The sequence below is a fragment of the uncultured Roseibium sp. genome (genome assembly GCF_947499295.1).
In the GTDB taxonomy this organism is placed as follows: domain Bacteria; phylum Pseudomonadota; class Alphaproteobacteria; order Rhizobiales; family Stappiaceae; genus Roseibium.
Genome location: NZ_CANMNP010000003.1, coordinates 283,013 through 338,539, shown reverse-complemented (window position 1 = coordinate 338,539; position 55,527 = coordinate 283,013). Strand labels below are relative to the sequence as shown.

The 55,527-nt window shown below is 54.5% G+C and carries 57 protein-coding genes (2 of these 57 only partly in view); 33 read left to right on the top strand and 24 right to left on the bottom strand.

Going from position 1 to position 55,527, the window contains the following annotated elements; genetic code table 11:
- On the bottom strand, nt 1-232 hold the 5' portion of the coding sequence (locus Q0835_RS08100) for an AraC family transcriptional regulator (protein ID WP_298818241.1). Its footprint begins 572 nt before the window's first position; 232 of the gene's 804 nt are visible here — the first part of the coding sequence; the start codon lies at nt 230-232; the stop codon falls past the left edge of the window.
- 110 nt (nt 233-342) lie between these two features.
- Here Q0835_RS08100 and Q0835_RS08095 point away from each other — a divergent pair, with 110 nt between their 5' ends.
- Complete coding sequence (locus tag Q0835_RS08095) at nt 343-879, top strand: peroxiredoxin-like family protein (protein ID WP_298818239.1); 537 nt, start codon at nt 343-345, stop codon at nt 877-879.
- A 138-nt stretch (nt 880-1,017) separates the two neighbouring features.
- Here Q0835_RS08095 and Q0835_RS30340 read toward each other — a convergent pair whose 3' ends face one another.
- Nucleotides 1,018-1,248, bottom strand: a complete 231-nt coding sequence (locus Q0835_RS30340) for a DUF1127 domain-containing protein (RefSeq protein WP_366142329.1) — start codon at nt 1,246-1,248, stop codon at nt 1,018-1,020.
- 102 nt (nt 1,249-1,350) lie between these two features.
- Here Q0835_RS30340 and Q0835_RS08090 point away from each other — a divergent pair, with 102 nt between their 5' ends.
- The 7 genes from Q0835_RS08090 (at nt 1,351) to grxD (ending at nt 7,141) form a co-directional block, all read left to right on the top strand.
- Nucleotides 1,351-2,859 carry a PLP-dependent aminotransferase family protein gene (locus Q0835_RS08090; protein ID WP_298960075.1) on the top strand — a complete coding sequence of 503 codons (1,509 nt, stop codon included), beginning with the start codon at nt 1,351-1,353 and terminating at the stop codon, nt 2,857-2,859.
- A gap of 77 nt (nt 2,860-2,936) precedes the next feature.
- On the top strand, nt 2,937-3,455 hold the full coding sequence (locus tag Q0835_RS08085) for a hypothetical protein (protein ID WP_298960070.1): 519 nt from the start codon (nt 2,937-2,939) through the stop codon (nt 3,453-3,455).
- A gap of 7 nt (nt 3,456-3,462) precedes the next feature.
- Nucleotides 3,463-3,909, top strand: coding sequence for a hypothetical protein (locus Q0835_RS08080; RefSeq protein ID WP_298960068.1), 447 nt, complete (start codon nt 3,463-3,465; stop codon nt 3,907-3,909).
- Between the two features lie 180 nt (nt 3,910-4,089).
- Nucleotides 4,090-6,288 carry a phosphoribosylformylglycinamidine synthase subunit PurL gene (gene purL / locus Q0835_RS08075; RefSeq protein WP_298960066.1) on the top strand — a complete coding sequence of 733 codons (2,199 nt, stop codon included), beginning with the start codon at nt 4,090-4,092 and terminating at the stop codon, nt 6,286-6,288.
- A gap of 44 nt (nt 6,289-6,332) precedes the next feature.
- Nucleotides 6,333-6,566, top strand: a complete 234-nt coding sequence (locus Q0835_RS08070; protein WP_094071352.1) for a BolA family protein — start codon at nt 6,333-6,335, stop codon at nt 6,564-6,566.
- A gap of 102 nt (nt 6,567-6,668) precedes the next feature.
- On the top strand, nt 6,669-6,800 hold the full coding sequence (locus Q0835_RS08065) for a hypothetical protein (RefSeq protein WP_298818224.1): 132 nt from the start codon (nt 6,669-6,671) through the stop codon (nt 6,798-6,800).
- A 5-nt stretch (nt 6,801-6,805) separates the two neighbouring features.
- A complete protein-coding gene (gene grxD / locus Q0835_RS08060; protein ID WP_298818221.1) occupies nt 6,806-7,141 on the top strand; it encodes a Grx4 family monothiol glutaredoxin in 336 nt (111 codons plus the stop codon).
- Between the two features lie 75 nt (nt 7,142-7,216).
- On the opposite strand, the gene Q0835_RS08055 is transcribed toward grxD, so the two are convergent.
- Complete coding sequence (locus tag Q0835_RS08055) at nt 7,217-7,666, bottom strand: hypothetical protein (RefSeq protein WP_298818218.1); 450 nt, start codon at nt 7,664-7,666, stop codon at nt 7,217-7,219.
- A 119-nt stretch (nt 7,667-7,785) separates the two neighbouring features.
- Here Q0835_RS08055 and Q0835_RS08050 point away from each other — a divergent pair, with 119 nt between their 5' ends.
- Nucleotides 7,786-8,208, top strand: a complete 423-nt coding sequence (locus tag Q0835_RS08050) for a MarR family transcriptional regulator (RefSeq protein ID WP_298960063.1) — start codon at nt 7,786-7,788, stop codon at nt 8,206-8,208.
- Between the two features lie 266 nt (nt 8,209-8,474).
- The gene (locus tag Q0835_RS08045; protein ID WP_298818212.1) at nt 8,475-8,756 is read left to right on the top strand and encodes an antitermination protein; all 282 of its coding nucleotides are present in this window, start codon (nt 8,475-8,477) and stop codon (nt 8,754-8,756) included.
- Nucleotides 8,757-9,004: 248 nt separating this feature from the next.
- Here Q0835_RS08045 and Q0835_RS08040 read toward each other — a convergent pair whose 3' ends face one another.
- Nucleotides 9,005-9,268, bottom strand: coding sequence for a hypothetical protein (locus tag Q0835_RS08040; protein ID WP_298960060.1), 264 nt, complete (start codon nt 9,266-9,268; stop codon nt 9,005-9,007).
- A 36-nt stretch (nt 9,269-9,304) separates the two neighbouring features.
- On the opposite strand from Q0835_RS08040, the gene Q0835_RS08035 reads away from it, so the two are divergent.
- A complete protein-coding gene (locus Q0835_RS08035; RefSeq protein ID WP_298960057.1) occupies nt 9,305-10,102 on the top strand; it encodes a hypothetical protein in 798 nt (265 codons plus the stop codon).
- Between the two features lie 232 nt (nt 10,103-10,334).
- On the top strand, nt 10,335-11,333 hold the full coding sequence (locus Q0835_RS08030) for a hypothetical protein (RefSeq protein WP_298960054.1): 999 nt from the start codon (nt 10,335-10,337) through the stop codon (nt 11,331-11,333).
- 7 nt (nt 11,334-11,340) lie between these two features.
- Here the strand turns inward: Q0835_RS08030 and Q0835_RS08025 are convergent, their stop codons facing one another.
- The 6 genes from Q0835_RS08025 to Q0835_RS08000 all read right to left on the bottom strand — a co-directional run bounded on the left by Q0835_RS08025 (nt 11,341) and on the right by Q0835_RS08000 (nt 18,834).
- On the bottom strand, nt 11,341-12,912 hold the full coding sequence (locus Q0835_RS08025) for a DUF427 domain-containing protein (RefSeq protein WP_298960051.1): 1,572 nt from the start codon (nt 12,910-12,912) through the stop codon (nt 11,341-11,343).
- 197 nt (nt 12,913-13,109) lie between these two features.
- Complete coding sequence (locus Q0835_RS08020; protein WP_298960048.1) at nt 13,110-14,258, bottom strand: methyl-accepting chemotaxis protein; 1,149 nt, start codon at nt 14,256-14,258, stop codon at nt 13,110-13,112.
- A gap of 48 nt (nt 14,259-14,306) precedes the next feature.
- Nucleotides 14,307-14,831 (bottom strand): PAS domain-containing protein, encoded by a 525-nt coding sequence (locus tag Q0835_RS08015; RefSeq protein ID WP_298960046.1) that lies wholly within the window; start codon nt 14,829-14,831, stop codon nt 14,307-14,309.
- Nucleotides 14,832-15,437: 606 nt separating this feature from the next.
- On the bottom strand, nt 15,438-16,004 hold the full coding sequence (locus Q0835_RS08010) for a RidA family protein (RefSeq protein WP_298821883.1): 567 nt from the start codon (nt 16,002-16,004) through the stop codon (nt 15,438-15,440).
- A 413-nt stretch (nt 16,005-16,417) separates the two neighbouring features.
- The gene (locus Q0835_RS08005) at nt 16,418-17,845 is read right to left on the bottom strand and encodes an aldehyde dehydrogenase family protein (protein WP_298960043.1); all 1,428 of its coding nucleotides are present in this window, start codon (nt 17,843-17,845) and stop codon (nt 16,418-16,420) included.
- Entirely contained in the window at nt 17,842-18,834 is a 993-nt protein-coding gene (locus tag Q0835_RS08000) for an NAD(P)-dependent oxidoreductase (protein WP_298960040.1), read from the bottom strand. The genes Q0835_RS08005 and Q0835_RS08000 overlap by 4 nt, the downstream gene beginning before the upstream one ends.
- Nucleotides 18,835-18,949: 115 nt before the next feature.
- On the opposite strand from Q0835_RS08000, the gene Q0835_RS07995 reads away from it, so the two are divergent.
- On the top strand, nt 18,950-19,822 hold the full coding sequence (locus tag Q0835_RS07995; protein ID WP_298960038.1) for a LysR substrate-binding domain-containing protein: 873 nt from the start codon (nt 18,950-18,952) through the stop codon (nt 19,820-19,822).
- Nucleotides 19,823-19,832: 10 nt separating this feature from the next.
- Here Q0835_RS07995 and ttcA read toward each other — a convergent pair whose 3' ends face one another.
- On the bottom strand, nt 19,833-20,774 hold the full coding sequence (gene ttcA / locus Q0835_RS07990; RefSeq protein ID WP_298960037.1) for a tRNA 2-thiocytidine(32) synthetase TtcA: 942 nt from the start codon (nt 20,772-20,774) through the stop codon (nt 19,833-19,835).
- 223 nt (nt 20,775-20,997) lie between these two features.
- On the opposite strand from ttcA, the gene Q0835_RS07985 reads away from it, so the two are divergent.
- Both Q0835_RS07985 and Q0835_RS07980 read left to right on the top strand, forming a co-directional pair.
- Nucleotides 20,998-21,213 (top strand): Gmad2 immunoglobulin-like domain-containing protein, encoded by a 216-nt coding sequence (locus tag Q0835_RS07985; protein ID WP_298960034.1) that lies wholly within the window; start codon nt 20,998-21,000, stop codon nt 21,211-21,213.
- 86 nt (nt 21,214-21,299) lie between these two features.
- Complete coding sequence (locus Q0835_RS07980) at nt 21,300-21,485, top strand: LysM peptidoglycan-binding domain-containing protein (protein ID WP_298960031.1); 186 nt, start codon at nt 21,300-21,302, stop codon at nt 21,483-21,485.
- Between the two features lie 123 nt (nt 21,486-21,608).
- On the opposite strand, the gene rpsD is transcribed toward Q0835_RS07980, so the two are convergent.
- Complete coding sequence (rpsD, locus tag Q0835_RS07975; protein ID WP_298821877.1) at nt 21,609-22,226, bottom strand: 30S ribosomal protein S4; 618 nt, start codon at nt 22,224-22,226, stop codon at nt 21,609-21,611.
- A 478-nt stretch (nt 22,227-22,704) separates the two neighbouring features.
- Here rpsD and Q0835_RS07970 point away from each other — a divergent pair, with 478 nt between their 5' ends.
- Entirely contained in the window at nt 22,705-24,501 is a 1,797-nt protein-coding gene (locus tag Q0835_RS07970; RefSeq protein ID WP_298960028.1) for a GGDEF domain-containing protein, read from the top strand.
- 46 nt (nt 24,502-24,547) lie between these two features.
- Here Q0835_RS07970 and murI read toward each other — a convergent pair whose 3' ends face one another.
- The 3 genes from murI to Q0835_RS07955 all read right to left on the bottom strand — a co-directional run bounded on the left by murI (nt 24,548) and on the right by Q0835_RS07955 (nt 27,189).
- The gene (gene murI, locus Q0835_RS07965; RefSeq protein ID WP_298960025.1) at nt 24,548-25,384 is read right to left on the bottom strand and encodes a glutamate racemase; all 837 of its coding nucleotides are present in this window, start codon (nt 25,382-25,384) and stop codon (nt 24,548-24,550) included.
- Between the two features lie 9 nt (nt 25,385-25,393).
- Nucleotides 25,394-26,206: an RNA methyltransferase gene (locus Q0835_RS07960; RefSeq protein WP_298821874.1), complete on the bottom strand. Its 813-nt coding sequence runs from the start codon at nt 26,204-26,206 to the stop codon at nt 25,394-25,396.
- Between the two features lie 68 nt (nt 26,207-26,274).
- Nucleotides 26,275-27,189, bottom strand: coding sequence for a LysR family transcriptional regulator (locus Q0835_RS07955; protein ID WP_298960023.1), 915 nt, complete (start codon nt 27,187-27,189; stop codon nt 26,275-26,277).
- Nucleotides 27,190-27,281: 92 nt separating this feature from the next.
- Between Q0835_RS07955 and Q0835_RS07950 the strand changes: the two genes are divergently transcribed.
- Nucleotides 27,282-28,361, top strand: a complete 1,080-nt coding sequence (locus tag Q0835_RS07950) for an L-dopachrome tautomerase-related protein (protein ID WP_298960020.1) — start codon at nt 27,282-27,284, stop codon at nt 28,359-28,361.
- Between the two features lie 79 nt (nt 28,362-28,440).
- Complete coding sequence (locus Q0835_RS07945; protein ID WP_298960017.1) at nt 28,441-28,836, top strand: VOC family protein; 396 nt, start codon at nt 28,441-28,443, stop codon at nt 28,834-28,836.
- Nucleotides 28,837-28,857: 21 nt separating this feature from the next.
- Here Q0835_RS07945 and Q0835_RS07940 read toward each other — a convergent pair whose 3' ends face one another.
- Nucleotides 28,858-30,030, bottom strand: a complete 1,173-nt coding sequence (locus Q0835_RS07940; protein WP_298960014.1) for an adenylate/guanylate cyclase domain-containing protein — start codon at nt 30,028-30,030, stop codon at nt 28,858-28,860.
- Between the two features lie 153 nt (nt 30,031-30,183).
- On the opposite strand from Q0835_RS07940, the gene Q0835_RS07935 reads away from it, so the two are divergent.
- The 4 genes from Q0835_RS07935 to Q0835_RS07920 all read left to right on the top strand — a co-directional run bounded on the left by Q0835_RS07935 (nt 30,184) and on the right by Q0835_RS07920 (nt 34,461).
- Complete coding sequence (locus tag Q0835_RS07935; RefSeq protein WP_298960009.1) at nt 30,184-30,606, top strand: DUF2267 domain-containing protein; 423 nt, start codon at nt 30,184-30,186, stop codon at nt 30,604-30,606.
- A 122-nt stretch (nt 30,607-30,728) separates the two neighbouring features.
- The gene (locus tag Q0835_RS07930) at nt 30,729-31,271 is read left to right on the top strand and encodes an STM3941 family protein (protein WP_298960006.1); all 543 of its coding nucleotides are present in this window, start codon (nt 30,729-30,731) and stop codon (nt 31,269-31,271) included.
- Nucleotides 31,272-31,457: 186 nt separating this feature from the next.
- Nucleotides 31,458-33,683, top strand: coding sequence for an NADP-dependent isocitrate dehydrogenase (locus tag Q0835_RS07925; RefSeq protein ID WP_366142330.1), 2,226 nt, complete (start codon nt 31,458-31,460; stop codon nt 33,681-33,683).
- An 82-nt stretch (nt 33,684-33,765) separates the two neighbouring features.
- A complete protein-coding gene (locus Q0835_RS07920) occupies nt 33,766-34,461 on the top strand; it encodes a hypothetical protein (protein WP_298821864.1) in 696 nt (231 codons plus the stop codon).
- Between the two features lie 99 nt (nt 34,462-34,560).
- Here the strand turns inward: Q0835_RS07920 and Q0835_RS07915 are convergent, their stop codons facing one another.
- Nucleotides 34,561-35,517 (bottom strand): AraC family transcriptional regulator, encoded by a 957-nt coding sequence (locus tag Q0835_RS07915; RefSeq protein ID WP_298960001.1) that lies wholly within the window; start codon nt 35,515-35,517, stop codon nt 34,561-34,563.
- A 180-nt stretch (nt 35,518-35,697) separates the two neighbouring features.
- On the opposite strand from Q0835_RS07915, the gene Q0835_RS07910 reads away from it, so the two are divergent.
- The 4 genes from Q0835_RS07910 (at nt 35,698) to prfH (ending at nt 38,973) form a co-directional block, all read left to right on the top strand.
- On the top strand, nt 35,698-36,069 hold the full coding sequence (locus Q0835_RS07910) for a hypothetical protein (protein ID WP_298821860.1): 372 nt from the start codon (nt 35,698-35,700) through the stop codon (nt 36,067-36,069).
- Between the two features lie 220 nt (nt 36,070-36,289).
- Complete coding sequence (locus tag Q0835_RS07905; RefSeq protein ID WP_298821859.1) at nt 36,290-36,775, top strand: YHS domain-containing (seleno)protein; 486 nt, start codon at nt 36,290-36,292, stop codon at nt 36,773-36,775.
- 390 nt (nt 36,776-37,165) lie between these two features.
- Nucleotides 37,166-38,335: an RNA ligase RtcB family protein gene (locus tag Q0835_RS07900; RefSeq protein ID WP_298959997.1), complete on the top strand. Its 1,170-nt coding sequence runs from the start codon at nt 37,166-37,168 to the stop codon at nt 38,333-38,335.
- Nucleotides 38,332-38,973, top strand: a complete 642-nt coding sequence (prfH, locus tag Q0835_RS07895) for a peptide chain release factor H (protein WP_298959994.1) — start codon at nt 38,332-38,334, stop codon at nt 38,971-38,973. Before Q0835_RS07900 ends, prfH begins: the two co-directional genes overlap by 4 nt.
- A 101-nt stretch (nt 38,974-39,074) precedes the next feature.
- Here the strand turns inward: prfH and Q0835_RS07890 are convergent, their stop codons facing one another.
- Nucleotides 39,075-39,236 (bottom strand): hypothetical protein, encoded by a 162-nt coding sequence (locus Q0835_RS07890; RefSeq protein ID WP_298959991.1) that lies wholly within the window; start codon nt 39,234-39,236, stop codon nt 39,075-39,077.
- Nucleotides 39,237-39,250: 14 nt separating this feature from the next.
- Here Q0835_RS07890 and Q0835_RS07885 point away from each other — a divergent pair, with 14 nt between their 5' ends.
- The 4 genes from Q0835_RS07885 (at nt 39,251) to Q0835_RS07870 (ending at nt 45,393) form a co-directional block, all read left to right on the top strand.
- The gene (locus tag Q0835_RS07885; protein ID WP_298821855.1) at nt 39,251-39,484 is read left to right on the top strand and encodes a hypothetical protein; all 234 of its coding nucleotides are present in this window, start codon (nt 39,251-39,253) and stop codon (nt 39,482-39,484) included.
- Between the two features lie 489 nt (nt 39,485-39,973).
- Entirely contained in the window at nt 39,974-40,678 is a 705-nt protein-coding gene (locus Q0835_RS07880; RefSeq protein ID WP_298821854.1) for a transporter substrate-binding domain-containing protein, read from the top strand.
- A 306-nt stretch (nt 40,679-40,984) separates the two neighbouring features.
- The gene (locus tag Q0835_RS07875; RefSeq protein WP_298960177.1) at nt 40,985-44,032 is read left to right on the top strand and encodes an AAA family ATPase; all 3,048 of its coding nucleotides are present in this window, start codon (nt 40,985-40,987) and stop codon (nt 44,030-44,032) included.
- Between the two features lie 131 nt (nt 44,033-44,163).
- Entirely contained in the window at nt 44,164-45,393 is a 1,230-nt protein-coding gene (locus tag Q0835_RS07870; RefSeq protein WP_298959989.1) for a hypothetical protein, read from the top strand.
- Between the two features lie 89 nt (nt 45,394-45,482).
- Here Q0835_RS07870 and Q0835_RS07865 read toward each other — a convergent pair whose 3' ends face one another.
- Entirely contained in the window at nt 45,483-46,910 is a 1,428-nt protein-coding gene (locus tag Q0835_RS07865) for an MFS transporter (protein ID WP_298959986.1), read from the bottom strand.
- Between the two features lie 129 nt (nt 46,911-47,039).
- Here Q0835_RS07865 and Q0835_RS07860 point away from each other — a divergent pair, with 129 nt between their 5' ends.
- Both Q0835_RS07860 and Q0835_RS07855 read left to right on the top strand, forming a co-directional pair.
- The gene (locus Q0835_RS07860; RefSeq protein WP_298821850.1) at nt 47,040-47,492 is read left to right on the top strand and encodes an Rrf2 family transcriptional regulator; all 453 of its coding nucleotides are present in this window, start codon (nt 47,040-47,042) and stop codon (nt 47,490-47,492) included.
- Nucleotides 47,493-47,692: 200 nt separating this feature from the next.
- A complete protein-coding gene (locus Q0835_RS07855; RefSeq protein WP_298959983.1) occupies nt 47,693-48,910 on the top strand; it encodes an NADP-dependent isocitrate dehydrogenase in 1,218 nt (405 codons plus the stop codon).
- A 91-nt stretch (nt 48,911-49,001) separates the two neighbouring features.
- Here the strand turns inward: Q0835_RS07855 and Q0835_RS07850 are convergent, their stop codons facing one another.
- The 4 genes from Q0835_RS07850 to Q0835_RS07835 all read right to left on the bottom strand — a co-directional run bounded on the left by Q0835_RS07850 (nt 49,002) and on the right by Q0835_RS07835 (nt 52,952).
- Entirely contained in the window at nt 49,002-49,358 is a 357-nt protein-coding gene (locus tag Q0835_RS07850) for a hypothetical protein (protein WP_298959974.1), read from the bottom strand.
- Nucleotides 49,359-49,446: 88 nt separating this feature from the next.
- Nucleotides 49,447-50,994: a S8 family serine peptidase gene (locus tag Q0835_RS07845; protein ID WP_298959971.1), complete on the bottom strand. Its 1,548-nt coding sequence runs from the start codon at nt 50,992-50,994 to the stop codon at nt 49,447-49,449.
- A gap of 552 nt (nt 50,995-51,546) precedes the next feature.
- A complete protein-coding gene (locus Q0835_RS07840) occupies nt 51,547-52,263 on the bottom strand; it encodes an aspartate/glutamate racemase family protein (protein ID WP_298822515.1) in 717 nt (238 codons plus the stop codon).
- The gene (locus Q0835_RS07835; RefSeq protein ID WP_298959968.1) at nt 52,260-52,952 is read right to left on the bottom strand and encodes a GntR family transcriptional regulator; all 693 of its coding nucleotides are present in this window, start codon (nt 52,950-52,952) and stop codon (nt 52,260-52,262) included. Before Q0835_RS07835 ends, Q0835_RS07840 begins: the two co-directional genes overlap by 4 nt.
- Before the next feature lie 152 nt (nt 52,953-53,104).
- Between Q0835_RS07835 and Q0835_RS07830 the strand changes: the two genes are divergently transcribed.
- Nucleotides 53,105-54,793, top strand: coding sequence for a thiamine pyrophosphate-binding protein (locus Q0835_RS07830; RefSeq protein ID WP_298959966.1), 1,689 nt, complete (start codon nt 53,105-53,107; stop codon nt 54,791-54,793).
- On the opposite strand, the gene Q0835_RS07825 is transcribed toward Q0835_RS07830, so the two are convergent.
- Nucleotides 54,790-55,527, bottom strand: the 3' portion of a protein-coding gene (locus Q0835_RS07825) for a LysR family transcriptional regulator (RefSeq protein ID WP_298959963.1). The gene runs 177 nt beyond the window's last position; 738 of the gene's 915 nt are visible here — the last part of the coding sequence; its start codon lies beyond the right edge, outside the window; the stop codon is at nt 54,790-54,792. The genes Q0835_RS07830 and Q0835_RS07825 overlap by 4 nt on opposite strands.

Genomic DNA, 55,527 nt, shown 5'->3' with positions numbered 1-55,527 from the left:
GCGTTTCACCGGTGCGGGCCGTCAGTTCTGCAGGCTCACAGGGTTCGCTTTTCCCCAAAGGACTGAAGACAAGACGCAACGTCCGATCCTTGCTTACAAAGATCTTGAAATTGGCGCTTTGCTCTTCGGTCCCGCCGACAAGCGCATGGCTGACCTGTACCCGAAGCCTGTCGATCAAGGAAGACAGACGATCAAGCTTGCCATTGAAAGATGTGCGATAGGGAACAGCCATTTCCGTACTCTTGATCAACTTTTCGGAATGTTTTCTTTTCAATCGTTCGCTATGTTTACGGCATCCGAGGGCAGATGTGAAGTCTGGCCCCTACCCCAAGAGAGGTAAGAATGCTCATTCCACGCCAGTCCGTTCCGGAGTTGAAAGTAGAAACGTTGACTTCCGGCCCCTTCGACCTCGCGGCAGACGGCTCAGAATTCGCGACACTGGTCGTGTTTTATCGTGGCCTGCATTGCCCGATCTGCGCCACTTATTTGAAAGAACTCGGCCGTCTTACACCCGAATTCGCGCAAAAGGGCGTCAAAACCATCGCCATATCTTCCGACAATGAAGAGCGCGCGCAGCAAATGGCAGACAAGGTCGGCACACCCGACCTGCGGTTCGGTTACGGCCTGTCGCTGTCGGTTGCCAATGAATGGGGACTTTATATCTCCACAAGCCGGGGCAAGACCTCCATTGGCATCGAAGAACCCGCACTCTTCTCCGAGCCGGGCGTCTTCCTTGTGAAGCCTGACAACACTCTCTATTTCGCCTCCGTTCAGACGATGCCGTTCGTCAGACCGCATTTCCAGGAAATGGTCGGCGCACTCGACTTCGTTCAAAAGAACGACTACCCGGCACGCGGTGAGTATACAGGCGCGGTCTGACCCTAAGGCCATATGACAAAAAAATGCCGGACACGCGGGCTGCGCCGTGTCCGGCATTTTTGCAGATGACCATGGTTCGGGACCGTATCCTAACCGCCGGGGGCAGCGGCCCTGGGTTCCCGATCTCAGGACCTGCAACTAACGTGGAATACGCTCGCTGTCCCAAAATGGCCGACCAGCCTCCACGCGCACCGCTTCCCGGCTAAGGCCCAGATCCTCCAACGCCGAATCTGGAAGATCCTGAAGTTGCTGACGCGTCCGGTAGCTTTCTAACCAACGTGACAATCTGGTTTTTACGGCCCTTGCAATTCCCCTGCCGAACGACTGCCAAACGATTGGCCGCCCGTAAATTGTCTCAATTGAACTCATTTGACACCTCACAAGGGTAACAATTCCACTTAATTCTCACATTGTAGCGCTACAATCATATGAATTGACTCCTTTTGAGATGCAATATACAAAATTGTCACCATGACAAATTGGCATCCTCAAATCCCAGATGGCCAAGGCCCTCTCTACATCCGCCTCGCCGACAAGATTGCAGACGACATTGCGACGGGTGTGCTGAGCGCCGGTGCCAAACTGCCGCCACAAAGAGACCTGGCCTACGATCTGGGCGTGACTGTTGGAACAATCGGACGGGCATACGCGACGATCCGGCAACGAGGCCTGGTCAGTGGAGAAGTTGGTCGAGGCACTTTTGTGCTCGGCAGCGGACCTTCAGAGATTCTCGTGGAAAGCACCAAACCTGACCTGGCTGTTGGCACCTTGGGTGCAAGTTCTGCCGCACCGGCGTCGCAAGGCGTATCCTGGGTGCAGTCTGCCATGGCTGCCCCTGTCGACACCGCTTTCGCTGGAACGCGCATAACGGTGCCCGCACCTGAAACGATCCGCTTTGACAGCACGTCAGCGCCGGAAGTCGGCCAGGCGGACACCATTCAGCGGCTGACCACCGGCATCGCGAAGGACAAACCTTACGAAATTGCCAGCTATACGCGCTCGGTGCCGGACAGCTGGCGTCAGGCAGGCTGCCTTTGGCTTGCGCGCGGTGGCTGGAAGCCTCCGGAAGGCAGCATTGTACCGACAACAGGTGCACAGGCTGCAATCATGGCTATCATCGCGGCAACCACCGCTCCTGGCGACCAGGTGGTGTTTGAGGACCTGACCTACAGCTCCATCGCGCGTGGTTCCGCCCTCTCCGGCAGGCGGCCAGTTCAGGTGGCACGCGATGACGAGGGCCCAATCCCCGATGACCTTGCACGCGTGTGCGCTCAAAAGCATCCCAAAGTCATCTTCCTCATGCCGACGATGCACAATCCAACCACAGCACTGATGGGTGACGACCGGCGGCAGGAAATCGTTGCCATTGCCCGCCAGTACAATCTCTGGATCATCGAAGACGAGGTTTACGGCTCTCTAAGGGAAGCCTCGCAAAGCCCCATCGCCGCTCTTGCTCCGGAGCGCACGTTTCATGTCGGGTCCTTGTCAAAATCGGTCACAGCAGGCGTCAGGGGCGGTTGGGTCTCCAGTCCACTCTCTCATGCCCAGCGGATCTACACAGCCCACAAGATGCTGACCGGCGGCATCTCCTTTCTGCTTGCAGAACTGTCATCCCGTCTGGTCTTGTCCGGAGCCGCAGACGACTTTCGCAAGAAAGTCCAGACCGAGATCGCCGCCCGCTTTGCTCTGGTGCATCAGTATCTTGGATCATATGGCCTTCAAGGCGCTGCTGACGCGCCGTTTTTCTGGCTCAAGCTTCCCGAACCCTGGCTGTCCGGGACCTTCAAGACTGCGGCTGCTTCAGCTGGTGTGCTGATTGACGACGAAGACGAATTCAAGTCCGGTCGTTCAGGTCAGGTTTATCACCGTGCACGGGTCGGTTTCACCAATCCCCTGACGCGTAAGGAAACGGAGGCAGGGCTCTTGTCGTTACAGAACCTCCTCGAAGACAATGGAGCATGCTACGATAGTTTCGAGTAGGTTCATGCCGGATTGGTGACGGCGGTCCAAACCGCAACAGCACGATCCACTCAGAGGCTCGACAAAAAGGAACTGCATTGACACGGTCAGCATCATCTCGCCGGTGGGTGGTTTTTGCAGTTCTGGCTGCTGCAGTTTACTGCACCGGTGCTTTTTTCGCCGTCTATCGTCACAACCAGACCATTCTGGCCGAAGCGAATTTTACCGAAATCACTGGTGGCGGATTCATTTACAATTACCGGATCGCAGACATTCGCAGCGGAATCACCGTCGGACTTGTCAAGCCGCTCCCGCCGGGCACGCGCCTCCTTGCTGAATTCGAGAACCCTGCTGGTGGGAAGATCGAAATGGAGCAGACTGTTACTCACGCCAAGAGGAATTACAAATTCGAAACACCCTCCCTCAAAGGCGTGGCCGCCGACCGCGAGTATCTCGCCGTGCTTTCCGTGATCGACGGAAGGACAGGTGCAAAAATCGAACGGCACCAAACGTCGTTGAAAAGCAGCGTGGCCCCCAAGTCCATGCCGTCGAAACCGCTCACAATTGGTCCTGGGTATCACCTGAACCTGGACACGAATTCAGCTCAAGACGGATAGAAAAAGCGTGACCGACAGTGCTCATCTCATCTTGATCGTGCCAGGTTTTTTCATTTGTTTCGGGCTGCTTTGGTCAGTCATTGTTTTTCTGATTGGCCGTCTCGGTGGTTGGTCGCGCCTGTCACGGCTTTATCCGGGCAATCAGCCTCCGCCCGGGCAAAGCTGGCGCTGGGTCAGCGCGAGTTTCGGACTGTTTGCAAGTTACCGAAAGTGCCTGGACATCACGTTGTCAAATGCAGGCCTATATCTTCGGCCGGTCATCATCTTCAGGATCGGCCACTCGCCGATCCTGATCCCCTGGCACGCCATTGTCCGCGCAAGGCGCAGCGATCTGTTGATTACCAAGGCCATCCGGCTTGAGGTCAAGGATCCGGAAACCGGTGGCGTTCGGAAACTCAGATTCTACGGCTCAAACCTCACCAGCGCTATCGAGAGCGGACTCGGCATGACCTGAGGGCCAGTGAGCTGGCATTCATTGTGCCGAGCGTTGCCTTGCCGGGGATCAATCAAGCTATCTTCCACAAAGTTTTGCGCGCACTCTCCCCATTTCCTGGACAATCTGCTAAACGGCGGCATCAATGCCTGCCCGCGTCCTTGCGGCCCAGATTCTGCGGTCCCAAAATACTGGAACGTCATGATCCCGAACGACATCAAGATCACGCCCGACCTGATTGCTTCCCACGGCCTGAAACCGGATGAGTATGAGCGCATCCTGGAATTGATTGGCCGGGAACCGAGCTTTACCGAACTCGGCATCTTTTCCGCCATGTGGAACGAGCATTGCTCTTACAAATCATCCAAGAAATGGCTGAAAACACTGCCGACAGAAGGACCTCGTGTGCTTCAGGGTCCGGGTGAAAACGCCGGTGTGGTTGATATTGGCGACGGCCAGGCCGTGGTCTTCAAGATGGAGAGCCACAACCACCCGTCCTATATTGAGCCCTATCAGGGTGCGGCAACAGGTGTTGGCGGTATTTTGCGGGACGTCTTCACCATGGGTGCACGTCCCGTCGCGGCCATGAACGCCCTGCGCTTCGGCGAACCGGATCATCCGCGCACGAAACACCTGGTGTCGGGAGTCGTCTCTGGGGTCGGCGGTTACGGCAATTCATTTGGTGTGCCAACGGTTGGTGGCGAGGTCGAATTTCACGCCCGCTACAACGGCAATTGCCTGGTAAACGCATTTGCTGCGGGTCTCGCCAGGTCTGACGCGATCTTCCTGGCGAAAGCCGAAGGTGTCGGCCTTCCTGTTGTGTACCTTGGCGCCAAGACCGGCCGCGACGGTGTTGGCGGTGCGACGATGGCGTCGGCTGAATTCGACGATACAATCGACGAAAAGCGCCCAACAGTTCAGGTCGGTGACCCGTTCACGGAAAAATGCCTGCTGGAAGCCTGTCTGGAGCTCATGGAAACAGGTGCTGTCATTGCCATTCAGGATATGGGTGCAGCCGGTCTGACCTGCTCCGCTGTCGAAATGGGCGCCAGCGGCGATCTTGGCATCGAGCTCGACCTCGACAAGGTTCCGGTGCGCGAAGAGCGCATGAGTGCCTACGAGATGATGCTGTCTGAAAGCCAGGAGCGCATGCTCATGGTACTGAGGCCCGAGAAGGAGCATGAAGCCGAAGCCATTTTCAAGAAATGGGGACTGGATTTTGCAATTGTCGGCATCACCACCGATACACTCCGGTTCGTTGTCAAACATCAAGGCGATGTGGTGGCAGACCTTCCAATCAAGAAATTGGGTGATGAGGCGCCGGAATACGACCGGCCCTGGACCGAACCGCAAAAAAAGCCCACTTTGAACGCGGCCGACATCGCAGAACCTGAAGACTATGCCAAAGCGTTGACCACTCTGGTCGGCAGCGCCAACGGGTCTTCTCGTCGCTGGGTCTATGAGCAATACGACACACTGATTCAGGGCAACACGGCTGAAACGCCTGGAGGTGATGCCGGCGTTATTCGCGTGGAAGGTACCCGCAAGGGCCTCACTTTCTCGGTCGATGTGACCCCGCGCTATTGCGAGGCTGACCCTTATGAAGGTGGCAAACAGGCCGTTGCAGAGGTTTGGCGCAACCTGACCGCCGTTGGGTCAGAGCCGCTGGCCGCAACCGATAATCTCAATTTCGGCAACCCGGAAAAGCCAGAGATCATGGGGCAGTTTGTCGGCTGTATCAAAGGCATCGGCGAAGCGTGCCGTGAACTGGATTTTCCCATCGTTTCCGGCAACGTCTCCCTTTACAACGAGACTCACGGTGAGGCGATATTGCCGACCCCTGCCATTGGCGGCGTCGGACTGTTGCCGGACGTGACTGTTCGCGCCAGTGCAGCCTTTGCCGACGAAGGCGACTCGATCCTGGTCATAGGTGGGCTCGGCACTCATCTGGGTGCTTCACAATATCTTGCCGATGTTCTGGGCCGCGAAGAAGGCGCTCCTCCTCCGGTCGATTTGGCAGCAGAAAAGCGGCGCGGCACGATTGTTCGCCAACTGATCGGCGCGGCACGGCTTTCTGGGGTTCATGACATATCTTCCGGCGGCCTGGGTGTTGCCCTTGCCGAGATGGCGATTGCGGGCGGAATGGGGGCAACGGTCAGGATTGCTGGACCAGCCCATGCTGCCCTCTTTGGCGAAGATCAGGGACGCTACGTGCTGACGGTTGCACCGGACAGGGTCGAGGCTGTCCTTGAAGACATCATCGATGCCGGTATCGAGGTTCAGCAAATTGGGAAAACCGGCGGCGATGATTTGACTGTTGAGGGTGTTCTCACCATATCCGTTGCAAACTTGAAAAAAGCACACGAAGATTGGTTCCCCGAATACATGGCAACAGCTTAAAACTGCCTGAGTTTCAGGAACCAATACAAAAGGACTGATGCACGATGCCGATGAACGCAAATGAGATCGAAACGCTGATCAAAGAGGCATTGCCCGATGCTCAGGTTGAGATCCGGGATTTGGCTGGCGACGGCGATCACTATGCCGCTAATGTTGTCTCTGAAGCATTTAGAGGCAAAAGCCGGGTTCAACAGCATCAGCTGGTGTATGAGGCTCTGAAAGGCAACATGGGCGGTGCGTTGCATGCGCTCGCCTTGCAGACAAAGGCCCCGGACTAAGTGTGATGGCAAACTGATCGAAACGAGTGCCGTATAATCGGATTGCCCCTTGAATTTTCCGTCTGTCGACGACAGATAGACGGCAAAGTGGACGGAGAAAGAATGATCTGGCTTCTTCTCGCAACCGCTCTCCTGGCGATGCTTATCATGGAAGTTCGTGTCTGGAGAGCCGTGACTGGATTGATTTATCGCACCGGCCGCCAACTGCTTGCGCCGACGAAACAAAAGGACTGACGAACATGAGCATCCAGGACTGGATCAAGAACGAAGTCGACACCAATGATGTGGTTGTCTTCATGAAGGGCACGCCGAATTTTCCGCAATGTGGTTTTTCCGGCCAGGTCGTTCAGATTCTCGACTATGTCGGCGCTCCCTATAAGGGCATCAATGTTCTTGAGGACGATGAGCTGCGTCAGGGCGTCAAGGACTTTACAAATTGGCCGACCATTCCGCAGCTTTACGTAAAAGGTGAGTTTGTCGGCGGATGCGACATCATTCGAGAAATGTTCCAGAATCAGGAACTGCAAAGCCTCTTCACCGACAAGGGCATTGAGACCACTCAGCAGACGGCATAAGCTGAATCAGTTTCTGATAATGTGACTTTAAGGGACGGATTTACCGTCCCTTTTTCATTTTCGGCGCTCACCCGCTCAAACACTTTTGACCGTTCGCCGTAGCGGTATCCAAACCCAAAAGCTCAAGAGAACCGCCGACCCTGAAACAATCGTCATGAGCGTCCCGGGAAAAAACCGAACAAAGCCGGGTATATCCACGAACAGCAAGTATCCGATGTCGGCCATACCGCCGACAAGCGCCGTGACCCAGATAGCCGTCAGATTTCCCCGCCATATGAACCATGCCCCGAGAATTGTGACCAACCCAAACCAAAGCAGGTTCCAACCATGCTGGTTGAGTATTCCTTCGACCGCCGGGTGATAATTCGAACGCAACAGGCCCGTTTGAACCGCATCGGCAATAGCGGCAAATCCTTGAGATGCATCCGAGGTGAGCACGACAACACCTGCAAATGCGTGTACAAGACCCCAGACAATCCAAAGGACCGCAGCCAATTTCAGTACCATTCGTTGTGTCTCAGACATGATCCAACGCCTTGCAACAACCGTCCGAGCCAAATGTGCCATCTTGGCGTCGGTGGGCAGATCTTCAATTAAGTTGACATTATCAACTATAATTAGTGGACTTAGTCAACAAATTACTCATGCCTGATATTGAAATTGCAAATCTCACGGACCGGTTCATGCGCCGCATTCACTTGTCACTGAATGCACGTTCGGCTGACTTTGATCGTCATCAGCTGGGTCCTGCAGGAGGCGTTTTGCTTCTCACCCTGGCCGAGATGGAACCTGTGCGACTGCATGAATTGGTCGCCCGAATGAACCGGGACAAGTCGCAAATGACCCGCGCGGTCAAGGTTCTGGAAAGTAAGGGGCTGATCGACCGAGTTCCGGACCAGAGAGACGCCCGCGCAAGCGTCCTTTCTTTGACCTCGCTGGGTCAGGAAGCGGTTGGCGAACTGCAGCAGGCAGTCGCAGACACGCTTGCAGACATTCTGGCGCCGCTATCCCAGAGCGAGCAGGAGCAGCTACGCGCACTCTTGAAGAAAATCCAGTGTCCCCTCTAGGGAAATGAAGATTATCCGGGATCACTGAATGAAGTCGGCGCCACTTCGCGTGAGGCGATAAACCTCAAAAAACCACGTGTTATCCAACGCAAACCCGAATCGAATTTGGCCAAATCTGGTCGATTGTTCGGCAATTGTTGGCGAATCGCCTAAGCTGAACGTCAGGTGAATGGGGATTTCAGTGAGAGTACAGGTGTGTTCCGCCATTTTCCGACCATATCGCAGGGCCTGCCGAAACGGAGGGCCAGGAAATGGGACCGGGGATCATGAACAAGTTTGCTTTTGCAACCACCACCACTTTCGCACTGGCTTTGGCCGGCCTTGGATTTAGCTTGTCGGGCGGATCGATCACCGACAGCGAGCTGCGGCGTGTTGATTGCCAGGCAATCACCATGTTCACCCCCGCCCAGAACAAAAGTGCCGAAGAACTCTGCGCAAATTACGGCGGCGTTGCCCTGAACGACGCGGAGCCAAGCAAGCAAGGCCTGGTTATTCTGGTACGCAACCAGCCAATGGGCGGATTTCACGGCGAAAAAACCGTCCGCTAAACCGGAACAGAAGCCTTTCTTATTCCGAAGTTTCAGTCAGGAAATCAGGCTCCGGACAGGTCGGCCAACGGTACTTTGGTCAGCGGCTCAAACCGGCTCCAAACCCCAAACGCATTTGACGGATCAGGCGTTCTCTATGAATTGCCGCCCACAATTCAGCCGTGTATTCTCGAAAAACAATTCAACCATTGACAGCACTCTTTAGTGGAAACATAGTTAATTTTGTTAAGTGTAAATTTTAATTGACGCTACCAGAAGGGGAATTCTCCGATGATCAAGACAATTAGAACTACGAAGCCACTTACAAAGGTCAAAACTGCAGCCCCCGCTTCTATGGGTGGTGGGGTCGCGCCGGTTACTCTCAAACCGCTTTCGCGCAGCAGCATGGGAGGCGGTATCGCTCCTGTAGTGAAGCCAGCTGCAAAGGCATCGATCGGAGGGGGCTTGGCACCCGTTAAAGTCAAAATGAGTTCCCGAAGCTCAATGGGTGGCGGTGTCGCTCCTGTGCGCATCTAATTGAACTGATCCTCCGGCAGACGGACAAAACCATGAATGTTTCCACCACTGTCGGAGGATCTGTCCCTGAAACAGAAAGCGAGGCAGTGCTCCGCTTCACAAAGGCATTTCCGTCAGCGCCGGATATCCGGCGAGCGGAAAAGAGTGCAGCTGGCACCATGCCTGCCGCGGCCTTTCAATATTGCCAAGCCATGCGCGAAGCTTCGTCCTTTGGCTGGTATGTTTATCCTCCAAAAGACATCCACCTTCTTTTCGATGGAAAAGAGAGCTTCTTTTACGAAGACGATCAATGGTATCCGGTCAAATCAACCAACTTCGAGGACGAAGATTTCAGACAACATTGGGAGGAGGCTGCTCCTGAAGATCTGCGTGATCTTGATCCGCCTTATCTATCTGAACTTTTCGTTCCTGGATCGATTCAGATTTGGTCGGGCTATTTTGTCAGTTCTCGCCCGGGCTGGAGCACGCTCATTAGACCTCCGGTCAACTATGATACGCGCAGCGCTTTTGTCTGCTATGAAGGCCTTGTCGAGACCGACCTCTTTCAGCCCTGTCCGCTTTTCATCAACATCAAGCTCCTAACGACAGGTCAGGAAATCTACATTCCGCATTTCAAGCCGTTGTTTCAAGTCCAGCCAATTGAGCGCGCCTGCTACCAGGACGCCGCGCTCAAAACAGAAATTCAGGAAACTCTCAGTGGACCGGATCAGCCCTTCGACTGGCAGGGTTTTCGTGGGACAGTACGCGACATGACACAACGTGACAGTCATCGCCCTGGGGGTTATGGCGCTGCTACACGCCGTCGCAAGAAGGCAGGCACTGAGGAATGAAACGCGAATTTGGGCCGAACGGTCACGCTTCAAGCCACGCATTTACCTGCAAAGCTCGCTTCGACAGATGTCGGCAATACTGACATCCAGCGAAACCAGGCGCACAGTCGGGGCAGCCCTTTTTTCTGCGGCTGGATCCATCCCTCTCCATATTGCCCCTTTGCTCATCGCAACCCTGCTCGCCACGCGGTCTATTTCAAATGCCGAAGCGGGCAGCGTTGTGAGCTGTATCATGGCGGGCCAGATCGTAGCCGCGTTCCTGGCCGCAAGAATACGCTATGAAACACTCGCGCGGCCTGCACCGGCTTTAGTCTTTTGTGTATATGCTTCAGCGCTATTCCTGTCCCTATGGGTGAACGCTCCGCTCTTGTTCGCTCTTTGCTGGTTCGTGATCGGGTTGGCATGTGGCTTCCTAATGCAATTCGGCATCATGACAGCTGCGCAATCCAATATGAAACTCCAGGCCTTCGCGTGGCGGCTTTCTTTCGCGCTTTTCATTTCCGGCCTGATTGCAATTTGCTTCCCCCTGTTTGAGACCGACCAGACTTACAGACATCTCGTTACACTGTTCGGGTTGGGCCTGTTGGCAGTGTTTCTAAGTGGTCTGGTACTTTGGCGGAAGGTTCCAACGCATAGTGCAAACAAGGCGCAGTCGGTGAAGGGACACCTGACTGGAAGAGATGGCTTTGGCCTGGCTTTGCTGTTTCTGTTCTTTTGCGGGCAAATCGGCTTCTTATCCAACACCGCCCATTTCACAGCGAGCAACGATCTCAGCCTTGACAACACATCGTTAGCAATAGGCTTCTCCAAAGTCACGATTGCACTCGTGATCCTTTGGGTCGCCATGCGTGGCACGCGGCACGGTAGTTGGTTTCAAACACTTTTTTCGGCAGCGCTGGCATCTTCAGGGATTCTGATCGCAACTCAGCAGAGTTTCATTTTCATTGTATTCGGCTTTGTTGCGTTTGAATTGTTTTTGAACCTGTTGTCCGCCTCATTCATGGCTGATTTGTCGGAAAAGTTTTCAAGCAAGGCCAAGGCGTTGCTATTGATCGCCACTTTGTCTGGAACACTTATCGGCCCGCCCCTTTTTGGATATCTGATTGATGTAAATCAGGGCACCCTGCCAATGCTGTTTGCCGCCCTTTCTGCATTTCTGCCACTGCTCTGGCTCGTCTATTGGAGAGGCGTTGATCGCAAACTGCAACGCGACACGCCAACGATGGACTAAACCATTGCTACGAAGCAGTTTCGGCCGGGCAGACACTTACGGCGAAGGCTTCGACGGGGTCTGAAACATTGTGCAGTTCAACAGCGCCCAGTGGCGTTGCTCCGCAATCGGCCTCGTCGGCAACATCTTTTGACGCCACGATTGGATGACCGACAACCTTGCCGTGATCGCCAAGCCGGGCGGCAATGTTGGCTGCGCTTCCAATCACGGTAAAATCCAAACGTTCTTTTGAGCCGACATTCCCGTAGGTGACTTCACCAAAGGCTATGCCGATGGCGCATGTCAGAGGAATGCCATTGCCGTTTTCTTCGGGGACCGCCAAGCGTTGAACGATCCGATCTGCACTGGCCACTGCCTGTCGGCAGGCTTTTTCGCGGTCAGAACCTGCGGGAAAAATCGCAAGAACCGCGTCGCCAATGAATTTCAGAACTTCGCCTTCATGCTCGTTGACGATTTCGGTCGTCACTTCGAAGAACCTGTTCAACTCGGACAGGTACGCATCGCGCCCGAGTTCGGTTTCCAGACGCGTCGAATGACGCAGGTCGCAGAACAGGATCGATGCGTCGATGACTTCACCGTCGCCGCGACGGATTTCCCCGCCAAGAACACGTGCGCCGGTTCTCTTGCCAAGATAGGTTTCCAGGATTGTCGTCGCATTCGACGTGAGGGCAAAAACCTCAAACAAGCGGCTGATGAGTGCGGAACATTCGAAAATCAGACCCAGATTGGCTGTGGTGAAGCCATTCGGGTGGTCGGAGGCCAGCGTTAGCACGTTGATCCGACCATCGGAAAACGGCAATGGCATCGCGACATAGTCGGTAACGCCTTGCTCTTTCAAATCTTCCATGATCGGAAAGTTGAATTCGTCAGGGTTGGTATCCAGTTTCTGTCGCACGCCGCCCAGCCCGTCGGCAACATGCTGCAGCGGACTATTTTTGAAAATCGGGCTTTCCAGAAGCTCATAAGAAGGATAGCGGCTGGTAACCTCATCCTTGTCCCGCTGCCAGATCGAATTCTGGCCTGCAATCATTGGATGAAGGGACCAGATCAAGACGCTCATCCGGCAAACAGCAACACCGTCCTCAACAAGCTTCTTGCCCAGCGCTGAAATCAGCTCTTCTGCCGTGCGTGCCGTCCAGGCTTCGCGCAGCAGCCAATCGACAATCGGCCCGGAAATATTGCCGCCAAAGGGTGTGTCCAGTTGCTTGCCGTTGTATTCGATGCGCGAGGCAACGCCGGGCATGAACGCATGGAACCCATCAACGGCCTGCCCTTCAGGCAGGGCCGTCGGGTAATGCCAGGCGCCATTTTCAATCGTCTCGCCCGAGACTAGAACATCGCTGTAGGAAGCCGTGCCTTTCAGCGGGCAGAATGTTCTGTGATCAGGTGCCGGTTTCAGATCGGCGCGGATGTCATCCTTTGGGAAATATACCACGGGAGGAAGCCGGGTTTCATACATGACACGGGCCCTGGTGGATCTTGCCAGAACAACGTTGTTCCGCCAGGCAGTCACCTCACCGGTGAGCGGCTCCACCAAAACACCATAGTCGTTTGCCGTTCGTTGCGCGCGCACTGTCATCTCAAAGAAATAGGCACCCCGGCGGGAACTGTCCAGAACGTTCAGCGGGTACTATGGGCCCAATGCCAGCAAGGTTTCCCAACAATCATCAGCCGATACAGCTTAGCCCGTCAGACAAGACACCCGAAATGCAAGAACCGCAAACCGGGTGCTTTTCCGGTCTGCGGCTCTGAACACCCTGATAGGAATGGGTCGTGTCAGATGACTTGACGCACCTCGCTCAGAAAACCGTCCACTTCATGGCGAAGCATCTGGCCCTGCTCCGACAATCCGGCGGCAGCATGCAAAACATGGTTGGCCTCGGTTTTGGTCGATCCGGCCATGTTGGTGATCATGCCGATATTGGAACTCACCTCATTCGTACCAGCCGAAGCCTGCTCAATGTTGCGCGCGATCTCCGCTGTTGCAGCGCCTTGCTCTTCAACGGCCGCCGAGATTGCAGATGCTATTTCACTGACCTTGGAAATGGTCGTACCGATGGTCCCGATGAACTCAACGGCCTGTGAACTTGCCGATTGAATGGACTTGATCTGAGCACCGATCTCGTCGGTTGCCTTAGCGGTTTCGCTTGCCAGTTCCTTGACCTCGGATGCAACAACGGCAAAGCCTTTGCCCATTTCACCGGCGCGCGCCGCTTCGATCGTCGCATTGAGAGCCAAGAGATTGGTCTGATTTGCGATGTCGGTGATGAGCGAAACAACTTCGCCGATCTTGTCGGAAGATTCAGCCAGCATCTTGATATCGCGATTGGCCTTTTCCACTTCGTTTACGGCTTCGCCGGCAATCTGCGCCGAATAGCTGACCTGCTGGTTGATCTCGCTTACTGACTGGGTCATCTGCTCAGTTGCCGCCGCGACGGAACTGACATTGGACGACGCATTGGCGGCAGACGATGCCACTGCCGTAGCTTGCTGATCCATGGAGGTGGAGGACTGATCCATTGACCTGGCGCTGTCTTCAAGCTCGCCTGAAGCCGTCGTGACCGACTCAACCACCGTCGCCATTTTTGTTTCGAAGTTCTCGACCACCCCGGCAAAAGAACCGACGCGTTCCTCCATGGCCGCCATGGCGACATTGATCGACTCGCTGGCAACACCGAAAGCACCCGTCATGCCTTTGGTCGAAATTCGCCGGAAGTACTTGTTTTCGGAAACATATTCCAGAGAAGCCTTGGTTTCGCGCACATAAGCGTCAGACCTGTCGATCAATCGGTTGATCGCATGAAGCAGCCTGCCGGCGTCACCTTTTTCGGAAATGTTCAGAATGCGGCGCTCGAAATCACCGTCAGCAACGGCTTCCACGACTTCAAGCGCTTTCTTTATCGCAGATCTGTTGTCGCCAATCATTTTTTCCAACCTTCAAATTTGACAAATGACATTCGAGAATTGGCCAATTCAAAGACCGGCAATGAACTCGTCATAGGGAACGCCTCGTTCCTGCAGGATGCCGGAGACCATTTCCTTGGAGGATTGGAGACCGTCTTTTCTGTTGGCGTGACGGCGCTCTTCAGCAACCAGATCGGCATAAAGTGGAACGACAACTCCCTCCAGAATGCTCCGGTCCGGAACCCGCCTGTTCGAGTGGTAACCGACGACGTCACCGTTATTGTCGACGCTCGGCGTCACATGGGCGAGAACCCAGTAGTGGTCGCCGTTCTTGCAGCGGTTGACCACATAAGCAAAAATCTCGCGTCGATCCTGGATATGTCCCCACAAGAGATCAAAAACGCAGCGCGGCATGTCCGGATGGCGAATAATGTTGTGGGGTTCGCCAAGGCATTCCTTCTCGGTGTATCCCGCAATTCTGAGGAACACATCATTGCAATAAGTGATCTTGCCTTTGAGATCCGTTTTACTGACAATAATTTCATCGTCACCGAAAAACTGCTCGACACCGGTAACAATTGCATCCTTGGCCATACATCATTCTCCCTTGCAGGTAATAGTCTTAAAGACTTCCTCCAAAGATCACCTGATGAGTTGCTTTTAGAAAAACGACAGGGAAATGAAATGAAATTTTGGCAACGTTATCCGGCCCGCAAAGCGACAGAATAACTTACCAAAACTTCGCAATATTTTCCCACCCCCAGGAAATCTCGAGGTATGACCTAGCGGCAAAAATCTTGCTGAGATGTTAAATGAGCACTCAATTTTGGCATTTCACGACAAAATTTCCGCAAAATGCCAAGTAAAACTACCAGAGATATTGATCCAAATCGTATTTCAATGCAAACGAGCATACGTGAATTCACCTATTTTCATTCCGAATACACAACCTGAAATAAAACCCAGAGTATTTCACAACAACATGGCAAGTTGTGCTATCGAAAATTACGCATAGGAAATCAGACCCCGTAACAGCCGATTCTGCGCACGTTGCTAGGCTGTTTGTTCAAAAAGAACAATATGCCACCGTCCGCCATCGGTGCGGTTTCCCTATTCTGCAATGATCTTCAGCGCTGCGGATCAGGAATGTTGGAAGACGTTATCCTTGGCCGCTGAAGGATTTTACGCTGTGCATTCGATCTATTGGTGCTTTTCAAGCGCGGCTTCCGGCATGATAAAGCGACTTGTCGGGATCTCTGCAATGGCGGTTATCTCAACAAGCAATCTGGCATCATAAAGCGATGAGACTTCCAAAGTTGTTGTGACAGGATACGGTGCGTCGAAGAACCGTAACCTTATTTCGGAACAGTGCATGAACGCTTGAATATCTGTCGTAAACTGCTGGAGCGAAACGATGTCGCTCATTCGTCCACCCATAGCGCCAAGAACATCGGATATGTTCTTTAAGACCTGGGTGACTTGAGCAGCCATGTCTCCCTCACCGACAACCTCCCCATCCCGATCGAGCGAAACTTGCCCCTTCAGGTAGATTGTTTTTCCATCTCCAGCGATTACAGCCTGAGAGAAGGCACCAAATGGATCCCAAGTATCTGGAGGATCAAAGCTTTTTGCCATGTCACTGCCTAGCTGTTCGGTGGTTGCACCATTCTGAATATCCAAGACCCGTTCAACGGCTTGAACCCTATAAATTGAATATAACATAATATGCTCCTTTTGAGCAAAATATAATTCTCTTTTGGTCGCCACTCAATTTGGCTTCATCGCCTGCATCCGGCCTTGCAGGCAGCGTTACCTTGCCTCCGGCCGAGAGCCGAAACTGAGCTTTGATATGCGGGTATGATTCAAGAATTGGCGGAGCACAAAAGGGAGCGATGCCCGTTCTCCGTAACTGAAGGGGGCTTAATCTTGCTCGTCTTTGCTTGCGAGATGAGCAGCAAGCTCTTTCGATGATGGACCGCTCTGGAACTTTATCTTCTGGATCTTCGCGTTGAGACACTGCCGCATAATTTGTCTGAGCGTTGCCCCGATATCCCAACTGCTGTCATCGGCAGCGAAACCTTGTTGAAGAGATCTTCGATCCCCTCAAGAACGCTCGCGCATTGCTTCCCGCAATGAAAATGCGGCGCCCTCACGCTTGTATTCATCAAACTCGGGGCAAACTAAGCGGTCGTGATGGCCTTCACCTCCAGAAAATCCTCAAGGCCGAATTCACCGTATTCGCGGCCGTTCCCCGATTGCTTGTAGCCACCGAAAGGCACATCCCAGTCCGGACTGCCGCCGTTGATGTAAACGCTTCCCGCGCGCAGCTTTCGCGCAACCCGGTTTGCGCGTTCCCGATCACCTGTTTGCAGATAGGCGGCAAGTCCATATGGCGTGTCGTTTGCCATGGCGATCCCCTCTTCCTCGGTTTGAAAGGGGATCATGACCAGAACCGGGCCGAAAACTTCCGTTCGTGCAATGGCCATTGAGTTGGTTACGTCGGCGAAGACGGTTGGCTTGACAAAATAGCCCCTGTCGAAACCATCCGGTTTGCCAGGACCTCCGGCAACAAGTCTGGCACCGTCGGCAATGGCACGTTCGATATGACCCTGAATTTTTTCATACTGCAGACCGCTTATCACAGGCCCGATATGCGCTCCTTCCCGTGCCGGGTCACCCACCTTGGTTTGACCGGCAATCTCTACCGCGAGGTCTACGGCCTGATCGTAAACCTTTGCCTCCACCAGCAACCTGGTCGGTGCATCACAGGATTGGCCTGAGTTTAGGAAGCAGCTCTCCAGAGAGTAGCGGATGGCAGGTTCCAGATCCGCATCGGCAAAAAGCAGATTTGCAGACTTGCCGCCAAGTTCGAGCGCGACACGCTTTACCGTGGGAGCTGCGTTCTTTGCAACAGAAACCCCTGCCCGCGTCGAACCGGTAAAGGACATCATATCAATGTCCGGATGTGCGGACATTGCCGCACCGACGGTTGGGCCATCACCGATGACCAGATTGAAGACGCCGGCAGGACAGCCTGCTTCATCAAGTATCTCGGCAAAAAGCAGTGCGGAAAGAGGCGCAATTTCACTCGGCTTCAGAACCATGGTGCATCCCGCCGCAAGCGCTGGAGCAACCTTTGCAACGATCTGATTGATCGGCCAGTTCCAGGGTGTGATCAGACCACACACGCCAACAGGCTCATGCACGATCAAACTTCCACCGCGCGGCGACGGTCTCTCGAAACGATGTGATTTCAATGCTTCCAGTGTTGCCGTCAAATGGCCGATACCAGCCGGCGTCTGCTGTTCGCGAGCGAAGGTTTGAGGTGCCCCCATTTCCAGCCGGATCGCCGTGTCCATTTCAGGTGTTCGCCGTTGGTAGACTTCAATGATCCGCTCGATGAGCATAGCCCGTTCGTCGACAGACGTTTCAGCCCAGCCCGGAAACGCTCTTCTAGCAGCCGAGACTGCTCTGTCGACATCGGCCGTGGTACCCATCGAGATTACGGCTACCGCTTCTTCGTTTGCAGGATTGACCACGTCCATTTCATCAGGGCCAAGCGGATCAACCCAACTTCCACCGATATAGAATTGGCGCTTTTCAATCATCCGCCCACACCTTCCCGCTTTTCGCAATTGCCGACATGCCCGTTGGGCTTTACCTCATAACCTGGCTCTTCCGGTTCGTCGTCAATCATTTCGGGTGGAAATCCGTTAGCTAGGACGTCAAGTCCGGTCGCTTCTTCCAACCTTCTGATAATATTGGGCGAAAGTTCCCTCGCACCGTATCTGTCGATTGCATCGGCAAAGATACGGTTCAGCAATGGAGACACTTCCAACGGTACATTGTGATTTTCAGCCAGGGCCTGGAAAAGTCCGATGTCCTTGGCAACCAGATCCATCGTGAAGGAAATGTCTCGAGAGCCATTGAGGATCACCTGGCTTTCCGTCTCGTGGACGAAGGAATTGCCGGACGAAATCCGGATGGCCTCGTAAGCCGTGTTCAGGTCCATTCCGGCAGCCTTGCAGGTCACCAGCGCCTCTGCCAATGAGACAAGGTTTGCGGTCGCAAGGTAATTCGTGACAACCTTCAAGATGGAAGCAGAGCCGATGTCACCCGTATGAAGAACCCGTCGGCCAAGCACGGTCAGGAAAGGCAAGGCCCTTTCGAACGTCTCGCGGCTACATCCTGCGAAGATCGAAATATTCCCGGTTGCGGCACGGTGACAGCCACCGGAAACCGGACACTCGATCGCTTCGCCGCCTGCGGCGATGACGCGCCCGGCCAAGCGTCTTGTCTCATTGGCATCTGTGGTCGACATCTCTGCCCAGATCTTGCCAGGTCCAATACCGTCCAGAAGGCCATCCTGCCCTTCGACAACCACTGCACAGGCCGACGGCGTCGGCAGGCAGGTGATGACAACGTCGCATCTTTTAGCCATTTCCTTGGGCGTGGCGGCACGGTTGGCACCTAGAGACACTAATTTCTCGACGAGAAGCGGATTGAGATCATGAACGTCCAGCTCATAACCATTGCGCAATATGCTTCCGGCCAGTTTTCCGCCGACGTTACCAAGACCTATGAAACCGACACGCATGAAAGGTGCCCCTCCGACATCTGATTGAACTCGTCTTCAGTTTGTCGCTCGAGGCTGGAAAAGAGAAATGATATAATTTACAGATATTACGCTGTTTTTTTTATGAGTGAGCGCGATGCTGTCTGTCCCGAACCTCCAATGGCTCAGAAGTTTTGAAGCTGCGAGCCGCCTCGGCAGCTTCACGGCCGCCGGAGAAGAACTTGGCCTGACCCAGGCTGCCATCAGCACTCACATCAGAGCTCTGGAACAGCAGCTTGGGCATCAGCTCCTTTTTCGAAGCACGCGAAAAGTGGACCTGACAGCCAGCGGCAAGGCCTATCTGCCCTCTGTTCGCAAGGCGTTGACGGATCTCGCCGTGTCAACAACAGGTCTCTTTGGAAAATCATCTCCGGGTTCAGTCACCATTCGAGCGCCAATATCCGAGGCTGTTCTCATCATTGCACCAGCCCTTGCCTCCTTTCAAAACGGACATCCTGAGATAGAGATCAGGCTACTCTCCGCCATTTGGGCGGACACGGTTCTTGAAACCGGCATAGATATCGAAATCCGCTTGGGCACAGGGAATTGGCCGGGCACTCATGCGGAGGCCCTTGGTCCGGAAACCGTCATTCCCGTCTGTCACCCGGATCATGCAGGAACTCTCAAATCAGCGGCAGATCTGGCAGAATACCCCTTGATCCACATTCTTGGATTTGAAAATCACTGGACGAGATTCTTTGAAGCGCAGGAAATATCAATGCCTGCGGATCGCGGTATCACAGTCGACACATCTCTTGCCGCAGTCGAGTGGGCGGCAGCAAAGGGAGGTGTCGCGCTGCTTCTGGGGCGCGTTGCAAGACAGCTGGCCTCAAGTGGACGCCTTGCCATTCCCTTTGAAACGACCATTCCCTCGCTGCAGACCCATTATCTGCTTCACCGGGAAGGATCTTCAGTGCGAAAACCATCAACGCAAAAAGTTGAATCCTGGCTCAGAGACCTGTTCCGATAATGCGATCAAGTCACTCTGCTGCAAACAGTTTTGCCGTCATCGCAAGGCTTGCCCCGCAGGGCTCTTCCACCTCACTGTCCTGCGCACCCCCTGCTCCATCAGCCGGACGCAGATTGACGAAGTCATAAAGCGACCTGTCCATAAGATGAGACGGGCGCGTGTGCGCAAGAGCCCTTGCCATAACTCCCAGGCGCCCGGGTGTCTGCTTTTCCCAACCCTGGAGCATGCGTTTGACTTCTTCGCGTTGCAGCCCGTCCTGAGAGCCACAAAGATTGCAGGGAATAATTGGGAACTCCATCCGAGCTGAGAATTTGGCGATGTCGCTCTCGGCCGCATAGGCAAGCGGACGCAACACAAGCAGATCGCCCTCATCATTGATCAGTTTCGGCGGCATTGAGGCGAGCCGGCCACCATGGAAAAGGTTCATGAAGAACGTTTCAAGGATGTCTTCCCTGTGGTGCCCAAGAACAATTGCCTCGCATCCCTGCTCTCGTGCAACCCGATAAAGGATCCCCCGCCTCAGGCGTGAACACAGCGAGCAGTAGGTCCGGTTCTCAGGGATCTTGTCGGTAACGATGGAATAGGTGTCTTCGCGAACAATGAGATGTTCAATACCGTTTTCCTCAAAGAACCTCGGCAGTACATCGACGGGAAACCCCGGTTGGGCCTGATCCAGGTTGCAGGCTAGAAGGTCCACGGGCAAAAGGCCGCGCCATTTCAACTCGATCAAAACCGCCAGAAGCGTGTAACTGTCTTTGCCGCCGGACAGGCAGACAAGCCATTTTGGACGCTTTTCCAGAGTTGCGCCCGTGGGCAGCATTCCAAAATCGCTGATCGCTTCGCGCGCCTGACGCAGCAAGCGCTTGCGCAGCTTTTTAAAGTCAACACTGGAAGGCACGTTGCGCAGGATCGCCGGAATGTCTGTGTCCGTGTCGTTTGCAATATCATTCATGCAGGCAGCCTTCGCAGCGTTGGAGTATCCATCCGCGCTGATTTAAACGATTGTCTCAAGAAGTCCAAGTTGGATGACCAAGCAATCCACGCCCCCGGCAAACAACGCAAGATTGAACTAGTGGTTGCAACTTTCAATTACCCACGAAAGCGCTGTAGTGTGATGGGCGTTTGCTGGGGGGTGACATTAAGGTCCTGAGGTTACTCAGGAGGAGGATATTGTTTTGACTGTTACGCTCGACATTCAGCAGCCTCAACCATTCGATCTTGTAGGCTCCAAAATCATGATCGCCGGAAATGCTGCAGCGTTTGAAGGCACACTGAGTATCCGCGTCTCTGAAGGACATGACGAGTATTCATCCTTCACGACGGTTGGCGCGCTTGGGCTGAGGCAATTCAGGGATCTATTGATATCCCGGACACCAACAGTTTCCAGCTGAACCGCCTGTTCCTGACCCTTGCCGACGACACCGGGAACGAAAACGGACCCTCCGTCGTTATTCCGGTTCTTTTCGGGCCCAAGATCATGCCCGGTTACGGAGGGTGGCAGCCCTACACAGTAAAACCCGGTGATACGCTGACCAAAATTGCCCAGGATCAGTATGGCAACTCCAACTTTCAACCGATTTTTGAAGCCAACCAGCACATCTTGAGCGATCCCAATCTCATTTTTCCAGGTCAGCTCTTACGCATTCCACGAAACGACATCTAAACCGATGCCAGTTGGCACGTTTCACGTTTAGTCGCGCGAGATGCCAGCCTGCTCCAAATACAAAAAAGGCCCGCCGGTCTGGCGGGCCTTTCAAATTCTTCGAAATCGAATATTCGACGACTGTTAGCGTGAATAGAATTCGACGACCAGATTCGGTTCCATCTGCACCGGGTAAGGCACATCGGAAAAACCAGGGATCCGATTGTAGGTAGCAGTCATCTTGTTGTGATCTGCATCGACATAATCCGGAACATCGCGTTCTGCGGACTGGATAGCTTCCAGAACCAGAGCGAGCTGCTTGGATTTTTCGCGAACTTCGATCACATCACCCGGGCGCAGCTGGTAGCTCGGGATATTGACGCGCTTGCCGTTGACCTTGATATGACCGTGGTTGATGAACTGACGGGCAGCAAAAACGGTCGGGACGAACTTGGCGCGGTAAATGACTGCATCCAGACGGCGCTCCAGAAGGCCGATCAGGTTTTCGGAAGTATCGCCCTTGAGACGGGATGCTTCGCCGTAAACCTTGCGGAACTGCTTCTCGGAAATGTTGCCGTAGTAGCCTTTCAGCTTCTGCTTTGCGCGGAGCTGAACACCGAAGTCAGACAGTTTGCCCTTGCGGCGCTGTCCGTGTTGACCAGGGCCGTATTCACGTTTGTTGGCCGGGCTCTTCGGACGACCCCAGATGTTTTCGCCCATCCGGCGGTCGATTTTGTACTTAACGCTGTGGCGCTTTGACATCGCGGTTTCCTTTGAATTCGCGTTGTTGTTCTAAAAAGGAAACGCGCCCTCCTTTATCTTCACAGGACACAAAAGTGTACTGTTCTGATCGACAGGGACCCGGCTAGACGGCGCCGGCCGGAATACCCACGGGTGCGTAGTGCCGGGAGCAAAACCCGCCGGACCGCGCGGATGTACAGCCGGGTCCGTGGAATGTCAATGTGCCGCCGGCAAAACTCATCCAAAAAGACTTAAAACCCAGGAATTTGTGGGACAATCCGGCTTATTTCAGACCGGCGACCCGCAATAATCTCCGATTTTCGACCGGCCGCTCATAAAACAGGCAAATTAATGCATACATTTAGAAAATCTTAATTGCAGTTTTTCACTATGCAATCAACGTTACAACCCTTGGGAATAATGTCAGTAACGCACGGTCCTAACTTCCCCGAAACTTAGCGTACCCTTGGGAAGCTGGACCTTGAGTATAGGATCTCGGATGTCAGCGAATCGCCATTCAGTTCAACAGGCTGATCTGGAAAGCACAGACGTGCTTTTCCGGACGCGTGATGAAATGCTGAATGCACTGGACTTTGCCTTGCAGCCGATCGCGGACATCGGAACCGGCGTCGTCTATGGCTATGAGGCTCAGGTCCGAAATGCCGAGTTCGGACATGCTCCCTCTCCCGGAGACCTGATCAGGCAAGCCCATGCCCTCGGATTTCTAGCCCAGTTGGAAACTGAGCTTTTCCGCAAGGCTCTTTTGCGTTTTCAGGACCTTAGGATCGCACAGGGAACCAAACTTTACTTCAAGTTGGATGGCCGCAATCTTGGTGAGGAAGACGACCCTCGCCTGGGCCTGAGCGAGATCGTATCCGAGCTCGGCCTTAACACCAACCAGATCTGCTTGGAGTTTTCCGAACGCTACCAGGAAGTATTTACCGACGTTGCACATCATGCATTGAATGATCTGCGCCAGCTCGGGTTCCTCATCACGCTAGACGATTTCGGCCGTGGCTCTTCCGAGTTGCGACTGCTGCACGACATGTCGCCGGACTATGTGAAGATCGATCGCTTTTTTCTGAACGATATAGACAGTGACGCGCGCCGGAAACTGTTTGTAACTACTGTGGCAAATCTTGCGCACGTTCTCGGCTCTCGAGTGATTGCAGAAGGCGTAGAAACCGAGAAGGAATTCAAGGCTTGCCGAGATGCGGGCTGCGACCTCATCCAGGGACAGTTCGTTGCCAAGCCTTTCCAAAAGGCGGCGCACGCAAAGTTGTTCTACGAACATGTCCGGGCACCGGGCATCGGCCGGAAACGGCGGGAGGAACAGGACAGGATCCGCAATGAGCTCCTGAATTTGCCAACCATTCAATTCAACGCCTCGATGAATGAACTGCTCGATATGGTCGTGCACAATCAGGATTCCAGCGTTATCCCTGTTCTTGATGCCAACAACGAACCACGGGGTTTGATCCACGAGCGGGATCTGAAAGCATATCTTTATTCAGGCGGACCTGACGATGACGACGCCAAGGCGGCACTCGATTTCCCTATGCGGTCTTTCGTGCGCGCCTGCCCCATAGCCGACATTGACAGCAACGCCGACATGCTTCTGGTGACCTTTGCGTCGTCGATCAATTCGGATGGGATCATCATCACCGAGAACTTTCGCTATTGCGGCTTTCTTTCGGCGACATCGCTTCTGAAAATCATCCATGCCAAGCGTTTGCAGGAAGCTCAGGACCAAAACCCGTTGACGCGCCTGCCGGGCAATGGAGCGATCACCAAGTTCATCTCGGATTGCGCGCGCAAGAGCAGTCATGATCGACATCTGTGCTACATGGATTTCGACAATTTCAAACCTTTCAACGATACCTATGGTTATCGTCAGGGCGACAGGGCAATTATCCTGTTTGGAGAATTGGTGCAGCGTCACGTTTCCGGCACGGACACATTCCACGGACATCTCGGCGGCGACGATTTCTTCGCTGGATTCATGAATGCAGACCAAACCGATGTCGCGGCGCGCATGCTCGCACTTAAAAGAGCGTTCCGCGTGGATGTCGAAAGCTTTTATGACGCCGAACACCGCGCACAGGGCTATATGGTGGCACAGGATCGGTTCGGGACCACGCGCCAATTCCCGCTGTTGCAATGTTCGATTTCAATCCTGAGCCTGCCAAAGGGTTTAAGGGTCCCACCCAACAAGCTGAACGACGAAATCATCGCCCTGAAACGTGCCGCCAAACGGTCCGATGATGGTCTAGCAGTAAAGTTTCTGGCTGCCTGAGGCGCAGGCCCCCCCACCTCGCTTTGTCAAGTTTCCTGACACAAGTCTAACGATTGACTTTGCCAGCCTGGTCAAAAGCAGGTGACGCACCTTTGAGTAAGGTCAGACCAAACCCGGCAAGCAGCCTATCCAAAGCTGGATTATCAGGGTGCGATGTGAAAACAGCGCGATCCTGAATGCGGCCCGATGAACCAGTATTTACATCGCCCAAGACCCGCATCAATTGCCGCGCAATGGCTTCTGCCGGGTCCAGCCAGTCCACCGGCCAGGGGGCAATCTTGCGGAACCTGTTTGCCAGAAACGGGTAGTGGGTGCAGGCCAGCACAACAATGTCCGTACGTTTGTCATCGCGTTCCAGAAAACAGTCTTCAATTTCTGTCAGGAGGTCGCCGTCGCCGACAGCTTCACCGCGCAGATGTCTTTCAGCGAACTCGGCAAGAAGGTCAGAGCCAACCAGGCGGACATGGCACTGGCTGGCAAAACTGTCGATCAGGCTTCTTGTATAGGTCCGGCGCACCGTGCCGGGTGTCGCCAGTACGGAAATGAGACCGGAAGATGTCTGCTCCGCTGCAGGTTTGATTGCAGGCACCGTGCCGACAAAGGGCACGTCCGGATGGGCCTTGCGAAGATCCCCCCCGGCAAGGGTGAATGCCGTATTGCAGGCGATGACTACCGCCTTTGGCTGATGCTCCTCAATCAATCTTTCAAACAGCGCTAGAACGCGGGCTTTGAGCTCTGGTTCAGGCCAGCGGCCAATTGGAAACGCAGCATCGTCGGCAACGTAGAGCAAAGGCTCACCTGGCAACAGATACCGCGCCTCGCGCAGGACCGTGAGTCCACCAAGACCTGAATCGAAAATCAGAATTGGTCTCGTCACGCTCACAAAGCTCCCTTACTCTTCGTTGTCCGCGTCTCCGCGCTCTTTGCGCGGACGCGTCTGACGTCCTTCGAGCGAGGCAATCACCCCACGCAATGCTCGAACTTCCTGTTCGGTCAGCTCCGCTTTCTGGAATATGTTCCGCAAGGTCCTCACCATGTGGGGGCGCCGCTCGGGCGGGCGAAAGAAGGTAGCCGTGTCCAATGCACTTTCCAGATGCTCGAAGAACCTGAGGATGTTGTCTTTCGTTGCCGGTGGATGCTCTTCTTCGGACAGAAGAAACGGCAGCGCGCCGGACGTTGCTGTCTTGCGCCATTCATAGGCGCAAACCAGCACCGCCTGCGCGATGTTCAACGACGCAAAATCGGGGTCCACGGGCAAAGTGACAATTTCGTCCGCCAGGGCAATTTCCTCGTTGTTCAACCCCCATCGCTCGCGCCCGAAGAGATAGCCGGTGGCGTATCCCTGGTCTCCAAGCGACACGGACTTTTGCGCCGCTTCGTCCGGTCCGCGCACTGGCTTGGGCACTTCGCGCGATCGCGCCGTTGTCGCAAAGACAAATCGCAGGTCGGCAATTGCGGCTTCGACACTGTCGAACACCTGAACCTTTTCGATGACATGGTCTGCACGGCTTGCCGCGGCCTTTGCCTTTTCGCTCGGCCATCCGTCACGCGGGTTGACGATCCGCAGATCAACGAGACCGAAATTTGCCATGGCCCTGGCAGCTGTTCCGATGTTCTCACCAAGTTGCGGCTCACAAAGGATCACCGCAGGCGGTTTTGCGGTAACCGCCCTGGCTTCTTCTCTGATATTTGCATTCTTGCTCATACCGCGGGGATGTAGCCGAACCGGATCAACTTGGAAAGACTGCTCAAACTATTCCTCAAGTTTGGAGACTATGTGTTCGCGACAGCGCAGAATTCTCCCGCGCCAAGGCGGAACGCCTCCTTCGTGAACTCGTAAAACGATTTGATCTTCCGCCCGGCCCGCCCCTCAGCGCTATAGACAAACGAAATCGGTGCATCAGGAGCATCAAGACACCCCGGCATCACTTCAACAAGACGGCCGCTCTCAAGTTCATCCTTGACCGCAAGGCGCGACTTGACTGCAAGGCCAAGGCCTTCGAGTGCTCCGCTGGTCAGCATGTCGGAGTTGGATACAAAAATGCTGCGCGACACTGACAGACGCCGTTTTCTGCCCTTGATGTCCTTGACGTCGAACTGTGTCTGCCAGGGAAGGCAAACCCAGGGTTTGTCCCGAAGGTCTTCAAGCGAAGTCGGCTTGCCGTGGTCCGCGAGAAAGCCGGGAGAGGCACAAACAATCCGGTCATTGTCGCTCAGCTTTCGCGCGATAAGAGCGCTGTCGGACAGCTTTCCAACCCTGATCGCACAGTCCTGGCCCTCTTCAACCAGCGAAACGAACCGATCAACCGCCAGGAATTCCAAGGAGAGGTCAGGATGTTGTCGTCGAAACACAGTCAGTTGGGGCAAGAGAAACCGCGACAGGATCCAGGGTGATAGCGTTACTCTCAGATGTCCACGCAGATGCGGTGTTCCACTGCCAACCTCAAACTCAGCCTGCTGCAGATCTTCCAAAATGACTTCGACACGCTCCAAAAAAACCTGGCCTTCGTCAGTCAGCCGGAAATTCCGACTGTTGCGGTGAAAGAGAGTGACATTCAAGACGCTCTCCAACTTGACAATCCGATGGCTGACCGTGGCGGCCGATAGCCCCTGCTGCACGGATGCGGAAGTTATCCCGCCACATTTCGCTACGGTCACGAAGGTCTGAAGATCGGGCACGCTATACATTTGAATTTTTCGAATTCTGGTTTCAATTTTGGAGCAGTTTCCCAGAAAAAATAAAACAATTAAACCCTCTTTACCCAAATGAGGAGGACGTAATGAAAAAACTACTTGCCGCCGCCGGCCTTGTTGCCGCCCTCGTCGTTCCAGCAGGTGCGGAAGATATCGAGACCTATTTGAACTTCGAAAAGTCTATGCCCCCAGGCAATCTGGCCATCGGCCCCGATGGACGCATGTTCATGTCCGTGCATGAGTTTTATGGACCGGAGCTGCGAGTGGTTGAAGTCTTCAGCGACGGCAGCACCAAACCCTATCCGACTGAAGATTGGGCCCGGGCACCAAAAGAAGACGGCAATGGGCTGAACGGCGTCCTGGGTCTGAGGGCTGATCGCGACGGCATTTTGTGGATGCTGGACGGACAAGGCGAAAACCGGACAGGACGCATCGTCGGGTGGGATACCAATACCGAAACGCTACACGCCATTCACTATATCGGTGAGCCGGTTTCCCGGCCCTCTTCCTTCCTCAACGACCTGGCGGTCGACCGTGATCACGAGGCGATCTACATCTCCGACACTGGCGATGGGGTTAATTCGGCATTGATCGTTGTTGATCTTGAAACAGGCCGTGCCCGCCGCGTGCTGGAAGGAACGGAATTTACGACACCTGAGGACATTCCCATGATCATTGATGGCCGTGAGATTCTTCTAGGCGGCAATCCGGCCAAGATCGGCGTCAATCCAATCACGATCGACCCGACCAACACCTGGGTCTATTTCGCACCGATGACGGCCAGCGCGATGTACCGTGTTCAAACCAAGGATCTGCTTGACGAAAGTCTGAGCGACGACGAACTGGCAACGCGCGTCGAACGCTACGGTGACAAACCGATATCAGACGGGTCGACCGTCGATACAGGCGGCAATGTCTATATCACCGCAATGACCGACAATGCGATCGGTGTCACCAGGCCGGACGGCAGTTATGAAGAGCTCTTTCAGTCTGACGAGGACCTGCCCTGGCCAGATGGATTTTCGATCGGCGCCGACGGTTATGTCTATGCGACCATCAACGAATTACACCGCTCACCCGTGTTGAACGGTGGTGAAGACGCCTCGTTCGGCACCTACCGGATCGTCAGATTTCCGGCATTGAGCACTGCCGTAAGCGGTCGGTAGTTCAAATCAGATCGCAATTTTTCCCATCAAAAAACCGGCGTGCGCTCCTTGTGGAGTGCGCGCCTTATGGAGAGTTTCAATGGCAAAGATGGTTCATTCCTGCATCAGGGTTCTGGACGACGTCAAATCAGCTGACTGGTACAAAAGCGCGTTCGAACTGGAGATAGCCGACCAACTTGATTTTGATGCGTTTCGCCTCACCTACCTGAAAAACGAGACAACCGGGTTCGAACTGGAACTTACCTTGAACAAGGAGCGCAAGTCTCCTTACGACCTCGGGGACGGCTATGGGCATCTTGCCGTAACGGTTGCAGATCTCGAACATGACCATGCCAGACTTGAAAAGCTCGGCATCGAAACCGGCGACATCGTCGACTTTGCTCCGGCAGGCCGCCGCGTTGCACGCTTTTTCTTCGCAACTGATCCGGATGGCTACAAGATCGAGGTGATTGAGCGCGGCGGACGATTTCGGTAGGAAACTCAACGCAATGCTTTGCTAGAGCGTGGGCATTTGACGAACGGGAACGATCACTTGTGTCCTTTCAAACCCCTTCAGCTCAAAAGTCGGTGCGCCATTGGTTGAAATGCCGGTCAGCTCGGCAACTTTTTCAGACACAACCGTCTGGCCATTGACCAGAACTGCAGATGAAAGGATCCGTGCCGCGAGGTTAACGGTCGGGCCGATGGCAGTGAAATCGAGCCTGTCCGAGGCACCGATATTGCCATATTGCAACGGACCCAGATGCACAGCTGCCCGGAAAGCTGGCGCGTCATCGGAAAAAACCGGTTCCTCGGCGCCACCCGAGGCTTCCCGGAGTGCCTCAAGTGCAGCGTCACAAGCTGACCGATCGTCGAGTTTCTCCGAGATTGGAAAAATAGCCAACAGACCGTCACCCATGAATTTCAGGACTTCGCCGCCGCGCGCAACGATTGGTGGCACCAGGCAATCATAGAAGCGGTTGAGCCGGGCAAGAACTTCATCCGCTGAGGCGGAATTGGAGAACTTTGTGAAGGCGACAAGATCCGCAAACACAACGCAGGCCGTGATCTCTTCAAGGTCGCCCCGGTGCACCCGGCCGGAGAGGATCTTGTACCCACTGTCGCGACCGACATACGCCGACAGCAGATTGGCGGCATTGAGCCTCAGCATGTAGGTTTCGGTGAGGCGTGCAAGTGGCAGCCGGATCTTCTCAAGCGCCACCATCATGTCGTCGTCAAATCCCCCTTCTGCCTTCGTTGCCCAGCTGACAAGGTGAGTTTCACCGGTCGTGAAGAAGAGTGGCTGGACAACATAATCCGTTATCCCCTCCTTCCGGAATTCCTTGAGGATCAGAAAGTCGTCCGGACAATCCGGATCACACAGTTTCCGGCGCAACATCTTGCCTGATTTCAGTACGGTTGGCAGAGGGTTGTTCAGGTATTCAACACCATCGAATGCCGTCATGTCGGCATCCGACTGATCGACTCCCTCACGCTTCAACCATCGAAACCGGCGGCCCTGAAGATTGGGGTGAAGCGTATAGATGAACAGAGCAAAACGTTCCACAGGCAGACCTGTTTCAAGAAGGCCGTCGCAAATACCGCCGACAATTGCTCTTGCATCCGCGCTTGGCCGGGCACCATCCAGCATCCACAGGAACAGGTCATCAAGCTTGCCGGTATCGATCATATTGCCCCTTTCCCTCCGCCATCTCGCTATCTCGCTATCTTCACAGGTCAGGAAAACAATACGCTCAGAACCTGCTCTGACCTTGCTTCCATCGTCGGAATGGCCTCATTGAGACCAGACTGTTCCTGTTTCAAATTTCCCACAGGTGAAGTCATGCCCATGCCGCAAACCTATTTTCATGCATCACGTGATTTCGATGCCTTCATCAAAGATGTTCGTGACACCTGCATGCTGCAAACGCACCATCAGGCCTATCATACGCTAAGGGCTGTCCTGCACACATTTCGCTCTCATCTGACCGTCGTCGAAGCACTTCGATTTGCCGACATTCTGCCTGCCGTCACGCGAGCAATCTTCGTTGAAGACTGGATACCATTGGAAACACCTGCGCCTTTTCCGGACCGTCCGGCATTGATCATGGAAATGAAAGCGGTGCGCCAGGATCACAATCTTGCGCCCAACAGCGCTATTGAAGACGTTGCCGCGGCGCTTAGAAGATCTTCCATCGATGAACAAGCCCTTGAAAGGATTCTGGCAATCCTGCCTGACGGCGCGGCGGAGTTCTGGAAGGCGTGACGCGGCCAGGTCTCCTGAACCAAAGCGAACCTTTTACGAAGGGTGTAAGCGCGCGCCTTGAAGCAAAACCAGGTCGGCTGCTAAATTCTGGTGCTATCTTTTGAACTTCAAGGCCAAAGCGCGTGCAAACAGATCCGAGCCAGCACATTTCCTTTCAAAGGTCTGTTGGAAAATCTCTGCTCATCCTGTCTCTGTGCCTGCCCTTCGTCATGATCGGCCTGTTTGTCGCAACAGGCGCCTTCGATGCTCCCGGCAATCAAGGCGATGGATTGATTTTCGGCCTCATATGCGTTGTCTTTTTCGGGTTTTTGGGGGTCTACGGCACTATTCGACTGATCAGGAACCCACGGCAGGCGATCGAAATCGGGCCGGACGGTATCAGGGACACGAGGATTTCCGAAAAGATTATTCCCTGGACCAAGATCATCGAGATAACGACCTGGAGCAGCCGCGGCTCATCCATGATCATGCTGGAACTGGAGCCGGAATTTGAAAAGTCCCTGAACCAGTCGAAATTCTACAGGGCCTACAAATTCGCAAATCGCCTCGTCGGAGCGAAAGGTCACTGCCTCAATCCCGTCGGTTACAGTGTCAGTTTCAGCGATTTCAGCAACACGATCGCCGAATACGCGAGTGCCCATCATTCCCCTGCCATGGACGACTGAAACCAGGCTCCGGTTTTGCCCCAATTGCCTTTTCGCAGCCGTTTGTTAGAACTCCCCCAAACATCCCCCGCCTTGTCCCTCCGTAGGGCTGGCAATTGATTGCGTACAATTGTATACGCTACACGAAATTCACTCCGGAACGGCGAACCGCCGGTCCGTCAGATCGCACTTCAAACACTGGGAAATGTGAGAGAAATGGCCGATATCATCTATACCAAGGTCGACGAAGCGCCCGAACTGGCGAGCGCCTCATTCCTGCCGATCATCCGCGCCTTCACCAAAGCCGCCGGCTTGACCATCGGCACCAGGGACATTTCGCTGGCCGGTCGTATCCTCGCCAATTTCCCTGATTATCTGACCGACGCGCAAAAACAGTCCGACGCTCTTGCCGAACTCGGTGAAATGGTCAAGCAACCGGGCGCGAATGTCATCAAACTGCCAAACATATCAGCCTCTCAGCCACAGCTGAACGCGGCGGTAAAGGAACTGCAGGATCAAGGTTACAAACTGCCGGACTATCCGGCAGATCCAAAGACGGATGAAGAGAAGTCGGTCAAGGCACGCTATGACGCCATCAAGGGTTCAGCAGTGAACCCGGTTTTGCGTGAGGGCAATTCCGACCGGCGCGCCCCGAAAGCCGTCAAGGAGTATGCCAAGAAGAACCCGCACCGCATGGGCGAGTGGCTTCCTTCTTCAAAGACCCACGTGGCAACGATGGGTCAACATGATTTCCGGTCGAACGAAAAGTCCGTAACCATTGCTGCAGCTTCCGTTGGCACTGCAAAGATAGAATTTGTTGGCAAGGATGGGGCGGCCTCAACACTCAAAAGCGACTGGCCGCTTGAAGAAGGCGACGTCATTGACGCCACCTACATGAGTGTAAGAGCGCTTTCGGCTTTTCTTGCAAAGGAAATTCAGGACGCCAAGGACCAGGGTGTCCTCTTTTCGCTGCACATGAAGGCAACGATGATGAAGGTCTCCGATCCGATCATCTTCGGTCATTGTGTCAAAACATTCCTGAAAGGCGTTTTTGACAAGCATGCTGCGACTTTTGACGAGCTCGGCGTCAATCCAGACCTCGGCATCGGCGATCTGGAAGCAAAGGTTGCGACCCTTCCCGCGGACAAGGCGGCGGAAATCCAGGCCGACATAAAGGCAGCCTTTGGCAACGGTCCGGACATGTACATGGTGAACTCCGACAAGGGTATCACCAACCTGCATGTTTCTTCCGACGTCATCATTGATGCGTCGATGCCCGCGTTGATCCGCGCAGGTGGCAAGGGCTGGGGCCCGGATGGCAAGGAACATGACGCCAAGTGCGTGATCCCCGACAGCTCATATGCAGGCGTTTATTCCGCTGTGATCGACTTCTGCCGGGAAAACGGCGCGCTCGATCCAGCCAAGATGGGCACGGTTCCCAATGTCGGTTTGATGGCCCAAAAGGCCGAGGAGTACGGCTCTCATCCGCAAACCTTCAAGGCACCCGCGGACGGCACGATCCGTGTGGTTGATGCCGCAGGCACAACCCTGATCGAACATAGTGTTGAAGTAGGCGATATCTGGCGGGCCTGCCGCACCAAGGACGCGCCGATCCGCGATTGGGTCAAGCTTGGCGTCACCCGTTCGCGGCTGTCCGGCATGCCTGGCATATTCTGGCTGGACAAGTCTCGCGCACATGACGCGGAACTGCTCAAGAAGGTCGAAGCCTATCTGCCGGATCACGATACATCCGGTCTTGATCTGAAAGTCATGGCACCGACAGAAGCCGCCAAATATTCGACCGAGCGGATCGCCCGCGGCGAGGACACCATTGCCATCACCGGCAACGTCCTGCGCGACTACCTGACCGATCTTTACCCGATCCTCGAAGTTGGCACCTCGGCAAAAATGCTCTCTATTGTTCCGCTTATGAACGGTGGCGGGCTGTTCGAAACCGGCGCCGGCGGGTCTGCTCCGAAACATGTTCAGCAATTGCAGGAAGAAAACTACCTGCGTTGGGATTCACTCGGTGAATTCTGCGCTCTCGGCGCCTCTCTGGAGCACCTTGCCAACGTCAAAAGCAACGACAAGGCCCAGGTCCTCGCAGATGCCCTGGACAAGGCGATTGAAGGCTTGCTCGACAATGACAAGTCCCCTGCCCGTCGGGTTGGCGGCCTCGACAACCGCGGCAGCCACTTCTACATCGCGCTTTACTGGGCAAAAGCACTCAGCGAGCAGGATCAGGATGCAGACCTGAAGGCTCATTTTGCGCCGATTGCCGCTGCGCTGTCGGGTGGCGAAGAGACAATTGTCGGTGAACTCAACGGCGTGCAGGGCAGCCCGGCCGACACCGGCGGTTACTATCATGCGCCTCAGGACAAAGTTGATGCGGTCATGCGGCCGAGTGCAACGCTGAATGGCATCATCGGTTGACCCGATACTTAAACCTGTGTTTGAAAAGGCGGCTTCGGCCGCCTTTTTTTGTTTCGAACACAATCACTTCCGGATCCATCCAATGAATTTTGAACAGGGTGCATTTTCAAAAACCGTAACCAACGGCGCTGACGAGGAATTCGTCCTGCACACAGCATCAAACGACCCGAAGCATTTGCACTGGTGGGCCGAGACCTGTTTCATGTTTCATGCATTGAGCAAGGGCGACAGATCAAACCTGCACGGTTGCATCGACCTGCTGGAGGAGGACAAGATCCCTGTTTTCATGACGGGTCTCGCGTCCGTGACCAACGAACTTTACACGCGCCTGTCTTACCTGGGCTACACAGAAGTGGACCCGGATGGCGTTCCTGAGAACCTGACAGAAATCCTGAAAGCTCATACGCTTACCGACTATGGCGTGAAATACCTGTCCGATTTCTATGGTGCACAATCCGCCCAGATGGAACATCTCGGCGGTGATATCGAACCGATCCGCCAATTCACTGTGTCGTTTTCTCGCCTTTGGAACCATCACGAAACGTTTTCCGTCGAAACGCTCATGATGCTGCGCCACTTTTTCTCAGATCCCAAACACGCTCTTGAAAGCAACTTCACAGAAGGTTCAGGTCGGCTTTTCGAGTTGTATTCGCAATTGGGCGTCATCGAATTCGTGGAAGATGGGACGCTGGTGACGCCAACGTTTCTGGGCGCGGTCAACGTCCCGTTTCTGTTTGACATTCTGCTCTTTCGAAAGGGCGGAACGCGAACTCACTAGGTAAGAAGCATGAATTTTGGTCGCACGAGATGCAGGCAATCGTGCGCTCTCGGTCGCTGATGAATACCAGCGTGGATGGCCGGCCAAAGGCTACCTCTGTCATACCCGACCGTGAGAAGTCGCCTCACCAACGCGTCGCATTTGACCCGGTGTCTGGCTGAACTGCCGCTTGAAGGCACGGTTGAAGGCAGCTTCTGAGCTGTAGCCGATATTCTCCGCAATATCGATCAGCGGCAGGTCCGTATCCCGGATATCCCGCCGCGCCTTTTCCATGCGCCAGTGCGTGACATAAGCAAGTGGGGTCATGCCAACGAGATCGGTGAAACGTTCGGCAAACACGGTGCGCGACATGCCGGCCTCGCGGGCGAGTGATTCAACCGTCCAGGGCTGCTCGGGTGCCAGATGGATCTGAGACATTGAACGTCCAAGCCTGGGATTGAGAACGGCTGCAAGACACCCCGCCCTGTCGCCCTGCTGATCGACAAAGGTGCGCACCACCTGAATGAAGATGATCTCCGCCAGTCTGTGCACGATGGCATCGGAACCTGGCAGTGTTGCGCGGACTTCGCTGGAAACGAAACGCATCACGGTTTCCAGCCAAAAGGCATTCATAGTCTCTGTATTGGGGACATGGATAACCTCAGGCAATGCCTCCAGGATCGGGTGCACGGATCCGTCCTCAAACTCAAAATGACCGCAAAACAGCTTGCAGCTTTGCTCTTCTTCCGGTCCACCGAAGTAAAGCGCTCCTTCGCCCGTATAGCCGGTGTCCTGAAGGACCTGATCGACAGATGTGGCCTCCCTTCCAAGTTCATCGCACAGGACATGGGCCGCGCCGTGCGGAATAACGACGAGGTCTCCGGTGGCGAGATAGATGGGTGCGGAGTGCCCCTCGACCTTGAGCCAGCAGGCACCACGCATAGCCATGTGGAACCGGGCAACGTTGCCAAAGGCGGGCACCTGCACCGCCCAGGGTGGCGAGAAATTGGTGTGAAAGTAAATCGACCCACGCAGTTTCAGTGCATCCAGGATCTGGCTAAGAGCATCATGTCTCATGGCATTCCACAATCAGACTTGTTTGGTCCATCTATTGCAGCGTTCAGGCATAAGTCGCAAGCCTCCCGGACGATCAGTCAATTTTCGAAGATTTTCGCGCATAGATCAATCGGGCCATGCGGATCATCTTAATCCTCGAGAGGCACCCGCCTCCATCCAACCTTTATTCTGGAGCTCGATATGAACATCCGCTTTGTTACCAAGACCATCCATGCCTATCTGGACTATCCGGTCGCGCTTGGCCTCATCGCACTGCCTATGGCACTCAATCTGGGTCAGTCCAATCCGCTTGCCTTCTGGCTTTCAGTCGTCACCGGTGTCGCAGCGTTGATCCTGACCGTATTGACTGATCACGAGACCGGTGTGATCAGAGTGCTGCCTTATTCGTTCCATTTGATCGTTGATTTTGCGGTTGGTGTCGTCTTTTTGGCAGCCCCACTCGTCCTTGGCTTTAAGGGCATCGACCTTGCCTATTACATCGTCAACGCCATTGCGGTTCTGACCGTGGTCTCTCTACACAAACCAGATGTTGCCGAACCTCAAATTGCCTGAAGCCACAAAATACAGCCAGCTTGCCGGCAGACCTGCCAACTTCCTTGACTGAAAGACACCGGCTTCCAGCCGGTGTTTTCTTTTTGAGCCTCAGCCGGACGATCTGCAAATTTTGAGGGATCTTTGCACATGGATCAATCGAGTAGTCGAACGCAAAGTATCCCTGGCCGTTGCGAAAGCCGGTCACCCAACTTTCAAACCCCAGTTAGGAGAATAGACTATGTCCCTGTCCAAGACACTTGTCGCAGCTGCGCTGCTGAGCTTCGCAAATCTGTCCGGACCCGCATTTTCGGCAGACGAATACAACACATCCAGTGGCCTGACAGCCGCAGGTGCGCCGCTTGGAATGCATGGTGTCGATCCTGTCGCATTCGTCAATCTTGGCAACCGGATCGATGGCGCGGCACGTCATACAGTCGTTCACGACGACGTTGCCTACTATTTCTCTTCGAAAGAAACCATGGACAAGTTCACGGCTGGCCCTGCCGCGTATTTGCCGCAGAATGGTGGCTTCTGCACTTTCGGAGTTTCAGTCGGCAAGAAATTCGACGGCGACCCGCAGTTTGCCGCGGTCGTTGACGACAAGCTTTACCTCTTCCTGAACGAGGACATCTTTCGCGAATTCCAGAAGGATGAATCAGGAACCATCGCCAAGGCCGCTCAGAACTGGAAGAAGATCCGCTCAACAGCAGTTAGCGAGCTATAAGCTTCGTCCAATAGCGAGGTAAAGACGATGGGCAGATCAGGTGCGTCACAGGCGCACCTGATCTTCGCTGTGCGGGCGCTGGCAACCAGCCTTGTCTTCGTTGCTCGGTCGCCACACCACTTTGACAATTACCTGTCTGGAAAAATTCCCGATTGCAAATTTCCGGACCAATGCCTATGTCACTGCCACCGCAACAAGCGGTAATTATTCTTTTTGAAAACGGGACGCCGGACATGACGATCATGCACCGCACGCACAAAAGGGCGGCAATTCTTCGCTAAACCGCGATAGCGGTGCGCCGGAGGAAACCAGGGCAAGTGAGACTTGCGCCTGATGACTATCCTGTTTTCAAAGGGTCCCCAAATGGGCACTTCTACAAAAGAACGCTCCGTGCGATCTGATCGCCCGGTGTCTATTCATCGTTTTTATTCCGACCGCTCCTGGATCGAAGGCACAGCCGAAGACCAGCTTGAGCAGGTGGCCGCAATGCGTGGCGTGATCAATATTGCCGCATTCCCGGATCTGCATCCGGGCAAATACGGCCCTGTCGGCAGCGCAATACTGGCCGACCGGATCTATCCGCAGCTGATCGGCAACGACATTGGCTGCGGAATGAGCCTGTTTGTGCTCGATTTGCCGTTTCGCAAGCTGCGTCTGGACAAGGCGGCACAAAAACTCCGCACGCTTGAAGGCAGTTGGCCCGGCGACGGTGCAGCTCGCCTGAACGCCCTGGATCTGCCCGAAACCTTGCATGTTCAGGCCCTTGGCACAATCGGTGGCGGAAACCACTTCTGCGAATTGCAGGTTGTTGACGCAAGCACCGAAAACTCAGCGCTTGAAATGTCCGGGCTCAAGAAAGGAGATCTGGCGCTTCTGGTTCACTCAGGTTCACGCTCTCTCGGCACGGCTGTATTCAGCACCGTGCTCGACCGATTTGCCGGGCTGGACCCTGACAGCGCTGAAGGTCAAGCCTATTGGCAGAACCACTGTCAGGCCACTCGTTGGGCCAGTCTGAACCGGACGCTCATCGCAGAACGGGCTGCCGACGCACTGCGCTGCGGACTGAAACCGGTCACGGACGCACCACACAACATGATTGAATTTCGGGACGGCGCAATTCTGCATCGCAAAGGAGCTGCAAAGGCCGATATTCCATTGGTTCCATTGGCTGGCTCCAGGGACGCCTTGAGCTATCTGCTTGTCGCCACGCGCGGCAATCAGGATGCACTTGGTTCTCTGGCTCACGGAGCCGGGCGGAAATACGATCGTCGATCCTTGATGGGCCGAGCGGGCGCAACACGGTCCGAGCGAAACGAGCTTGCACGGACCTCATTTGGCGGCCTGGTTGTTTGCGAAGACAGGCAGCTTCTGATCGAGGAAGCACCGAATGCCTACAAAGATCCGACACGTGTTCTGAACGAGCTTGTCGACGCGGGGCTTGCAAAGAACGTAGCTTCTCTCAAACCGCTTCTGACCTTCAAGAAAGCGGCTAAACAAGAGCAATCAACTGCGCGTCAGGACAAAAAACGCCGTTTGCAGGATAGAAGGAGCAGACGATGACCACTGATTCACAAAGCAGATTGCTGGTCACAAGCGGAGACGGCCCGCGCGAATGCAGGAGAGCCGTGACTCACATCCTTCGCCGGATCGAAATGGAAGCAAAGAAGGCCGGCATTCGGTTTCGTGCGGAACTTGCGGATGAAACAAACAACAAGGATCCAAGCTCTGCTCTCGTCACCTTGACCGGAGCGGGGTCCGGAACACTTTCCATGAGCTGGACCGGTACCGTTCAATGGACCTGCAAAAGCCCGTTTCGCCCTCATCATAAACGGCAAAACTGGTTTATCGGCGTCTTTGCAGTCGGAACCGCAACTCGACCCGTGCCCGACCTTGAGGCTTCGGCGCTAAAAACGGAAACGTTTCGCTCGGGCGGACCTGGCGGCCAACACCAGAACACAACCGACAGCGGTGTCCGGATCACACACTTGCCGACCGGCCTCACCGCTACATCGACAGATGAACGCTCTCAGCACAGAAACCGGCAAGTTGCTCTGGAAAGGTTGAAGTCAAAGCTCTTTCTCAAACGGGAAGAAGGTCTTGCGCGGGAAAAATCCGCCCAAAACCAGCTCCATAAACAGTTGGAACGGGGCAATCCGCTCAGAGTGTTCAAAGGTGAACGGTTTACCGAACTCCGCTGAAACAAGAAGGACAGTCATGCGTCCGTTGGTTCTCCGTCGGCGACAGGAAGGCAAATGCCGACTAAACAATGCGGCTCTGTGCGGCGTATGGCTTGTTCAGGTCAGACTTGTTTGAACAAGCCATCTCGACTACCGCCATCCAGGCTCTCAGTCCCAGCAACATTCAAGCTTCTTTTATTAAAGTTTTCGATATTTAGGGTATTTTGAACAATAACTTGAAGGAAGAAAAACGAAAGGTAATCTTCAGCAACTACCAAAGACATCGAGAGACATTCCAATGCCTTTTACTAAGCTGGGTACGTTAATCGCTGGAGTTGTATTTTTCCTTGGATGCATTCAAATAGCAGTTGCTGCAGGGGTTGCAATGGGAGCTATTGTTGAGCCGCGTCCTGGCCTGTTTCTCGGACAGGCAACCACGGAACAGGCAATAGATAGCGGCATCATGAAAATCCTCGCGGCTGTTGCATTCGGTGTCATCACCGAAATCAGTCGATCAGTAGAAAAGAAGTAGTGCCGCACCGGACTGCGTGCAGGAAACTGTGCACCTGGTCTATGTGGCCTTACCATTGGTGTTAGTGGCAACACGTTGAAACGTGCCGTCCGCTCCGGCTTGACTGCTGAAAATCGCAAAACAGCCTAAAGCAGGCACAATCACAAGTGTTTCGTGATCAACGCATGCCGCGGGTGAAAAACTGAGTACGCATTTTCAACATACTAAAACTGACACTTTTCCGAATAATTTAAATAGATTTCAAGGAAAATTCGCTGAACAATTAACAATACTCCTTTTTACTAATAATTTACCCGAGGTAAAATACAAGTTGATTTGTTAATAGGCACGATTTTATCTTGAACACTGAGTGAATGAAGCCTTCTTGCCAAACGGCATTCGACATGAGGTCCAGGCGAAATGCTGAGTTTTTTGAAATGCGGTGCAAATAACTTGCATCTTTCCAGAATTTCAGCTGTTGCCGCCATTCTCGCAAGCATGATGCTACCAATGTCTGCTCAGTCGGCAAACGCCGAAACTGACAAGCTGGTTATCACAGGATTTCAGGCACCTCCCTACCTCTATTCTGGCGAAGACGGACAGGCCTCGGGGCTCTTGGTCGACCTGCTTCAAAGTGCGTCCGAGACTTCCGGTGTTGGCGTTGAGTTCGCAGTGACCAATTGGCCCCGCGCCCAGCTCGCGACACAACAAGGACGTGCGGACCTCATATTCCCTGTCGTTCATACGACCGAGCGTGAAGAGTGGCTTGTCTATCCGCACAAACCCATTGTCCAGTTCGAAATGGCGATATTTGCCCGCAAGGATTCCGGCCTTGCATTCACTGGAAACGCCACAGATCTTCACGGGCTGACAATCGGAAAAATCGCAAAGGGTCGAATGCACCCCAATTTCCGTGCTCTTGAAGAAAGCGGCAAGGCAAGGATTGAACAGCGAGACACCGTCGTACAGCTGTTGATGGCCACCCATCACGGCCGCATCGATGCTTTTGTGGCGCCGCGCATCATGACACTTTGGACAGCCGACCGTATTGGCATGACAACTGTTTCTCCGTTCGAAGATCCGGTCGGAGTGGCCAACATCTATCTCGCTTTTTCAAAAAAGAGCTCGAAAAGGTTGCAGTGGGACCGCCTGCGCCAGAACCTTCCTTCTCTGAATAGCAAAATCGACCTGTTCTTGGCCTCCCTTCTACAGTGAAGTGCTGCGGTCCGTGAAACAGTTGGGAAGCTGGGTTGTGCCCAGGTGATTGCCTGAAAGCTTGGCTGGATCACTGCTCTCCACACTCATGAGTTTATTCATATTGTAAAAATTACGTATTCTCGTGCAGGGATTTAATGTTCACGCGGGAAATACCTTTCGACGGAAAAAATAACACTGTTAGTTTCCTGGTAATCCTTGTGAATAAATCTGGGCGCAACAACTCTAAATTGCTAGTGTCGATACAATTCCCGATATTGCTGAAGATCGCGGTATCGACAATCCCAGGTGGAAGCCAAATTGCCTGTGTCAAGAAAGCCCGGAAAAAACAAAGGCAAGGCCCAATCCAGCCTCACGCCTGACGAAACGACCTCCCCCACCTCAGGCACAATACCGCTGCGTTCGGAATTGAGTGTGGTTGTTTTCGGGATCAATACAGCCGGACCAACGCACTTTCAGCTGACCGATGCGACCCATGAGATGCTTTTCGCGAAGCTGGGATCCATCTGCGCGGCCACCGCTTCCGAATTCGGCGGTAAACTTGTCAATTTGCCTAGCGGACAGAAGGTTCTTGTGTTCGGTGTTCCGGTTCTGAAGGAACTGGACGCTGAACGCGCCGTGCTCGCGGCACAGAAGATCCTCAGAATTTTCAAAAACGACGGCAGCACCTTCCAGGTGCAACTGCGCTGCGGAATTGCCAGTGGTGTCGGCTTCGTTGTCCCAAGCGACGGGCCCAGCCTGTCGCCGCAGGATGTGTCGGGCAAAGTCTTCGATGAAGCTTCGCTTCTGGAAAAAAACGCGTGCGGCAATACCTTGCTTGTTTCCGGGAACACCCGCTCGCTGTTCCGCAGCAATTTCGAATACAGGCAAGTGCAACTTTCAGACGGTGCAGGTATTGCCTATGAGGTCCTGCAAAGCATTGCTCCGCCTTCAACCACCTTGCCGAATGCGCGTGACAAAACCCTCTCCGCCTTTGCTGGAAGAACGAACGAGCTGAAATCACTGCGCCTCAATTGGAGCGCAGTGAAAGACAAAAAGCCCCAGTTGATCCTGATCGAAGGCGACCCGGGCATCGGCAAGTCCCGCCTGATTCACACTTTTTTGCAAAAAGCGGGATCCGACCAGGCTCTTGTTCTGAATTTCAGCGGTTCGGTGCATCACAGGCGAACACCGTTTTTTCCGGTCGCTCAAGGCCTCTACAGTTTCTTGGGCCTCAAAGGACTGCAGAGCCCGAGCCTGATCGGCAGCGTGATCCAAACGCTTCTTGTGGACCTCAAGCTCGACACGCCGCGTAACAATGCAAACCTGCGAGCGATCCTGAAAAGCGGTGGGCTCGACAGTCACCCGCCGCGGGAGAAAATTTCGGCCGAAGCGCCGCTGCAGACACTAAAAGACTGTTTTTGTCAGTTGTCTCTGATCCACCCTGTCGTTCTGGTCTTTGAAGATGCGCACTGGATGGACAGCAGCTCGCTTGAGTTGATCGCATATTTGGCAGACACACTTACAAAGGACCGTATTCTCACTCTTGTCAGCACACGCCCGGATCCAGGTGCGAGCGAGCTCGCCGATCTTGCCGACAGAACGTGCCGGATGCAGCAACTGACGCGGGAGCAGACCCGCTTTCTTGCCAGTCAATTGAGACCACGCGATATGACCGACGCTCACTTTGAGCATGTCATTCGGAAATCAGACGGTATTCCGCTCTTTCTGGAAGAGCTGATGAATATTGCTATTGATCGTGGCGGCGACTTTTTTGAAGAACGCAGGGAAACGCTTATCCCCGCTTCGTTGCGAGAAACTCTGGCAGCGCGCATCTCGCACCTGGGCAACGACAAAGAGCTGCTATTGATGGCATCGGCCATCGGCGGAAAGTTCGACCAGAAACTTTTGACAGATATCGCTGGTCTCGCTGGAAAAACGGTCAAGAAACATCTTTCTGCCTTTCAAAAATCAGGTTTGATTTTTCCTTCAGAAGAAGAAGAGCAGCAATACGAATTTAAGCACGGACTTGTTCAGGATCTGGCTTACCAGTCTATTGGGCCAAAGGTGCGAAAGGAGTTTCACGCCAGAATCGCCTCGGCCCTCACCCGTGACCCGGAGAACCAGCCCGAGGTGGCTGCCGAAGTTATCGCGCACCACTTTGAACAAGCTGGAAACGTCGCTGCGTCGTTGGACTATCTTGAAATTGCAGGCCTGCAGGCCGTGCGGCTTGCAGCGCACAAAGACGCTGGAAAACACTTCAAAAAGGCGCTTGAACTCGCGCGCGGGATCGAAGGCCATCAAAAGCGCGACAACACAATCAGCCGCTTTCTGCTGTTGCTGGGACCGCAGATGATCACCAATCACGGATTTGCATCCGAAGAGGTTCAGGAAGTTTATTCCAAGGCCCGCATGCTCAAGAGGCCTCAAGACAGATCCTCGGAAAACCTACAGATGATCTGGGGCCTTTGGGGCGCCCATATGGTAAGGGCCGATATCTCATTTGCACTGGAACTTAGCGCTGATTTCCTGGAAATCGCACTTCAGCTCCAGACAGCGCTCGAGCTTGCCGCGGGTCACTATATGACTGGCGTCGGTGCGTTTTATGTAGGAGATCTGAAAGGTGCCGAGCGCGCCTTTCTGGCGGCCGTGTCAGATGCCGAGCGTGCAGACTTTGAAGACATGGTCACCAACTACAGCCTGGATCTCGGAATTTTGGCCAGATCCTATCTGTGCTGGTGCTATGCCCTGACCAATCAGCCGGAAAAAATGCAGACGGTTTCTGATGAACTTGAACGGTTGGCCTCAGACTCTGATCATGCATTCTGTCAGGCATTCTCAAGTTGCTTTCTGGCAACCGCCAACAATTTTTGCGGCAAGAGTGAAGCTGCCCAACGGCACGCCCTCAAAGCAATGGAACTATGCGGGAACCAGGATTTTGCTCAGCAGGCAGCTCAGGCGGCAATCAACCTTGGACGCGCCAGATTCAAGTCTGGCGACACCAGCGCATTGCCGCTCATGGAAAAGGGGCTTGAAGATTATCTCTCGACCGGTGCAATCCTTGCGCGACCCTATGCGGAAGCCTGGATCGCGGAAGCTCTTCTTCAAAAGAACGATGCCAAGGGAGCGCTGATCAGGCTCAACGATGTGAAGCGGTTTACGGATACGACCGGAGAAGCCTATTTCGATGCGGAACTGACGCGGCTTTCAGCCGTTGCCACCGCCAAATTGCATTCAGCAGAGCATCCGCAGGTTCGAAAGCTCCTTGAAGCATCGGTTTCCATGGCAAAGCAGACCGGCGCAGAGCTGCATCTGAACACCGCAACCGCCCTTTTGCAGGCCCAACCTGCTCTGAAAAATCCCGACAAAATCTGAGATTGCAGGCCAGTCACGGTTTTTAAACCAATAAGTGCAAGAGTGCCCGAATGCATTCTATGAGGGAGCGCGTCTTTCCACACCCATGGAAGGGGCCCGGAAGACGCCAGGAATTCTGACGGGGCAAGCAAATGCTGAAAGAGATTGGCACACAAAGCGGTCTGCATATCGGCGGAGAGCCGATTGAGGATATCGGTCAGCTTCAGAGCGATCTGACCGGCCTGATAAAAAAAGAAGAAAGGCACCTTCTTCAGAGCGACCTGACGGGCGAAATTCTGACGGCGACGCTTGCGTCATCCCAACCTGTCGCCTTCGACGATCTGCAACACTTCTGGGAAAACATCCTGTTTCGTCTGGGTGCAATCTCGGCAATGACGTCTTTGACAGCTGGTGTCTTTGACGGCGACTATTACGATCCGACGCTTGGCCCGGAGCCAAGGCTGGGAACGAGCGGAGCCACCAGAGTTTCTCAATACTGGCAATTCCTGGATCCCGGTAAAAACGAAGCTGCCTGGCAGCAGACGGACGGCTTCAAACCTGCCGAAGTGGTCAAGCCAGTTGACGGCCATTCCCTGCCCTTTCGCGGCGAGTGTGCCGGCGCATTTCAATTGACCGTTTTCTGGGGCCTTTTGGACGGTCTCGGCTCACGAACCTTTACCAAACTTGCCGCCCAGTTTGGCTCCATGCTGGTGGGTCCCTGGACCGACAACCCGGCAACCGATTTCATGGCTCAGAATGGCTCTCTGCAGGATCCGCCGATCCCGGGCGACTATATGTATTTCAAGAACAAGGACGATTACCTGAAGTGGGCGCCGAATGGTTTCTGGCAAGGCCTGAATGCCATGTATATGGGCAAAGACAGTCTCGGCACACGGCACTATTCTGGAATGGGCGCCAGCTGGCTGAGCGAACAAAACCTGCGGAGCTCCCTGGTAAACGCCTACTATCACGATTGTTATCCGCACATAGTCGCTTGCCCGAACGAAGAGGTCCGGTTCACGATCCGCCGCCTTTTGCAGGTACCCTCCAGCTTTAAAAAGGCTGTCACCATACCCCAAAAAGGCACCACACAGCCAAGTAGATCAGCGCCGACTGTCGCGACGTTGCAGGCAAATGGTTATCGCTCGCTGGCGGCAAGCGTCTTTGAAAACCCACGGACAACACTGGAAGAATGCGCAACTCTCTTCGGCTTTGCCTTGGGTAATGTGCATCAACATATCGGATCCGGTCTGGAGAACCCGCCTTCGCGCGTCCGTGTGCCGGGAGCGACGATCATCATCGATTATCATGACTCGAAGGACTCTCGTCATGATCCGAAGTCAATTGTCGAAGTGACCATTACACTTGAAAAGAACCGCTGATACGCCCGAGGCCTGACAGCTTCTGGCCAACGTGCACGGCCTGCTCCCCTCCCACCCGGCAGGCCGTGCACATTTTTCAGGTCCAACCTTCATGATTTCGGGCCGCGCTGTCTTCCTAAAAGGAAGAAAAGCGAAAGCGCTACGAGCGCTCCGAAAAGTGTTATCGGATAAAGCAGGGTAAGACCGGCTGCGCTCGAATAACCCCCTGGCAATTTTTCAAGTGTCTGAAAGAAAATCTGCCCCTGAAGCGCAATGCCGACAGCCATTCCCAATTGCTGAAAGGCTTGAAGCACACCCGATCCCGCCCCAGCATCCGCACCTGACACGCGCGAGAGAACCCGCTGAAATAGTGCCGGTATCAGAACACCTGTGCCCAATCCAACTGCAAACAACGGAAGACCCAGCCAAAAACCATTTGAGGCGGCCACGCCGCTATTGGCAATCAGCCAAAGCACGGTAACACCCGCCAGAACGAAACTTGCCCCAGTCAGGATGCGCAACTCCTGTACTCTTGTTCCCAACCGTCCTGTGAGTGTTGAGGCCAGCATCACGCCCAAGGGGTGCGGTGCCAGTGTCAGACCGGCAGAAAGCGGTGTCAGTCCAAGACCGCTCTGAAGATAGATCGACAATACGAAAAACGATCCGGCGAGCGCGGAAAAACATATCGAGACATACGCCACGCCCAGGACGAAAGACCGGTCCCGGCAAAGCGAAACCGGCAACAACTCCGGCAGACCTCGCTCAAAATTGCTCACTTGCTGACGATAAAAGAGGACGCTTCCCGCCAGTCCCAGGGCCATTAAGCCAAAACACCAGAACGGCCACCCGAACTGACGGCCCTCGACAAGAGGAAAGAGCACCAGCGTGACAGCCAGAAGAAAGAGCACCGTTCCACTCCAGTCTGGCGCAAGACGCGTACCGGTCTGAAGGGACGGAAGAAATCTGAGAGCACCAAAAATTGAAATGAGGCCAATCGGAAGGTTCATCAGGAATATGGGCCGCCAACTAAGATCAAACACGTCCAAGGTGACGATAAGGCCGCCCACAAGTGGCCCCGCAACAGCCCCAAGGGCAGAAATAGAGCCGAACAGTCCAATCGCCTTTCCTTTTTCCGTGTCATTGAAGATCACATGCACAATGGCAAGGATCTGCGGCACCATGGCAGCCGCGCAAAGCCCCTGAACAGCCCGGCTTATGATCAGAAATTGCGTGTCCGGAGCCATTCCGCAAGCAAGCGAACTGCCTGTGAAACCTGCAACGCCGCAAAGGAAAACCTTGTCACGGCCAACAACGTCTCCGAACCGGCCAAACGGTAAGAGCCCGGCGGCAAAGGTCAGAATGTAAACGACGACGATCCATTCAAGTTGGGTGTCGGTGGCATTGAATTCTGCACGGATCACAGGAAGCGCCAGATTGACGACCGTCATGTCAAGAATGTTCATGAACATGGCCAGATACAGCGCGTAAACCGCCAGCCAACGGTTGCTTCGCCGTGCATTGGTGCTTGCAAGCGACATGGTTTTTAACTCCGAAAAAGGGATCAAATTTCGTTACTTAATAAGTTGCGTGAAATCATTCGTCAATCTCATGTGCTTTTTATTGTCACATGACCGTTCGCAAGTTAGGCTTTCGAAAAAGGGAACGTCATGCGAACCGACAGCCGCCTGCCGCGCGTCTTGCACGTGCTTTTGCATCTGGAACAGACTGATGAACCGGTAACATCGGAAGCGATCAGCCGGATGCTCAACACCAATCCATCACTCGTCCGGCGCACCATGGCCGGATTGCGTGAAGCAGGTTTCGTCAACTCCACCAAGGGCCATGGCGGCGGCTGGGTGCTGACAAAGAGTTTGGAGAAAATCACCTTAGCGGACGTTTATTCCGCCTTGGGCTCACCCCAACTGTTTGCCGTTGGCAGATCCAACGACGCCCCCTCCTGCCTTTTGGAACGCTCGGCAAACGAGGCTACTTCAAAGGCGCTTCAGGCAGCACAACAAGCCTTTCAACAGCAACTTGGCAGTGTCGCCGTTGCCGATCTCGTTCGTCCGCATGCGGAAAAAATCCGAAACTACCAAAGGGAAGCCAAATTGATCGATTAATTCTTGGAAACCGGAACAGACCCGAGATTAATCAGGAGATGGCAAAGAACCTGTATTCACGGCATTTTTCGTTATGCCGCCTTGCTGCAATCACGACTATTGTATACAAGCGCACACAATAGAATTCCGGTACAACTCATAATATTGAGATTGCCTGCTTCTGACATTCATTTTTCACAGAACAGCGAGGCCGAGCACCCATGGCAAAAATCAAAGTCGACAATCCCGTCGTTGAGCTCGATGGCGATGAAATGACCCGCATCATCTGGGCCTTCATCAAGGACAAGCTGATCCATCCCTATCTCGACATCGATCTTCTTTACTACGATCTTTCGATCCAGAAGCGCGACGAGACCGATGACCAGATCACCGTTGATGCGGCCAATGCCATCAAGGAGCATGGGGTCGGCATCAAATGCGCCACCATTACGCCAGACGAGGCACGGGTAGAGGAATTTGACCTCAAACGCATGTACCGTTCGCCCAACGGCACCATCCGCAACATCCTGGGTGGGGTGATTTTCCGCGAACCGATCATCATGCAGAATGTTCCGCGCCTAGTCCCCGGCTGGACGCAGCCGATCATCGTCGGACGTCACGCATTTGGCGATCAGTATCGTGCAACAGATTTCCGCTTTCCCGGCAAGGGCAAGTTGACCATCACCTTCACGGGAGAAGATGGCGAGGTGATCGAGCACGAGGTCTATGATGCTCCCTCCTCCGGCGTTGCAATGGCCATGTACAATCTTGACGACAGCATCCGGGACTTCGCGCGTGCGTCCATGAACTATGCACTTCAGCGCAAGGTGCCGTGCTACCTCTCCACCAAAAACACCATCCTCAAAGCGTATGACGGCCAATTCAAGGATCTCTTTGAGGAAATCTATGAGGCTGAGTTCAAGGATAAATTCGCCGATGCAGGTATCTGGTATGAGCATCGACTGATTGACGATATGGTCGCCAGTGCACTGAAGTGGTCGGGTGGGTATGTCTGGGCCTGCAAAAACTATGACGGCGACGTGCAGTCCGACACAGTTGCCCAAGGGTTCGGGTCGCTCGGCCTGATGACCTCCGTTCTCATGACCCCGGACGGCAAAACAGTGGAAGCAGAAGCAGCCCACGGCACCGTGACCCGTCACTACCGGCAGCACCAGCAGGGTGAAAGCACGTCAACCAATTCAATCGCGTCGATCTTTGCCTGGACGCGCGGCCTTGCTCATCGGGCCAAATTGGACGGCAACGACAAGCTCGCCCGTTTCGCCAAGACACTGGAAGGTGTGTGCATCAAAACGGTAGAGTCGGGCTATATGACCAAGGATCTGGCGCTGTTGGTCGGTCCGGATCAGGGCTGGATGACCACAACGGGTTTCCTCGACAAGATTGATGAGAACCTCGCCCGGGCCATGAGCGAACGCTGACCTGACAGGCACATGAGCCACATACACCGGCCACCGCCCCGCCACTTAAGGCTGAAGGGCGGAGGCCGGAGCCCCACCGGTGAGTGTCAGTTCAGGGGAAGAGGCTCGGTTTCGGCGGTACAATGACATCCGCAACAAACGATTGCGCATCTTCCGGAATTTTGGTGGCGTGAGCCGCAACACCAGCTTGCGCGGCCCCGACCTCAAGGCCGAACACTTCAGCAAAATGTGCACGTGATCCTTCGACCGACAACGTGGTACCGTCGTCGCCAACCACCCGAAATCCAAGTGCTTCCAGGGCTTTGCGTGCCTCCCCAACCGTTTCCGCCGGCAGTCTGTAACGCTCGATTGTCGCTGCAGTCAGTGATTCCGTCGCATCGAGTATCGATGAGCCGTCGCTTTGTTTCAAAACGACTTGCGCACCGAAAATCTCGGTCTCATTCGCCATCGGCCAGGCCCCTTAAATTTCTGCCGCGAGAACAACTGGACATGCGCTTGTCAGCGCATGTCCATTCTTGGTCGAATTGTCGCCAGCTTTAGCGTGAACGCAAGGTATCAATCATGTCACTGATGAATTCCTTGGAGAATTCCGGCATCGCGCCGGAGGACACCATTGCCAGCTGCTGTTCCTTGGTACCGCTGAAGAAGGTGGCCGCAACGTCCCCCATCGTATTGATATAAGCCCATTTGGCATCCGCAAGTCCGGACCCCGTTGCAAGGTCTGGTCCGTTGGTCGCCGTATGTCCCATTTGGGTTGTGCCCTTCTTCACGTCCCTTGCACTTTTCTTCAGTTTGTCTTTGACCTCAGCCGGGGTCAGGGTCGGATCCTTTTCAAGCATAAGCGCGCAGATGCCCGCGATTTGAGGACAGGCTGCCGAAGTTCCCGAGAAAAGGCCCCAACCGTCTGAGTTTGATCCTGTCGACGGCGCAATGCCATCAAGCGAGGCACTGGCCTGTACCGGCAGCATCAGGCTCGGTGCCTTCGCACCTCCGATGTTCACGCTCTTGCCTGTCAATCCGCAAAGATCCGGTACCTGGCGTCCCGGGTACCAGGAGGAATTGAAGCTGGACGCATAGCTGGAGGCTTCCAGATCGTTCTCGTCGGGAAGGTTTACATGAACTCCACCGACCGAGATCACATCCGGGTGGCTGCCTGGAAAACCGTAGTGACCATTGCCGGCCGAGAAACAAACCACGACACCCTGGGACACAGCATTGGCAACAGCTGCTTCCAATGGCTTCAGCCAATTGGGAATGGAGGAGCCTGGCGTGTCGGCGCTGTAGCCCCAACTGTTGGTCAGGATCTGGGGTTTGGGATTGGCGTTGAGCGCTGTGTTGATGGCACCGACGGTGTCGTTGCCCATCTTAATCATGCGCAAGCGGCAATCCGGTGCACAGGCAAACACATTCGCACTTTCGCCTGTGCCGTGCCCATTGGCATCGTCTGCCGGGTCGCTCGCACCGGGTGCCAGCAGTGTCGACAGAAGGCGGTACCCGCGGGAGCTGAAAAAAGCGTGCCGGTAGTGACCGGTATCCAGCATACCGACGACGACATTTTTGCCTGTCACGCCCAGCCGATGAACGCGGGAAGCCCGGAGCACGACGCCCACACCGTCAGGCACCATCATGTAGGGATAGGCGTTGGCATGAACCGAGGCGAGCGGTGGGATCGGATGAGGCGCAAAATAGGTTGGCGGCCTCGCAATGACCGCCCCCTCGATCAGTTGCTTGAATTCGTCTGGCGCATTCATCAGCGCTTCGGACGGATCTTCACTCGTCGCCATGAACTCGATCGTGGTATCGGGCCTGATCTCCGTCTTCTGCTTGGTCAGTTTCGCTCCGAAAAACTCCTTGAAGAGTTTCGCCGTTCCACCGATTGAAATCGTGGTGTCGCTCGACGCTTCCTCAAATACGTGAAAGCCGGCTCGGCTCAAGGCTCGTTTTGAATCCCTGATGTCCGAAGGGTCGGAATTGAACTGCTGCACGTTGTCGCTGGTAATAGCTTCCTCTGCGTCAAATAAAGATATCGGCCCAAGCGAACGCGGAGACACAGTAGCGACAACTTCATATTCGTTATTACTCATAATAAACTCCATAAAAAGGTCATTATTTACATTAAAAATACCACCTGAACGCGACGGAACAGGAGAGGCAACTAAGAATACTAGCAGACAATTTTACTTTAGATAACGAATAAAAATATTTATCTAGAAGTAAAACTTCGAGATAATTACTGTTGAACTAAATATTATACAATTGTTACACAACGCAGATACACGCATTGGTAAAATATATTCTGATAAATTTTTAATGAAAACAAAAAATTATTTATGCCCAGCGCGATATTAGTAACAAAAACACAACCAATTCAATCAAAAAATTCGCAGAAGCAAAAATGCTCTTTATAAGAGGCAAAATGCCTTTCCCAAAAAAAGTGCGTTGAATTTGATTATTTCCAACAAATAGGAGCTGTCGAAAGACTTCATTTGCATTTCTATCAACGAGCTGATGACGGCCAGCCATGCCTCGGCAGAGGCGGATAGCCGCTCGCTGCTACCAAACCGCGGAAAATGCCTTCCGAACTAATTGCCCCCTGCCTTCACCTATCTGCAAATGCACCGAAGAAAACGCGTCTCTCAGGTCGGAAAGCGCCGCGGAGACAACCCTGCTTGAAACCATTCGACAAAGCTGACCATCGACCAGACCGGCAGCCCAGTTGCCTTGGCAATATCTTCTGCGTATGGGCACATATTGGTACATTCAAGAACAATGCCGCCAAGGTCCGGATGTGCCTCCTTCAGGGTCAACGCGGCCTGCACGTTATCCTCGCGTGCCGCCTCAACATTCAAGGTGAGTTCATTATCAAGGATTACGCGCGAGAACTCGCTCAATCCCTCTGTGGTACCGACTGGTGTCTCAGCGGGCACACCGGCGGCGTCCAGATGGGCCTGTGTGAGGGTAGAACCGGAGATCGTCAGGACACCGGCACGTTTGCCAGCAGGCATAAGTCGATTGACCATGGAAACCTGTTGCAGGGATGAGGTGACAACAGGAACCGGAACGGCTTGTGAAAGTTCTTCCTGAACAAGAGAAAGAAAACCGCAATTCGTGGTGATACCGTCCACACCGTCGGCAACAAGTTCACGCGCTGCGTCAATAAAGGCATCGACAAGCCCACTTGCCTGCTGCCGGACCACGCGGTCGGGCGATGCGCCGCGCACCACCTTATAAAGGACAGGAAACGGCCAGCTTTGCGCGTTGCCCATATCTCCCGGGATACGCGGAAAGCGTGCCTCGAGCATCAAGATGCCAACGGATGCTCCATAGACAGTCTTGCCACCTGCCGCGATCATGCCGCGTCCTCCGATTTCAGAATGTGTCCGGTAAGTGCGCCGGTGCGGTCCAGGTAGATGTTCGAAATCCCTTTGCTAACAGCATCATTTATCTGATCCATTCGCAGGGAAATATGATCGCGCATCGCTGTCGTTGCCGCATCGGCATCACGGGCAATAAGGGCACTCATGACACTGCTGTGTCCTGCTTTTGTGGTTTTGAGCCTGCTCTCATCAAGCTGGACCCATCGCAGATAGCGGATCTTCTCATTCAGAGCTTGCAGCTGAGCAGCCAGCAGCGGATTTCCCGACAGCTCCGCAATCTTCACATGAAACGCTTCGTCGCGCTCACACGCCTCGGCGACGGTGAGCCCGGCCACCTTGAGCCCCTCGGCGCTCAACCAGTCCGCCAACGCCATGAGGTCGGCATCGCTTGCCCGCTCGCAGGCGCGTTCGACTGCCGCCACCTCCAGTGCTTCGCGCAGATCATATAGGTCATGCACTCCTTCCGCATCGAGCTTCCGGCAGAAGAACCCCTCACCCGGTCGCGCATCGATCAATCCTTCGGCGACGAGACGGTTAAGCGCCTCACGAAGCGGGGTCCGTGACACGCCAAGATCCTTGGACAAGGCACTTTCGTTCAATCGGTCGCCGGGGCGCAGGGCAAAGCCCACAACCATCGACTTGATCTGATCATAGGTCTCCGACATGGCATCCTTTGTCTTCAGTCAGGCTTTGTCTTCGGTCAGGGCAGTTCGGCTCGACAAGATCCGGGTCTTGTTTCGGGTGGTGACACATTCGGGGCTTGAATGCAATATTCAAGGCTGTATACAGATATGTATTCAGACTTGGAGCAAACCTGATGAGCAATCAAATGACCGGTGCAGAAGCCATGGTGCGTATGCTTGAGGCCCACGGCGTAACCGAGGTTTTCGGTCTGTGCGGCGACACCACACTACCGTTCTATGATGCGTTGGCACGGCTCGATCACGGTATCAATCACCTCTTGACCCGCGACGAACGTCACGCGGCCTACATGGCCGACGGTTATGCGCGTGTCACAGGAAAACCTGGCGTCTGCGAAGGCCCGTCTGGCGGCGGAGCAACCTATATTCTGCCTGGCGTGGTCGAAGCCAATGAAAGCTCTGTCCCGATCCTTGCGATTACCTCCGACGTAGCCACCACAAGCCGCGGTCGGTATCCTTTGACCGAACTGGACCAGGTGGCCCTCTTCGGACCGCTGGCCAAATGGAACACGTCGCTGGACGACGCAACACGTTTGCCGGCGCAAGTGCGCGCAGCCTTCCGCGCCATGACAACAGGCACGCCCGGGGCAACTCATCTGGCGCTCCCGTTCGACACCCAAAAAGCGCCGGTGGACGAAACCGAGATTTGGGCCGATCCACGCCACCGCGCTTTTCCGGCAGAGCGCGCGGCCCCAGACCCGGAAGCAATTGCAGAGGCTGCGCGTTTGCTGGCCGGCGCACAAAACGCCATTATCATATGCGGCGGCGGTCCGGTTCTGTCCGGTGCTGAAGACGCCTTGGTAAATGTTGCCCAAATGCTTCAAGCGCCTGTGGCCACGACAGTGTCGGGCCAGGGCAGCATCGCAGAGACCGATCCTCTTGCGCTTGGTGTTGTTGGTTCCAACGGTGGCAATCCAGCCACGCGTGCAGCCGTCGACTCGGCAGACGTGATCTTGTTTGTTGGCTGCCGCGCCGGTTCGGTGACAACCGAACGCTGGCGGTCGCCTTGCCGGGACAAGATCATCCTTCACATCGACAGCGATCCAATGGTGATCGGAGCAAACTATCAGACGGCCGTTGCCATCAATGCCGATGCCCGTTTGGCGCTTGACGCCCTGGCAGTCGAACTTGCCGCTTTGCCCGGGGTCGTATCGCAGAACGGTGTAGCCCGCGCAGCTGCCGCCTGGAGTGCAAAAACTGCCGAATTCGATTTGCTCGCAGCTGCAACGGACCGACCGATCCGGCCCGAAGCCGTCATCGCCGTACTGATGGACATTCTGGAAGATGATGCAACGATCGTGGCCGATCCCGGCACGCCTTGTCCCTATTTCAGTGCCCATTACCGCTGGCGCAAACCTGGCCGGCATTTCATCACCAACCGGGCTCATGGTGCACTCGGCTATGCACTCGCGGCTTCCATGGGTGCCCATGTGGGCCGTCCGGGCGTGAAGACGATCGCAGCGATGGGTGACGGCAGTTTCGGCTTCTCCTGCGGTGAATTCGAAACCATGGTCCGTTACCGGATGCCGATCACGTCCATTGTCTTTTCAAATTCAACTTTCGGCTGGATCAAGGCGGGGCAGAACGCAGGATTCGGTCGCAGGTTCTACAACGTCGATTTCAGCCGAACGGACCACGCTGCCGTCGCGAGCGCCTTTGGGGTCAAGAGCTGGCGGGTTGAAGACCCGGCTGATTTGAAAAAAGTGCTCGCTGAAGCTGTCAACCATGACGGCCCGACACTGGTCGACGTGATTTCCCAGCCCCTTCACGAAGCTGCTGCTCCGGTTTCCGAATGGGTAGCCTAGATGCTGTTTCCAGAAGTCTTGGCGGCAAAACTCGCCAGACTGTCCCGAAGTTGCGCAAGAAACGTTTGTGCGACTGGTGTCAGCGGTCGGTTGCGCGAGGTGATGAGAGCCAGATCGAGCGTGATTGCCGGTTCAAAGGGCCGCGTGACATAGCCGGGCTCCTTGTCGAAATGAACGGTGAACGGGTCGATCAGGGCAACCCCCATTCCCTGCTTGACGAAACTCAGGAGGTTTTCCGACAAGTGGGTGTGGATTTGCGGCCGCCACCCCGCATTGCGGCTTTCAAAGGCTTCCCGCGTGCGCCGGTGGGTCATGTGCTCAGGACCCATGACAATAAACGGCTGACTGTCCAGCAATTCCGGCGTGAGCCGAGGGTGCCGCGCCAGCTCGTGATCTTTCGGCAGAACGGCGATGGTTTCGAAGTGAAACACCTCCCTGGCAAGGGTGTCGTGATAGACAGGCATTTCACAAACACCAATCTCGAACAATCCGGCCATGACCCACTCCTGGATCTTGGACGAATACTGGGATTGGAACGAAATAAGCAAATCAGGCCGCGTCTCGGCGAACCGTGCGATTTCGCCAGGCATGAACCCGAACGACAAAAGGTGTGGTGCCGCCACCTGAAGCTGACCCGCCTGCTTGTTTTGCAGGTCGTGGATCGCCTGTCCGACATGATCGAGGCCACGAACCACCGTATCGACTTCGCGAAACAGAACGTCGGCAACCGGCGT

Excerpts from the sequence above, each read along its gene's own strand:
- Q0835_RS07980 (WP_298960031.1), top strand. The coding sequence starts at position 21,300 with ATGCCCGGTTACGGAGGGTGGCAGCCCTACACAGTAAAACCCGGTGAT.
- Q0835_RS08095 (WP_298818239.1), top strand. The coding sequence starts at position 343 with ATGCTCATTCCACGCCAGTCCGTTCCGGAGTTGAAAGTAGAAACGTTG.
- Q0835_RS07860 (WP_298821850.1), top strand. The coding sequence starts at position 47,040 with ATGCGAACCGACAGCCGCCTGCCGCGCGTCTTGCACGTGCTTTTGCAT.
- Q0835_RS07995 (WP_298960038.1), top strand. The coding sequence starts at position 18,950 with ATGCTGTCTGTCCCGAACCTCCAATGGCTCAGAAGTTTTGAAGCTGCG.
- Q0835_RS07885 (WP_298821855.1), top strand. The coding sequence starts at position 39,251 with ATGCCTTTTACTAAGCTGGGTACGTTAATCGCTGGAGTTGTATTTTTC.
- Q0835_RS07905 (WP_298821859.1), top strand. The coding sequence starts at position 36,290 with ATGTCCCTGTCCAAGACACTTGTCGCAGCTGCGCTGCTGAGCTTCGCA.
- Q0835_RS07950 (WP_298960020.1), top strand. The coding sequence starts at position 27,282 with ATGAAAAAACTACTTGCCGCCGCCGGCCTTGTTGCCGCCCTCGTCGTT.
- Q0835_RS07890 (WP_298959991.1), bottom strand. The coding sequence starts at position 39,236 with ATGTCTTTGGTAGTTGCTGAAGATTACCTTTCGTTTTTCTTCCTTCAA.
- Q0835_RS07945 (WP_298960017.1), top strand. The coding sequence starts at position 28,441 with ATGGCAAAGATGGTTCATTCCTGCATCAGGGTTCTGGACGACGTCAAA.
- Q0835_RS07830 (WP_298959966.1), top strand. The coding sequence starts at position 53,105 with ATGAGCAATCAAATGACCGGTGCAGAAGCCATGGTGCGTATGCTTGAG.
- Q0835_RS07970 (WP_298960028.1), top strand. The coding sequence starts at position 22,705 with ATGTCAGCGAATCGCCATTCAGTTCAACAGGCTGATCTGGAAAGCACA.
- Q0835_RS07915 (WP_298960001.1), bottom strand. The coding sequence starts at position 35,517 with ATGAGACATGATGCTCTTAGCCAGATCCTGGATGCACTGAAACTGCGT.
- Q0835_RS07870 (WP_298959989.1), top strand. The coding sequence starts at position 44,164 with ATGCTGAAAGAGATTGGCACACAAAGCGGTCTGCATATCGGCGGAGAG.
- prfH (WP_298959994.1), top strand. The coding sequence starts at position 38,332 with ATGACCACTGATTCACAAAGCAGATTGCTGGTCACAAGCGGAGACGGC.
- Q0835_RS07835 (WP_298959968.1), bottom strand. The coding sequence starts at position 52,952 with ATGTCGGAGACCTATGATCAGATCAAGTCGATGGTTGTGGGCTTTGCC.
- Q0835_RS08090 (WP_298960075.1), top strand. The coding sequence starts at position 1,351 with ATGACAAATTGGCATCCTCAAATCCCAGATGGCCAAGGCCCTCTCTAC.
- Q0835_RS08030 (WP_298960054.1), top strand. The coding sequence starts at position 10,335 with ATGGCGGGCCAGATCGTAGCCGCGTTCCTGGCCGCAAGAATACGCTAT.
- Q0835_RS07920 (WP_298821864.1), top strand. The coding sequence starts at position 33,766 with ATGAATTTTGAACAGGGTGCATTTTCAAAAACCGTAACCAACGGCGCT.
- Q0835_RS08070 (WP_094071352.1), top strand. The coding sequence starts at position 6,333 with ATGCCGATGAACGCAAATGAGATCGAAACGCTGATCAAAGAGGCATTG.
- Q0835_RS30340 (WP_366142329.1), bottom strand. The coding sequence starts at position 1,248 with ATGAGTTCAATTGAGACAATTTACGGGCGGCCAATCGTTTGGCAGTCG.
- Q0835_RS07955 (WP_298960023.1), bottom strand. The coding sequence starts at position 27,189 with ATGTATAGCGTGCCCGATCTTCAGACCTTCGTGACCGTAGCGAAATGT.
- purL (WP_298960066.1), top strand. The coding sequence starts at position 4,090 with ATGATCCCGAACGACATCAAGATCACGCCCGACCTGATTGCTTCCCAC.
- Q0835_RS07935 (WP_298960009.1), top strand. The coding sequence starts at position 30,184 with ATGCCCATGCCGCAAACCTATTTTCATGCATCACGTGATTTCGATGCC.
- rpsD (WP_298821877.1), bottom strand. The coding sequence starts at position 22,226 with ATGTCAAAGCGCCACAGCGTTAAGTACAAAATCGACCGCCGGATGGGC.
- Q0835_RS07880 (WP_298821854.1), top strand. The coding sequence starts at position 39,974 with ATGTCTGCTCAGTCGGCAAACGCCGAAACTGACAAGCTGGTTATCACA.
- Q0835_RS07845 (WP_298959971.1), bottom strand. The coding sequence starts at position 50,994 with ATGAGTAATAACGAATATGAAGTTGTCGCTACTGTGTCTCCGCGTTCG.
- Q0835_RS08045 (WP_298818212.1), top strand. The coding sequence starts at position 8,475 with ATGAACAAGTTTGCTTTTGCAACCACCACCACTTTCGCACTGGCTTTG.
- Q0835_RS07940 (WP_298960014.1), bottom strand. The coding sequence starts at position 30,030 with ATGATCGATACCGGCAAGCTTGATGACCTGTTCCTGTGGATGCTGGAT.
- Q0835_RS07960 (WP_298821874.1), bottom strand. The coding sequence starts at position 26,206 with ATGAGCAAGAATGCAAATATCAGAGAAGAAGCCAGGGCGGTTACCGCA.
- Q0835_RS08035 (WP_298960057.1), top strand. The coding sequence starts at position 9,305 with ATGAATGTTTCCACCACTGTCGGAGGATCTGTCCCTGAAACAGAAAGC.
- Q0835_RS07865 (WP_298959986.1), bottom strand. The coding sequence starts at position 46,910 with ATGTCGCTTGCAAGCACCAATGCACGGCGAAGCAACCGTTGGCTGGCG.
- Q0835_RS07855 (WP_298959983.1), top strand. The coding sequence starts at position 47,693 with ATGGCAAAAATCAAAGTCGACAATCCCGTCGTTGAGCTCGATGGCGAT.
- Q0835_RS08025 (WP_298960051.1), bottom strand. The coding sequence starts at position 12,912 with ATGACAGTGCGCGCGCAACGAACGGCAAACGACTATGGTGTTTTGGTG.
- Q0835_RS08055 (WP_298818218.1), bottom strand. The coding sequence starts at position 7,666 with ATGTCTGAGACACAACGAATGGTACTGAAATTGGCTGCGGTCCTTTGG.
- Q0835_RS07910 (WP_298821860.1), top strand. The coding sequence starts at position 35,698 with ATGAACATCCGCTTTGTTACCAAGACCATCCATGCCTATCTGGACTAT.
- Q0835_RS08000 (WP_298960040.1), bottom strand. The coding sequence starts at position 18,834 with ATGCGTGTCGGTTTCATAGGTCTTGGTAACGTCGGCGGAAAACTGGCC.
- Q0835_RS08050 (WP_298960063.1), top strand. The coding sequence starts at position 7,786 with ATGCCTGATATTGAAATTGCAAATCTCACGGACCGGTTCATGCGCCGC.
- ttcA (WP_298960037.1), bottom strand. The coding sequence starts at position 20,774 with ATGAATGATATTGCAAACGACACGGACACAGACATTCCGGCGATCCTG.
- Q0835_RS08065 (WP_298818224.1), top strand. The coding sequence starts at position 6,669 with ATGATCTGGCTTCTTCTCGCAACCGCTCTCCTGGCGATGCTTATCATG.
- Q0835_RS08005 (WP_298960043.1), bottom strand. The coding sequence starts at position 17,845 with ATGATTGAAAAGCGCCAATTCTATATCGGTGGAAGTTGGGTTGATCCG.
- Q0835_RS08020 (WP_298960048.1), bottom strand. The coding sequence starts at position 14,258 with ATGATTGGCGACAACAGATCTGCGATAAAGAAAGCGCTTGAAGTCGTG.
- Q0835_RS08015 (WP_298960046.1), bottom strand. The coding sequence starts at position 14,831 with ATGGCCAAGGATGCAATTGTTACCGGTGTCGAGCAGTTTTTCGGTGAC.
- grxD (WP_298818221.1), top strand. The coding sequence starts at position 6,806 with ATGAGCATCCAGGACTGGATCAAGAACGAAGTCGACACCAATGATGTG.
- Q0835_RS08040 (WP_298960060.1), bottom strand. The coding sequence starts at position 9,268 with ATGCGCACAGGAGCGACACCGCCACCCATTGAGCTTCGGGAACTCATT.
- Q0835_RS07850 (WP_298959974.1), bottom strand. The coding sequence starts at position 49,358 with ATGGCGAATGAGACCGAGATTTTCGGTGCGCAAGTCGTTTTGAAACAA.
- Q0835_RS07840 (WP_298822515.1), bottom strand. The coding sequence starts at position 52,263 with ATGATCGCGGCAGGTGGCAAGACTGTCTATGGAGCATCCGTTGGCATC.